Source organism: Rathayibacter sp. AY1A4, assembly GCF_002930955.1.
GTDB lineage: Bacteria > Actinomycetota > Actinomycetes > Actinomycetales > Microbacteriaceae > Rathayibacter.
This window is the reverse complement of the sequence record NZ_PSTN01000008.1, coordinates 1-54831: the sequence shown is the minus strand read 5'-3', so window position 1 is coordinate 54831 and position 54831 is coordinate 1. Positions and strand designations below refer to the sequence as shown.

Genomic DNA, 54831 nt, shown 5'->3' with positions numbered 1-54831 from the left:
GGTTCTGCATCGAGGCGAGCTGCGACAGCGGCGTCGGGGTGCCGTAGTAGCTCACCAGCACCTTCTGGAACATGCCGGGGTTCGCGCGTCCGGTGCGGACCGTGGAGAAGTCCTCCTTGGCGACCTCGACGGCCTTGCCCATCTTGGTCTTCGCGTCGGCCAGTACATCCGAGATCACAGGGAGCTCCTTAAGAGAGGGAAGTGGTCAGTCTAGTTCGAGACGAGCGTGCCGAGCTCGGCGCCGCGGATGGCCTTCGCGACGTTGCCCGAGGGCTCCATGCCGAAGACCTGCATCGGCATGCCGTTGTCCATGCAGAGGCTGAACGCGGTGGAGTCGACCACCTTGAGGCCCCGCTGGAGCGCCTCCTGGTAGGTCAGCGCGTCGAGCTTCTTCGCGTCGGGGTTCGTCCGCGGGTCGGCGTCGTACACGCCGTCCACGCCGTTCTTGGCGACGAGGACCACGTCGGCGTGCGTCTCGAGCGCGCGCTGCGCGGCGACCGTGTCGGTCGAGAAGTACGGGAGTCCGGCGCCGGCGCCGAAGATGACGACGCGGCCCTTCTCCATGTGCCGGATCGCCCGGCGGGGGATGTAGGGCTCCGCGACCTGCGTCATCGCGATCGCGGACTGCACGCGCGTCTCGGCGCCCGCCTGCTCGAGGAAGTCCTGGAGGGCGAGGGCGTTCATCACCGTGCCCAGCATGCCCATGTAGTCGGCCCGGCCGCGGTCCATGCCGCGCTGCGAGAGCTCGGCTCCGCGGAAGAAGTTGCCGCCGCCGACGACCACCGAGATCTCCACCTCGGTCGCGGCATCGGCGATCTCGCGCGCCAGGGCGCTGATCACGTCCGGGTTCACGCCGAGCGTGCCGGCTCCGAACGCCTCCCCCGACAGCTTCAGAAGCACCCTGCGGCGCTTGCCCGTCGTCATCGCATCCGTCTCCGTCATGGACGTTTCCTCCCGTAGACCCGTACAAACCTATCCCGCGCGGAGCGGGCCCCGCGACCACGCCCGGGACCGCCCCGGGCAGAGCGAAGGGAGCCCGGGTCGACTGAACGACCCGGACTCCCTCCTGCAGTGCTGTTAGGCGCCGACCTTGAAACGGGCGAAGCCCGACACGGTCAGGCCCGCGTCGCTCAGGACCTTGCTGACGGACAGCTTGTTGTCCTTCGCGTAGTCCTGGTCGAGCAGGGCGACCTGCTTGAAGTACGCGTTCACGCGTCCCTCGATGATCTTCGGCAGGGCGGCCTCGGGCTTGCCCTCGCCGCGCGAGATCTCCTCGACAATGCGGCGCTCGTTGTCGACCTCGGACTGCGGCACGTCCTCGCGCGAGAGGTAGGACGGGTTCGCGAACGAGATGTGCTGGGCGACGGAGCGCGCGGTCTCGGCGTCCTCACCCGCGTAGCCGACGACCACGCCGACCTGCGGGGGCAGGTCCTTGTTCGTCTTGTGGAGGTAGATCGCGAAGTGCTCGCCCGAGACGGAGGCCACGCGGCGCAGCTCCACCTTCTCGCCGAGGATCGCGGCCTCGTCGTTGATGAGGTCGGCGACGGTCTTGCCGTCGGCGGGGGCCGCGAGGGCCTCCTCGACCGTGGTGGAGCCGGCGGCGACGACCGCGGCGAGCACGGCGTCGGCGAGGGCGATGAACTTCGTGCCCTTGGCGACGAAGTCGGTCTCGCAGGCGAGCTCGATCATCGTGGCGACCCCGTCCTTCTCGGCGGCGGCGACGAGGCCCTCGCTCGTGGAGCGGTCGGCGCGCTTCGCGTTGCCCTTGGCGCCCTTGAGGCGGAGGATCTCGACCGCCTTGTCCAGGTCGCCGTCGGCCTCGACGAGCGCGTTCTTCGTGTCGACCATGCCGGTACCGAGCTGCTCGCGCAGCGTCTTGACGTCAGCGAGGCTGAAATTTGCCATGTTCTCGGAACTCCTCTTGGTTCGGAAACCCTGTGGCGCCGTCACTCGCGGCGGCGGGCTCACGGGAGGAGCCCAGCACGCCGAGGTGACGGCGGTTCTTACTCGTGGTGAACGTGCACCGACCGAGCGGGGGCCGGACGACCGCGGGTGCGGCGTCCGACCCCCGTCACGGAACGGGGTGTCAGGCGGTGGCGGTCTCGTCGGTCGAAGTCGCGGCGGCCTCGGGGGCCTCCTCCGCGGCGGGGGTCTCGGCCTCGACGACGGCCTCGTCGGCGGTCTCGGCCTCGGCGTCGGCGACCTTCTCGGTCTCCGCGCCGGCCTGCTCGTTCGGCTCCTGCACGTCGGCGGCGGGCGCACCGGTGGAGAGCAGCTCCTGCTCCCACTCGGCCAGCGGCTCGACGGCGGAGACGTTGCCCTCGGCCTCGGGCTTCTGGTGGCGCTGGATGAGGCCCTCGGCCGCGGCGTCGGCGACGATGCGGGTGAGCAGGCTCACCGAGCGGATCGCGTCGTCGTTGCCCGGGATCGGGTACTGGACCTCGTCCGGGTCGCAGTTCGTGTCGAGGATGCCGATGACCGGGATGCCCAGCTTCTTGGCCTCGTCGATCGCGAGGTGCTCCTTCTTGGTGTCGACGACCCAGAGGGCCGACGGCGTCTTCGAGAGGTTGCGGATGCCGCCGAGCGACTTGTGCAGCTTGTCGAGCTCGCGCTTCTTGATGAGGAGCTCCTTCTTGGTGAAGCCGCTCTTCGACGTGTCGTCGAAGTCGAGCTCCTCCAGCTCCTTCATGCGGGCGAGGCGCTTCGAGACCGTCTGGAAGTTGGTCAGGAGGCCGCCGAGCCAGCGCTGGTTCACGTAGGGCTGGCCGACGCGGGTCGCCTGCTCCGAGATCGCGTTCTGCGCCTGCTTCTTGGTGCCGACGAAAAGGATGGTGCCGCCGTGGGCGACCGTCTCCTTGACGAAGTCGTAGGTCTTGTCGATGTAGGCCAGCGACTGCTGGAGGTCGATGATGTAGCTGCCCGAGCGCTCGGTCAGGATGAAGCGCTTCATCTTCGGGTTCCAGCGACGGGTCTGGTGCCCGAAGTGGACGCCGCTGTCGAGCAGCTGGCGCATGGTGACGACTGCCATGAGTCGTTCTCCTTGTCTCGGGGCCCGGGCGCACGACGGCGCCGAACTCCCGTTCGGTTGTCTGCGACGGCCGGTCGGCACGTCGCCCTGGCGCCCGGCGCACTCCCGCCCCGGCCGCATGAGCGGAGAGGGACCGTGGGGAGCGGAGGCCGAATGGGCGCGCGTAGTCACCCCGACGAGCGAGGTGCTCCGTGGAGTCTAGCACCAGGACGGCCGCCTCCCCCGCTGCTGCGGGAGGGCGGCCGTCGGGGCGCGGGAGGCCGGTGCTACTTGCGCGCCGACTTCATCACGGTGCGGATGTGCAGGGTGTCCATCTCCTCCAGAGAGCGGCCCTTGGTCTCGGGCACGAACATGAAGACGAAGACGAACGAGATCGCCGCGAAGGCGGCGTAGAGGCCGTAGGCCAGGGTGAGCGACACGTCCTGCGAGAGGATCGGGAAGGTCACCGTGATGGCGAAGTTCGCGATCCACTGGGCCGAGGCCGCCAGGCCGAGCGCGGCCGCCCGGATCCGGTTCGGGAAGATCTCGCCGAGGAGGACCCACACCAGCGGGCCCCAGGTCGCACCGAAGAAGACGACGAACGCGTTCGCCGAGACGAGGGCGATCGGCCCCCACGCGCCGGGCAGCGAGACGTCCTCTCCGCTGATCGTCGACTGGCTGAAGGCGATGGCCATCAGCGCGAGCGAGACGGCCATGCCGGCCGAGCCGACCAGCAGCAGCGGCTTCCGGCCGACCTTGTCGACCAGGAAGATCGCCACGAAGGTGACGACGACGTTCACGACCGAGGTGAAGACCGAGATCGCGAAGGAGTTGGACTCGTCGAATCCGACCGCGCTCCAGAGCGAGGTGGAGTAGTAGAAGATCACGTTGATGCCCACGAACTGCTGGAACACCGACAGCAGGATGCCGACCCAGACCACGGGGAGCAGGCCGAGGGCGGGACCGCGGAGGCTGGAGCGCTTCGCGTTCTCGGAGTCCTCGTCGATCTTCTTCTGGATGTCCGCGAGCGCCTCGTCGACCTCGTCGCGCGGCGTGACCGTCGCGAGCACCGCGCGGGCGTCCTCGGAGCGGCCGCGGGTCGCGAGGTAGCGGGGCGACTCCGGCAGGGTCAGGGCCAGGAGGCCGTAGATGACGGCCGGCACGGCGCAGGCGATGAACATCCAGCGCCAGGCGGCGACGCCGAACCAGAAGGGCTCGGAGGCGCCGTCCGCGCCGTTCGCGATGAGGGTGTCCGAGAGCAGGGCGGCGAAGATGCCGAGCGTGATCGCCAGCTGCTGCAGCGACGCGAGGGCGCCGCGGATGGCCTTGGGCGCGATCTCCGAGATGTAGGTCGGAGCGATCACGGAGGCGATGCCGATGCCGAGGCCTCCGACCACGCGCCAGAGCACGAGGTCCCAGACCGCGAACGCCGCGCCGGCGCCGATGGAGGAGATGAAGAAGAGCCCGGCGCCGAGCAGCATGACCTTGATGCGGCCCCAGCGGTCGGCCAGGCGGCCCGCGAGGTACGCGCCGAGTGCGCAGCCGAGCAGCGCGGAGGCGACGGCGAAGCCGATCAGGGCGGCCGAGAGCTGGAACTCGCCCTGCACCGCCTCCACGGCACCGTTCACCACCGACGAGTCGAAGCCGAAGAGGAAGCCGCCGACCGCCGCCGCGATCGCGAGGCCGATCACCTTCCTCTTCAGCTTCGCCGCCGAGGGGTTCGGGATGTCCGCTCTCCCGCTGGTCGTGTCAGATCGTCCGCTGGTCATGGTCGTCTCCGATTCTCGCCGCCGGTGGGGGCGGGGTGCCGCTCCCGAGCCGGATCACCGGCACGTTACTCCTCGCCGCGGCACCGCCGGGACGGGTTGCGCTCTCCCCCGGCCGATGTCCTCCCTCCACAGCCGGGCCCGTCGCGCTCTCCTCCCCTGATCCGCTCGGCCGACCACCGGTCCCGGACCGGCTCCAGGAGGGTGGCCGCATGCTCCGATCCCGACTCCTGCGCCCGGGCGTGTTCGCCCTCGCCGCTCTGCTCGTCGGGGCGCCTCTCGGCGCCTCGCCCTCCGGCACCTCGTCCCCCGGCCGGTCCGACCCGCGGTGGAATTCACCCGTCCCGGGGTTCTCCGTCGTGGAGCCGTGGGGCGCGCCGGCCCACCGCTACGCCCCCGGGCACCGCGGGATCGACCTCGCGGCAGCGGCCGGGCAGCCCGTGGTCGCCGTCGCGGCGGGCACCGTGTCGTTCTCGGGCAGGGTGGTCGACCGGTCCGTGGTGAGCATCGTGCACGCGGACGGTCTGGTCTCGACGGTCGAGCCGGTCGACGGATCGGTGACGGCGGGGCAGGTCCTCACCGCGGGCCAGCCCGTCGGAGCAGTGGGTGCGGGCGGCCACTGCGACGAGAGGTGCGTGCACCTCGGCGTCCGCGAGGGTGGCGACTACGTCTCGCCGATGCGGTTCTTCGGCGGAATCCCCCGGGCGGTGCTTCTGCCGATGGACGAGGGGGCGCGGGGTGTTGAGCGAGTGGCGCGGAAGGGTGCGTCCAGCGACTCGCGCGTCCGGTCAGGCGCGGGGGTGGGCGAGGCGGTAGGCGTCGCGGATCCGCTCGGTCGAGACGTGGGTGTAGATCTGCGTGGTGCCCAGGCTCGCGTGGCCGAGCAGCTCCTGAACGGCGCGGAGGTCGGCTCCGCCGTCGAGCAGATGGGTCGCCGCGGTGTGGCGGAGCGTGTGCGGACCGGACGGTCCGGAGCCCTGCCCGCCGTCGAGGAGCCTCGCCACGACGCCGTAGACCGTGCGCGGGGTGAGCCTCGCCCCCCGTCGGCCGAGCAGGAGCGCGCGGCCGCCGTCACCGGTGGCGAGAGCGGGACGGGCGCGGTCGAGGTAGGCGACGAGCGCCTCCTTCGCGGGCACGCCGAACGGCACGACCCGCTGCTTCGCGCCCTTGCCGGTGACGAGCACGGTGAGCCTGCCGAGATCGACGTCGCCCAGGTCGACGGCGACCAGCTCGGAGACGCGGATGCCGGAGGCGTAGAGCAGCTCGACGATCGCGAGGTCCCGCAGCGCCACCGGGTCCTCGGTCGCGCCTCGCGCCGCGACCGTGTCGAGCACCTGTTCCGCCTGCGGGAGCGTCAGGACCCGCGGCAGTGTCCGTCCCGACTTGGGCGTCTTGAGGCGCGCGGCGACGTCGAGGGGAAGCCGCTCGGTCCGCTGCGCCCAGGAGGAGAAGGAGCGGACGGCTGCGGTGCGCCGGGCGAGGGTCGCGCGAGCGATGCCCGACTCCGACTCGCGCCAGAGCCAGTCGCGCAGCAGCTCGAGGTCGAGCTCGGCGGTGAGGAGCCGCCCCTTCTCCTCCGTGTGGGCGATCAGGCGCGCGAGGTCGGAGCGGTAGCCCTTCGCGGTGGCGGGCGAGAGGGACCGCTCGTCGAGGACGTAACGGAGGAAGTGCTCGACCGAGTCGGCGAGCGTCTCGCCGGTCATGATCCGTCCGGCATCCGCGACCAGAGGTCGATGCGCCCCTGCTCGTCGAGCCCCTCGAGCCGTTCGATCAGGTCGGTGCCGAACCGCGTCGCGATCGGGGCCGGCGCCGTCGGCACGAACGAGGCGGCCACCGTCTCCGGGTGGACGTGGACGAGCGAGAGGCTCTGCGCTCCGTCGACGCCGGCGAGCTCCCGCTCGGGCGCTCCGAGGTCCATCGTGTAGCTGGTGGCGCCGGCGACGAGCACGGGCACGCCCGCGAAGGTCGCAGCCGTGGGGTAGTGCAAGTGGCCGCCGAGGATCGCGCGGACGTCGGTTCCGCGCACCACCTCCTCGAGGCGGTCGATCCCCCGCAGCTCGAGCACGGTCATCGCGCCGAGCGGCGTGGGCAGCGGAGGGTGGTGCAGGGCGAGGATCGTCCCCAGCGGGGCCGGTGCGGCGAGCTCGTCCTTCAGCCAGGCCAGCTGGGCGTCGGTGAGGTCGCCGTGGTGGAAGCCGGGCACCGCGCTGTCGAGCGCGATGAGCCGGAGCCCGCCGAGGTCGACGACCTGATCCACGGGTCCCGCGCCCGCCGGGTCCTGCTCGAGGAGCACCCGCCGGAAGGCTCCGCGCTCGTCGTGGTTGCCCATCACCCAGACGATCGGGCAGCCGAACCGCTCGCCGACCGGGTCGAGCTGCTCGCGCACGAGCAGGTAGGCGTCCTCCTCGCCACGGTCCGCGACGTCCCCGGTGACGACGATCGCGTCCAGGCGTCCGCCGCGCTCGGCCAGCCGGCCGACCGCCTGCGCGAGGCGGGCGGCCGTGTCGACCTTCCCGTAGAGCGGAGCGCCGTCGGCCAGCAGGTGCGTGTCGCTCAGATGCGCGATGACCCTGTCGGCGGCGCGGAAGTGCCCGAGCCGCGGGCGCTCCCCGCCGTGTCCTGCTGCCGTGGCGTCCATGCCGCTCCCCTCGCCGATGCCCCTTCAGCGTAGGGCGGACCGCCGACAGCGCCGCGGCGGCGGGGCCGCTCACCCGGGTGCACGCTCCCAGTCCCCGTCCTCGGAACGGCGGACGTGTCCGTCGGCGAGGAGCGCACCCAGCGCCGACAGCGCCGAATCGAGCGATTCCCCGGAGAGCCCGGCGACGGTTGCGGCGTCACAGCATCCTTCGGATTCGACGACGGCCAGGACTCGCGCCTCAGTCGCGGTCAGCGCTCGGCACGATCCGTCGGCGTCGCCGACGGCGAGCAGTTCGAGCACGTCCGCCGGCGAGGTGACGCAGGTCGCCGCGTACTCGCGGAGGAGCCGGTGACAGCCGGCGGAGGAGGCACTGGTGACCGGGCCCGGGACCGCACCGAGGGGGCGGCCCAGGGCAGCCGCGTGGCCGGCGGTGTTGAGGGAGCCGGAGCGGGCGCCGGCCTCGACGACGACGGTGCCCGCGGTGGAGGCGGCGATGAGGCGGTTGCGCTGCAGGAATCGCCAGCGAGTGGGCGTGGTGCCCGGCGGGACCTCCGTTGCGACGGCGCAGCCGGGGGTGGCGATGATGCGGTGGAGGAGGTCGGCGTGGGCCGTCGGGTAGAGTCGGTCCGCTCCCCCGGCGAGGAGGGCGACCGTCCGGCCTCCGGAGCCGAGGGCGGCACGGTGGGCGACCGCGTCGATCCCGAAGGCACCGCCCGAGACGACGGAGACGCCTCGCGCCGCGACGCCCGCGGCGAGCTCGGCGGCGACGTGCTCGCCGTAGCCGGTGGCAGCGCGGGCGCCGACGAGGGCGAGGCGGTGCGGCGGATCGAAGGCGGCGGGATCACCGCGCAGCCAGAGCAGGAGTGGCGCGTGCGGCCCGAGGTCGTCGAGCGACTCGGGCCACACGGGAGCCCCGGGCAGGAGCAGCCGGGCGCCGAGTCGCTCGGCGATCTCGAGCCGGCGGAACAGCAGCCTGCGGTCCAGGCGCGGTCGCCAGCGCGCCAGCCCCGACTGCAGGGCGGCGACCTCGGAGTCGAGGGGCGCGAGTGCCGCGCCTCCTTCGTCGGAGGGAGCGCGATGCGGGGGCGCGAGGATCTCCTCCGCGGACGACGAGGACACGACGTGGGCGAAGGCCTCGGCCGCGCCGACCCTCTCGATGAGGAGGGCGGCGACGGAGTCGCCGGGCTCGGTCAGCGAGTTCCAGCCGCATCGGGCTGCAGCGTCGACGAGCGCGCTCCGAGCACAGCCGGACTCGCCCGAAGGCTCGCCGTCGGCAGCCGAGTCCTGATCGGCTGAACCGCTCGGCAGCAGTCGACGAACGGCGTCGAGCTCCGCGGCGTCGAAGAGCGCGTCGGGCCGGATCACGCGGCACCCCCACGGAGGACGAGCGCGCGCGCGAGGTGGGCGGCACTCGGCCGGTCGGCCGCGTCGAGGTCCGCGAGCGTCCAGGCCAGGCGCAGGACCCGGTCGTAGCCGCGCATGGTCACCAGACCTCGCTCCAGAGCCCGGTCGAGCGTGCGGGACTCGGCACTGGTCGGGCGCACCGCGTCCGAGCGCAGCCAGGCGCCGGAGACCTCCGAGTTGAGCGTCCATGGAGTGGAGGCGAGGCGAGCCGCTGCGAGGGACCGCGCCGCGGCGACACGCGCGCGGGCCTGCGCCGTCGACATGCCGGACGTGTCTCGACGTGCGGCCAGCTGAGCCGCGCTGATGCGGCGGACCGTCAGGCGGATGTCGACGCGGTCGAGCAGCGGTCCGCTGAGCCGCGCGAGGTAGCGGCGGCGGACCGAAGGAGCACAGGTGCAGGTCTCTCCGGGGATGCCGAAGCGGCCGCACGGGCACGGGTTCGCCGCGAGGACGAGCTGCACCCGGGCGGGGAACTCGGCGACGGCGTTCGCGCGGTGGATGCGGATCACGCCGGATTCGAGCGGCTGGCGCAGCGCATCGAGGGCGACGGACGAGAACTCGGGGGCCTCGTCGAGGAACAGCACGCCCCTGGTGGCGCGGGCCACCGCGCCGGGACGGATGCGGCCGCTGCCCCCGCCGACGATCGCTGCCGACGAGGCCGAGTGGTGCGGACTCTCGAACGGCGGCCTGCGCACCAGCGCGCCACCGGTCGGCGCTCCGACGAGCGAGCGCATGCAGGTGGCCTCGAGCGCTGCATCGTCGTCGAGGTCGGGGAGGATGCCCGGCAAGCGCGAGGCGAGCATCGTCTTCCCGGCGCCGGGAGGCCCGAGCAGGAACACGTGGTGCCCGCCCGCCGCCGCGACGACCATCGCCTCGGCCGCCTCCTCGTTCCCCACCATGTCGGAGAGGTCGAGGCGGGCCTCCGGCTCGGACACCGTCTCAGACGGCGGCGCGGCCTCGGGGAGCACCGGCACTTCCCACTCGGCTCCGTGCCAGACGGCGGCCGCCGCCAGCGAGGAGACCGCGATCACCTCGACGCCGTCGACCAGCTCCGCCTCGAGCCGGTCCTCGACGGGGACCATCACGCGGCGCCTGCCCTCGCGGGCGGCCGCGAGCACCGCGGGCAGCACGCCCGGGACGGAGCGCAGCCGGCCGTCCAGGCCGAGCTCCCCGATATGGACGACCGCGGCGACCGACTCCGCATCGACCTCACGGAGCGACGCGAGCGCGGCCAGCCCGATGGCGAGATCGAAGGCGGAGCCGTGCTTGGGCATCGCGGCCGGCGAGAGGTTCACGGTGATCTTGTACTCGGCGATGGTGCTCCCGGAGTTGATCGCCGCCGAGCGCACCCGCTCCTTCGCCTGCGCGAGCGCGGCGTCGGGCAGGCCGATGATCACCATGCCCGGGGTGCCGTCGGCCGAGTGCGCCTCCACCCCGACCACGGCTCCCGCGAAGCCGACGAGACCGACCGCCGAGGTCCTTCCCAGGCCCATCAGGCCACCGCCCGCAGGTGCCGGATCTGCGACGGGACTCCCCCGGGCGCGACGATGCCGACCGCGTCGATCCGCAGGTGGCGGGAGCGCTCGTGGTGCTCGTCGGCCCAGGCGTAGGCGAGTCGCCGCAGGCGCTGCGCCTTGGCCCGCGTGATGGCCTCGACCGGAAGCCCGAAGCGCGTCGACGAGCGCGTCTTCACCTCCACCACGACCAGTGCCGACCCGTCGCGGGCGACGATGTCGAGCTCGCCCTCGCGGACCCGCCAGTTGCGGTCGAGGATCTCGAATCCGTTGTCTCTCAGGTGCGCCGCCGCGATCTCCTCGCCGCGCCGCCCCAGTTCGTCCTTGTCCATGCGTCCTCCTGCCGGAAGCGTGCCGGAGCAGGGAGGAACGTCGGACGGCCGGGAGGGGATCCGGGGAGAAGAGGGCCGAGGAGGCGGGTGGGGAGGGACGTCGGGCCGGGGTCTTCGGACGCCGCCGGGGGCGGCTATGCGACCAGCAGGAGGAACCCGCGTTGCCTGACGACGAGACCCGCGGAGCCGCGGATCCGAGAGAGCTCCGGAGCGGGGTGGGGCTCCGGGCACCGGGTCTCGATGGGTCGTCGGAGGCGGCTACGCGACCAGCAAGGGGTCCGGAGCCTGCCGCGACAGCGCCCTACTCGTCGAGCGCGAGCTCCTTGGGGAGCTCGAACTCCTTGCGGGAGAGCTCCTCGACGTTGACGTCCTTGAAGGTCAGCACGCGCACCGACTTCACGAAGCGGTCGGAGCGGTAGACGTCCCAGACCCACACGTCGCGCATGGTCAGCTCGAAGTAGAAGTCGTGCTCGGTGTCGCGGCGGACCAGGTCGACCTCGTTCGCCAGGTAGAACCGGCGCTCGGTCTCGACGACGTACGAGAACTGCGAGACGACGTCGCGGTACTCCCGGTACAGTGCCAGCTCGACCTCGCGGTCGTAGTCCTCGAATTCGTCCTCATCCATCGTTGGACAATCCTACGCCGAGCCGACGGGCCCGAGCGCCGGGAGCGGCTCCTCGACGCTCTCCCGCGACTTCGACAGCCAGGTCACCCGGTGGAGCGGGGACGGGCCGACCCGCTCGATCCCCGCCCAGTGCGCGGCGCTGCCGTAGCCCTTGTTGCTGTCCCAGGCGTAGTCGGCGAAGTCGTCGTGGTGGCGCACCATCTGACCGTCCCGCCCCACCTTCGCGAGCACGGAGGCGGCGGAGACGGCGGCGCAGTCGCGGTCGGCCTTCACGCGGGTGACGATCGTCAGCTCGGCCGCCCACTCGCCCAGCGCGGGCGTCAGCCAGTCGTGGGCGCCGTCGAGGAGGACGACGGCGGTGGCGAGGTCGACGCCCTGGTCGGCGAGGCGCTCGATGCCCCTCGACGCGGCGCGGCCGAGTCCGGCGATGATCCCGGTCTCGTCGATCTCGTCCGCCGAGGACTCGCCGATCGCCCAGGCCGAGACCCACTTCGCGACTCCCGGCAGGAGCGCCTCGCGGCGGGCGGGAGCGAGCATCTTGGAGTCGCGGAGCCCCTCGGGGAAGCGCCCGCAACGGCTGCCGATCGACACGACGCCGACCGACACCGGGCCGGCGATCGCGCCGCGGCCGACCTCGTCGCAGCCGATGACCGTCTCGTAGCCCTGCCGGAAGAGGCGCCGCTCCTGCGTCAGCGTCGGCTCGGCGACGACCACCTAGCCCTGCCCGCTCTGCGCGTCGTCCGAGCCCTCCTCGGAGGCCTCGGTGTCGACTCCGCGGAACACCGACGGGTAGTCGTCGAGCCACGCCCACTGCTGCACGGGCCAGGTGACGAGGATCGCGCGCCCCACGACGTTGTCGATCGGCACGAAGCCGCCGCCCGGCTTGTCGGTGTTGTAGCGGGAGTCGGCGGAGTTGTAGCGGTTGTCGCCCATCACCCAGAGCGAGCCCTCGGGCACGACGACGTCGAAGGGGGTGGCCGAGACCGCCTGCACCCCGTCCGGCAGCTTCACGTAGGGCTCGTCGATCGGGTTGCCGTTGATCTCGACCTGGCCGAGCGGTGTGCAGCAGGTCACGTGGTCGCCCGGCAGGCCGATGACGCGCTTGATGAGGTGGTCGTTGCTGTCGGGAGCGGTGAGGCCGACGAGCGCGAGGGCGGAGTCGACCGCGGCCTGGAACGGCGGCACGGAGGGCTCGGAGCTCGGCGAGAGCCATCCGCCGGGATCGCGGAAGACGACGACGTCGCCCCGCGAGATCGGCACGACTCCGGGCACGAGCTCGTTCACGAGGATGCGATCGTTCTCCACGAGCGTCTGCTCCATGGAGGAGGAGGGGATGTAGAACGAGCGGATCAGGAAGGTCTTCACGAGGAAGGAGACGAGCACCGCGACCACGAAGATGATCAGCACGTCGCGGAGGAAGAGCAGGACACCCCGGCGCTTGCGCGGGCGCTTCTCGGACGGATCCGCCGAGTGGCGGGCGTGGTCCTCGCCTCCGGGGAGGCGGACCGGGGCCGTGCTGTCTGTCATCGCTCGCCGTCGCCCCTACTGTGCATCACCGGGTGGACTCCCCGGACGGATCGCCCCCGAGAAAGGGAGGAACCCCGGTCCATCATAGGTGGACCGGGGTTCCCGAGAAGTCGTGCGGAAGCCGCTCAGGCGTCGCGCTTCTCCTTGATCTTGGCCTTCTTGCCGCGCAGGTTGCGCAGGTAGTAGAGCTTCGCGCGACGGACGTCACCGCGGGTGACGACCTCGATGTGGTCGATGACCGGCGAGTGCACGGGGAACGTGCGCTCGACGCCGACCTGGAAGCTCACCTTGCGGACGGTGAAGGTCTCGCGGACGCCCTCGTTGGAGCGGCCGATGACGACGCCCTGGAAGACCTGGATGCGCGAGCGGGAGCCCTCGACGATGTTGACGTGGACCTTGACGGTGTCGCCGGCGCGGAAGTCCGGGACATCGCTGCGGAGGGACGCCGCATCGACGGAATCGAGGATGTGCATGCTGTATCGCTCTCCGTGCCCGCCACAGGTCGAACACCGTTTCGTTGATGGAAGTCGGTCGTGCCCACGTCGTCGCGGCTCCCCTGTGGCAGAGCCTGCGCGAGGCACAAGCGCTCATTCTGCCATGCCGCGTCGATCCGAGTCAAAGCAGGCTCGTCTGGAGGGCAGGGTCACCCGGAGGGCAGAGCCGCGCAGAGGGCGGGTCCGTCGAGAGGGCCGAGCTGTGGAGCAGGGCGAGGCCTCGCAGGAGACAGCGCCTCTCGGGACGCCCGACCCCTCAGAGGACGATGGTCTGCCCGTCCTGCGGGCGCTCCGGGTCGAAGCCCTCGCCGGCGACGGGGCGGTGAGCGCCCTCGGCCTGCACGGACGCCGCCTCCGAGAAGGCGAGGAGAGTGGCCCTCGCGTCGGCGAGGAACCGCCACGCCGAGTGCCAGAAGGCCGCCACTCCGAGGACCACCGAGAGCAGGCCCAGCGCCCAGGCGCCGGGCGGGAAGAAGCCGAAGGCGATCAGGGAGAGGTGCCAGGCGCCGACCACGGCCACGTCGCTCCACGCGGGAGTGCGCGTGGGCCGGACGGTCACCCGGAATGCGACGATCGCGGCCACAGCCGCCAGCGCGACCGCCAGAATGGGGAGGGCGATCACCAGGCCGAGCACGGTCCAGCCGCTCGCTCCTCCGAAGACCCCATAGCCGAGGAGGATCCACAAGGGCAGCACGATCGCCGCCGGGAACTGCCAGGAACCGAATGCCCGTCGCGTGCGCATGCACCGACCGTACCCACCACCGCTGAGCGACGGCTCAGCGGACCCCGAGAGGATCAGGATGATCGAGCTACGCACCCCCGCCGAGATCGAGGAGATGCGTCCCGCCGGCCGCTTCGTCGGCGAAGTACTGAAGGCCACCTCCGCCGCCGCCGCGGTCGGCGTGAACCTGCTGGAGCTCGACCGGCTCGCCCACGACATGATCCGCACGGCCGGCGCCGAGTCCTGCTACATCGACTACCACCCCTCCTTCGGCGCGAGCCCCTTCGGCAAGGTCATCTGCACCTCCGTCAACGACGCGGTGCTGCACGGCCTGCCCTTCGACTACCGGCTGAAGGACGGCGACCTGCTCACCCTCGACTTCGCCGCCTCCGTGAACGGCTGGGTCGCCGACTCGGCCATCAGCGTCGTGGTCGGGACGCCGCGCGAGGAGGACCTCGCCCTCATCGACACCACCACCCGCGCGCTCGAGGCCGGCATCGCCGCCGCCCAGCCCGGGAAGAAGATCGGCGACATCTCCGCGGCCATCGCGGCCGTCGCGCACGCCGAGGGCCTGTCCATCAACACCGACTTCGGCGGCCACGGCGTCGGCCGCACGATGCACGGCGATCCGCACATCCCCAACGACGGACGCGCCGGCCGCGGCTACCCGCTCCGCCCGGGCCTCGTCGTCGCGATCGAGCCGTGGTTCCTGCAGACGACCGACGAGATCTACACGGACAAGGACGGCTGGACCCTCCGCAGCCGTGACGGCTCTCGCGGCGCCCACATGGAGCACACGATCGCCATCACCGAGACGGGGAACATCGTCCTCTCCGCGCGGAACTGATCAAATGGTGGACAGTACCGCTATCCGATAGCGATACTGTCCACGTGAGAATCTCGGAGCTCAGCCGCAGCAGCGGCGTCAGCCTGCCCACGATCAAGTACTACATCCGGGAGGGGCTGCTGCCGCCGGGCGACGCCGCCGGCCCTCAGCGGGCGGAGTACGGGGACGCCCATGTCGCCCGCCTGACGCTGCTCCGGGCGCTCATCGAGAGCGGCGGCGTCGGCATCGCCGGCGCGAAGCGGATCACGGCCGCGCTCGACGCGGGCGTCGGTCCGACAGCAGCGTTCGAGGTGGCGCAGGACGTGGTCTCCGTGAGCGCCGACTCGACCGCGTCCGCCACCGAGGCGTCGACGCGGCGGATCGCCGAGGCCGCGGGCTCCGACCACTGCGGCCACCCTGCCGTCGCGACGGCGGCACGGGCGCTCGACGCGCTCGAGCTCTCCACCGGACCGATGAGCGCCGGCTGGCTCGAGACCTACGCCCGCGCCGCCGCCCTCGTCGCCTCCGCCGACCTCGACGAGCTGCAGGCCCGCGAGAGCGTGAGCGAGCAGGCGGCCGTCGCCGCGGTCGGCACCGCGCTCGGAGACGTGGTGCTGCAGTCGCTCCGGCGCGTCGCCCAGGCGCGCGAGACGCAGAGCCGCTTCGGCGGCGGCGCGGAGGCGATCCGATGAGCACGGCGACCGAGACGCCCGCGAGCACAGCCTCCGCCGCCCCGCACCGGCCCCTCCTGGTGCTCGCTGCCGCGATGGCGGTCGGCGCCCTCCTCTGCGCGATCGCGCTGGTCGTCGATCCCCGCGAGCTCGGCGGGCAGCCGCTCTGGGGCAAGCCGCTGAAGTTCTGCCTCTCGATCGCGCTGTACGCCGTGACGCTCGCCTGGCTGATCGGGCTCGTGCCCCGCCGGCGCCGCCCCGCCCGAGCGCTGGGCACGGTCGCGGCGGTCGGCCTGGCGGTCGAGATGGTCGTGATCGGAGGCGCCGCCCTGGTCGGCGAGCGCAGCCACTTCGACGTCTCCACTCCCCTGCACGCCGCACTCTGGGCCTCGATGGCCGTCTCGATCGTGGTGGTCTGGCTGGCGACGCTGGTCCTCGCCGCCCTCCTGGCGCGGGTGCCGCTCGGCGATCCGGCGCTGACGCTCGCCGTCCGCGCCGGACTCGTGATCGGGCTCGTCGGGATGGCCCTCGCGTTCCTGATGACGGGGCCCTCGCCCGGCCAGATCAGCGACTACCAGGGCGTCGTCGGCGCGCACGCCGTCGGAGTCGCGGACGGCGGACCCGGCCTCCCCCTCCTGGGCTGGAGCACCACGGGGGGCGATCTGCGCATCCCGCACTTCGTCGGGATGCACGCTCTGCAGGGGCTCCCGCTGCTCGCGCTGCTGCTCGGACGGCTGGCACCCCGGATCCCCGTGCTGCGCCCCGCATCCACCCGGCTGCGGCTCGTCGCACTGGCCTCGGCGGCCTGGGCGGCCGCGGTCGCCCTCACCTGCTGGCAGGCGCTGCGCGGACAGGCGCTGACCGCACCGGACGCGCTGACCCTCGCCGTCGCTACTGTGGCCGTGGTCGCCCTCGCCGGAGGGACGATCCTCACCCTCGCACGAACGGAGGCCCGCGCATGAGCCGGCTGCACCGCGGCTGGACGCCGCTCGGGATCGTCTACCTCGCCCTCGCCCTGGCCGGGCTGATCGGGACCTGGACCTGGAACGTGCGGGCGATGCAGGAGGGCGCGGACGTGCTCGCCGGCCTCGCCGCGGGCGGGCCGTGGGTGTCGTCGTTCTCGACCGACCTGCTGGTCGTCGCGATCGCAGCCGTCGCCTTCATGGTGGTGGAGGGCCGCCGGATCGGGATGCGCCGCGTGTGGATCCTGGTGCTGCTCGCGCCGCTGGTCGCCCTCGCGTTCGCGTTCCCCCTCTTCCTCGCCCTCCGCGACCGGCACCTGGCCCTCGCGGCCCGGTGACCGTGCGGCTAGGGGCTAGGGAAGCAGTTCGGGGCGGACGCGGCGCGTGCGCTCGACGCTCTGCTCGTGGCGCCAGGCGGCGATCGCCCCGTGGTTGCCGCTGAGGAGCACCGGAGGGACGTCGAGGCCCCGCCAGGAGGCGGGCTTGGTGTAGCTCGGGTACTCGAGCAGCCCGTCGGAGTGGCTCTCCTCGACCAGGCTCGCCGGGTTGCCGACGACGCCCGGGACCAGGCGTCCGACGGCCTCGATCATCGCCATCACGGCGACCTCTCCTCCGTTGAGGACGTAGTCGCCGAGGCTGATCAGCCGGACCCGCGCGCGCTCGGCGGTGTGGTCCACGACGCGCTGGTCGATGCCCTCGTAGCGGCCGCAGCCGAAGACGAGGGAGGACTCCTCCGCGAGCTCGCGGGCGGTCGCCTGGGTGAACAGCTCGCCCGCGGGCGACGGGAAGATCACGACGGGGTCGTCCGCGCCGTCGAGGATCGTGTCGAGCGCCTCGCCCCACGGCTCCGGTCGCATCACCATGCCGGCGCCGCCGCCGTAGGGCGTGTCGTCGACGGTGCGGTGGCGGTCGTGGGTGAAGTCGCGCAGGTCGTGCACGCCGAGCTCGATCAGCCCGCTCTGCCGCGCACGGCCGAGCAGGCTGATGTCGAGCACGCCGAAGAACTCCGGGAAGATCGTGACGATGTCGATCCTCACGACCGGGGCTCCTCCTCGGAGGCGGCGTCGGAGGCGGCCGAGGGCTCGTCGTCGGCGGGCTCCTCGAGAGCGGAGTCCGCGTCATCGGAGGCGTCCGGCGCATCGGCGTCCGCAGGCGCGCTCAGCGCCGGGTCCGCGAGGTCGACACCGCTGAGGTCGACCGCGGCGGGCTCCTCCTCGGGAGCCTCCTCGAACAGGCCGATCGGAGGCGTGACCGTGACGATCCCGGCGGTGGCGTCGACGGAGGGGACGATCGCGTTCACGAACGGCACCATCACCTCGCCGGAGGGGGTACCGACGATGAGCAGGTCCTGCGCGGGGAAGTGGTCGACGCGGCGGACGGTGCCGACCTCGACGCCGTCGCGGACGACCTTCATGCCGACCAGCTGGTAGTCGTACCAGGAGTCGTCCTCGCCCGGCTGGGTCTGCACCTCCTCGTCGATCCAGAGGATCGCCTTCAGGAGGGTCTCAGCGGCGTTGCGGTCGTCGACGCCTCGGAAGAACGCGACGGGGTGGCTGTTGTACCAGCGCAGCTCGACGAGCTCGAGCTTCCTGCCGTGCCACTCGGAGGTGCGCGGGACCTGCAGCGTGAACGTGGATCCGGGGGTGAAGCGCTTGTCGGGCTCGTCCGTGTAGAGCTCGAGCTTGATGGCGCCCTTGAGCCCGTGTGCCTTGGTGAGTCGGGCGACGCGGAGCTGCGTCGTGCCCGGTCCGGTGACCGACACCTCTACTTGTCGGTGTCGACGACGTCGACGCGCACGCGGCGCCCGTCGGCGAGCGCGGCGACGAGAGTGCGGACGGCCTTGGCGGTGCGACCGGAGCGTCCGATCACGCGGCCGAGGTCCTCGGGGTGCACGCGCACCTCGAGGACCTCTCCGCGCGGGGAGCTCGTGGCCACGACACTGACCTCATCGGGGTTCTCGACGATCCCCTTGACGAGGTGTTCGACGGCGGGAGCGAGCACTGACTACGCCTCGGTGGAGGTCTCGTCGGCGGTGTCCTCGACCGGGGCGGCCTTGGCCGGAGCCTCGGACTTCGGCTTGAGGACGGGCTTCTTCTTCGCGTCGACGACGAACGGAGCCTTGGGCTCCTTCACCTGGACGGTGCTGACGGCGTCGGCGTCGCCCTTGAAGCGGCCCCAGTCGCCGGTCAGCTTGAGGATCGCGGCGACCTGCTCGGTCGGCTGCGCGCCGACTCCGAGCCAGTACTGCGCGCGCTCCGAGTCGACCTGGATGAACGAGGGCTGCTCGGTCGGGTGGTACTTGCCGATCTCCTCGATCACGCGGCCGTCGCGCTTGGTGCGCGAGTCGGCGACGACGATGCGGTAGTAGGGCGCCCGGATCTTGCCGAGGCGCTTCAGACGAATCTTGACAGCCACAATTCTCCTGTGTGGTCGTTGACCGGTGTCCGGTCGATGATGGATGAACTGAGCCGTGAGCGTGGGGGCACACCCGGCGGAAGCTCGAGGGGGTTTCGTCGGCGGTGAGTAGAGGGTCGACCGCCTCGGACCCGACGGATCATTCTGCCAGAAAAACCGACCCGGTGCGGGCCCGGCACGCCGCCGCCCAGCGGCACCCTCGCGGGAGCGGGCCTCGCGGGACCCGGAAGGCCTCCGCCGGGACTCGGCGTCCGCCCCGGCCGCAGGTGGCAGGATGGCGAGGCGCGTCCCGATCGGCGGACGCCCGGATCCGATGAGGACCACGCCATGGAGATCAGCTTCGCCGCATCAGACCGCTCCACGCTCGGGATCGAGTGGGAGGTCGCGATCGTCGACCGGCAGACGGGCGATCTCGCCAACGTCGCCGATGTGGTGCTGGAGGCGCTCCGCGGCGACGACGGCGCCCCGCACCCGCACATCACCGGCGAGCTCCTGCGCAACACGGTCGAGCTGGTCTCCGGCGTGCACACCTCCGTCCGCGACGCGGTCGCCGATCTGCAGGACCAGCTGCGGCAGGTGCGCGAGATCACCGACCCCATGGGACTCGACCTCGTGTGCTCGGGCACGCACCCGTTCGCGCAGTGGTTCGACCAGGCCATCACGGACAAGGAGCGGTACCACCGCCTCATCGACCGGACCCAGTGGTGGGGTCGGAACATGATGATCTGGGGCATCCACGTGCACGTCGGCATCGAGCACCGCGACAAGGTGCTGCCGATCCTCAACTCCCTGCTCGACTACTACCCGCACCTGCAGGCGCTCTCGGCGTCGAGCCCGTTCTGGGGCGGGGTCGACACGGGCTACGCCTCGAACCGTGCGCTGATGTTCCAGCAGCTGCCGACGGCGGGCCTGCCTCCGCAGTTCGGTGCCTGGGCGAACTACGAGGAGTACGTCGACGACATGATGCGCACCGGCGTCATCGACGACCACACGGAGGTCCGCTGGGACATCCGCCCCTCGCCGCAGTGGGGCACTCTCGAGATGCGCGCGTGCGACGGCCTCTCCTCCGCGGAGGAGATCGGAGCGGTCGCCGCGCTGATCCAGTGCCTCGTCGAGCACCTCTCGTCGCGGCTGGACGCGGGCGAGGACCTTCCGACGATGCAGCCCTGGTACGTGCGCGAGAACAAGTGGCGCGCGGCCCGCTACGGGCTCGACGCCGAGATCATCCTCGACGCCGCTGGAGCGGAGCGCCTGGTCACCGACGACATCCGCGACCTGCTCGTCACCCTCGCACCGGTCGCCGAGCGTCTCGACTGCGTGAAGGAGCTCGGCGACGTCGAGCTGATCCTGGTCGCGGGAGCGAGCTACCAGCGCCAGCTGCGGACGGCCGCGGCGAACGACGGCGACCTCACGGCGGTGGTCCGGGCGCTCGCGGGCGAGCTGCGCGACGGGCTCCGGGATCCCCGCTCATGACGCGTCCCGTCCTCCTCGCCGCAGCCGCGATCGGCGCCCTGGCCCTCGGCCTCGCCGGCTGCTCGTCCTCGACGACGACCGGCCCGGCGACCGCGTCCCCCACCGGCACCGCCACTCCCCTCCCGACCGTCACCGCCGATCCGCTGCCGCTCTCGATCGGCGGCTCTCTTCCCGCCGGCTCCCGGGTGACGATCGTCGGCGACAGCATCGTGCGCGGTCTGACGGTCGACCCGGAGCAGGCCTGGCCCGCACTCGTCGGCGACGACCTCGGCTGGGAGGTCACGAACCTGGGCTGCGACGGCGGCGGCTTCATCGAGCCGGGCGACTGCGGCGTCGCGATCGGCGACCGCGCGGAGGAGATCGCCGACACCCGGCCCGACGCGATCGTGCTGATCGCCAGCAGCAACGACCTGGGCTGGGATCCGGAGGACGTGGACGCCGCGATCGGGCCGGCGGTGGACGCGATCGTGTCCGCCTCGCCCTCGGCCCGGCTCATCGCGCTCGACTCGGTCTGGGGCCCCGACCCGCGCCCCTCCGATCTCGACGAGTACGACGCGGCGCTGGTCGAGGCCGTGACGGCCGCCGGCGGCGGTGCGCTCGAGTACCCGGACCCCCTCCGCGAGGACGGGCTGCTCGGCGAGGACGGCGTGCATCCCACCGTCGAGGGCCAGCGCGCCCTGGCCGACGCGTTCGAGGTGGCGGCCGAGAAGTCCGGCCTCGCCCGGGCGGTGCCGACGGGACAGAAGGCGACGGACGCGCCGGCGGCCTGACTCCGACGCGGGGCGCCGCCGTGACGGCGCCCCGCCGGGTCAGCGCGCGGTGCTGTTCCGGCCGTCGCGCCAGCCGAGCAGGTCGCGCACGGGCGCGAGGTCGATGTCCGGACCGGTGATGCCGAGCGTGAACAGGCGGGCGCCCAGATCGTACTGCTGGTCGAGCACGTCGAAGGAGGCGTCGCCGACACCGCCGCGCACGCTCGCGCCGGTCGAGATCTCGATCGCCGCCGGGTCGCGGTCGACGCGGCCGCACCACTCCGAGAGCACGCCGAGCTTGCGCTCGAGCGTCGGGACGTCCGAGAAGCTGTGCCAGATGTCGGCGTGCTCGGCGACGATCCGCAGCGTCTTCTTCTCGCCGCCGCCGCCGATCATCACCGGGATGTCGCGGGTGGGCGCCGGGTTGAGCATCGACCACCGGCTGCGGATGCGCGGCATCGCCTCGGAGAGCTCGTCGAGGCGGGAGCCCGGGGTGCCGAACTCGTAGCCGTACTCCTCGTAGTCGCGCTCGAACCAGCCCGAGCCGATGCCGAAGATCAGACGGCCCTCGGCGCCCTTGGCGCTGATGTGGTCGACCGTGCGCGCCATGTCGGCGAGGAGGTCGGGGTTCCGGTAGCTGTTGCAGGTGACCAGCGGGCCGAACTCGATGCGGCTGGTCTGCTCGGCCCAGGCCGCGAGCATGCTCCAGCCCTCGAAGTGCAGGCCGTTCGGCTCTCCCGAGAGCGGGAAGAAGTGGTCCCAGTTGAAGGCGATGTCGACGCCGAGGTCCTCGAGTTCGGCGAGCGTGTCGCGGATGACCTCGTAGGGGACGTGCTGCGGTGCGATCTGGACGCCGATGCGGACGGGGCGCGCGTGTGCGGTTGTCATGCCCTCACGCTAGCGAGCGGTGCGCCTCACGGGGATCCCCGCTGCGGCCCGCGGAGGGACGGCGCGCTACTCCCCCGCCGGGTCCGGCGACGGCGAGGGCGCCTCGTCGCTCGTGGAGCGGGCGAGCTTGACGACGGTGGCCCCCTCGTCGTCGAACAGGCGGAGCCGTCCGCCGTCGATCGAGGCCATCGCCGCCTCCGAGAAGATCGTCGGCAATGCGACGCCGTCGCAGGCGATCAGCGTGCTCGGCCCGGCCGAGACGGTGAGCGCGCCCGCCTGGTCGATCGACCACTCGCCCTGCGCGCCGTTGCAGCCGTCGGAGCCCGTCCAGGTCCCGTCCTCCGCGATCAGGAGGAACGGCACGTCGGGCGCGTCGTAGGAGACGCCCGTCACCCAGCGGCCGACCAGGTCCTCCGGGGAGGGCGCCGTCATCGCGTCGACCCCGGAGCCCTCGGCGCAGCCGGTGAGCCCGAGCACGGCCGCGAGGACGAGGATCCCGCCCGCGCGTCCGGCTGCGACCCGCCTCATCGCCCGAGGAGCTTCTGCAGCTGCTCGAGCTCCTCCGGCGTGGGCTGGGCGCCCTTGCCGGCGCCGCCGCCCAGGCCGAAGCCGGAGCCGCCCGCATCGCCCGGGCGGGGCCCGGAGGTGATCGCCGCGTTCTCGGCCGCGCGCTTCGCGGGGTTGCCGGACTTGCTGCTCTTCTTCTTCTGCGGCTTCGGGCGGCCCTGGTAGCCGGCGCCGGGCACCGGGCCCATCCCGGGGACCGAGGGCATGCCGCCCTTGGCGACCGTCTTCATCATCTTGGCGGCCTGCTCGAAGCGCTGGACGAGCTGGTTGACGTCCGTGACCGTCATGCCGGAGCCGCGGGCGATGCGCAGGCGCCGCGAGCCGTTGAGCAGCTTCGGGTTGACCCGCTCCGCCTTCGTCATCGACTGGATGATCGCCTCGGTGCGCACGATCTCGCGCTCGTCGAACTGGTCGAGCTGCTCTCGCATGCCCTTCGCGCCGGGCAGCATGCCGATCATCTTCTTGATCGAGCCCATGTTGCGCAGCTGCTGCATCTGGCCGAGGAAGTCGTCGAGGGTGAACGTGTCCCCCATGATCTTCTCGGCGATCTTGCGCGCCTCGTCCTCGTCGAACGCGGACTGGGCCTGCTCGATGAGCGTCAGCACGTCGCCGAGGTCGAGGATGCGGCTCGCCATGCGGTCGGGGTGGAACTGCTCGAAGTCGTCGAGCGACTCGCCCGTGGAGGCGAAGAGGATCGGGCGGCCGGTGAGCGAGGCGACCGAGAGCGCCGCGCCTCCGCGGGCGTCGCCGTCGAGCTTGGAGAGGACGACGCCGGTGAAGTCGACGCCCTCCTGGAAGGCCTTGGCGGTCGCGACCGCGTCCTGGCCGATCATCGCGTCGATGACGAACAGGACCTCGTCGGGGTTCGTGACGCGGCGGATGTCGGCGGCCTGCTTCATCATGTCGGCGTCGACGCCGAGGCGTCCGGCCGTGTCGATGATGACCGTGTCGTACTGCTTGTCGGTCGCGAAGCGGATCGCGTTCTGGGCGACCTTGACCGGGTTGCCGACGCCGTTGCCCGGCTCGGGCGCGTAGACCGCGACTCCGGCCTGCTCGCCGACGACCTGCAGCTGCTGCACCGCGTTGGGGCGCTGGAGGTCGGCCGCGACGAGCAGCGGGGTGTGGCCGTCCTTGCCGAGGTACTTGCCGAGCTTGCCCGCGAGCGTCGTCTTGCCCGCGCCCTGGAGGCCGGCGAGCATGATGACGGTCGGCGGGCGCTTGGCGAACTCGAGGCGGCGGGACTGCCCGCCGAGGATCGCGACGAGCTCCTCGTTGACGATCTGGACGACCTGCTGGGCCGGGTTGAGCGCCTTGTTGACCTCGTCGCCGAGGGCGCGCTCGCGCACCTTGCCGGTGAACTCCTTCACGACCTCCAGCGCGACGTCGGCGTCGAGGAGGGCCCGCCGGATCTCGCGGACGGTGCCGTCGACGTCCGACGCGGAGAGCTTGCCCTTCGTGCGGAGGTTCTTGAAGGTCTCGACGAGTCGATCGGAGAGGGTGCCGAAAGTAGCCATGATGCCCGGAATTCTACCGGAGGCCGGGAGGGTCGGCGGGCGGGGCCGCCGATCCGGTCGCGATCGGCGCGATCACCGCGAACCGGATTAACCGGTCCGGGTCCAAGAACAGGGTTAGGGTGGCCCGGTGATCGAGACACTGGTGGCGGGCGACTCCGCGGACCCCCTGGACTACGCCGACGGCTGGGAGCTGCAGCGCCGCCTGCACGCCGAGGTGGTGGCGGGCTCGAGGCCGGACACCCTCGTGCTCTGCGAGCACTCCTCCGTCTACACCGCAGGCAAGCGCACCGAGGCGCACGAGCGCCCGGACGACGGCTCGCCCGTGGTCGACGTCGACCGCGGAGGGCGGATCACCTGGCACGGTCCGGGCCAGCTCGTCGGCTACCCGATCGTGCGGCTCGGCGAGCCCGTCGACGTGGTCGCCTACGTCCGCTCGCTGGAGGGCGTGCTGATCGCCGCTCTCGACGACCTGGGGGTGCAGGGGCGGCGCGTCGACGGGCGCTCGGGAGTGTGGATCCCGAGAGACGGCGGCGCCGACAAGATCGCCGCGATCGGCATCCGCGTCGCCTCGGGCGTGACGATGCACGGATTCGCCCTCAACGTCTCGAACAGCCTCGAGCCCTACGCCCGCATCGTCGCCTGCGGCATCGCCGACGCCGGAGTGACCACGCTCGAGCGCGAGCGCGGCGAGGCTCCGCTGATGGAGGCGGTGCGAGCGCGGGTGGCGGCGCGCTTCTCGGAGGCGGCCCCCGCCTTCTCCGCCCGCATCGAGGAGGTCGCCGCGTGAGCGCCGAGGCCGGCGGCCGCAAGCTCCTGCGGCTGGAGATCCGCAACGCCGAGACGCCGATCGAGCGCAAGCCCGAGTGGATCCGCACGAAGGCCTCGATGGGCCCGGAGTACCGGCAGCTGCAGTCGCTGGTGAAGAGCGAGGAGCTGCACACCGTCTGCCAGGAGGCGGGCTGCCCCAACATCTTCGAGTGCTGGGAGGACCGCGAGGCGACCTTCCTCATCGGGGGCGCCCAGTGCACCCGCCGCTGCGACTTCTGCCAGATCGACACCGGGAAGCCCGCGGACTACGACGCGGACGAGCCCCGGCGCGTCGGCGAGTCCGTGGCGCGGATGAAGCTCCGCTACGCGACCGTCACCGGAGTCGCCCGCGACGACCTGCCGGACGAGGGCTCCTGGCTCTACGCCGAGACCATCCGCCAGATCCACGCCCAGGCTCCGGGCACGGGGGTCGAGATCCTGGTCCCGGACTTCACGGGCCGCGCCGAGCACCTGCAGCGGGTGTTCGACGCGGAGCCGGAGGTGTTCGCCCACAACGTCGAGACGGTGCCGCGGATCTTCAAGCGCATCCGGCCGGCCTTCCGCTACGAGCGCTCGCTCGACGTGCTCACCCAGGGCCGGGAGGCGGGGCTGATCACGAAGTCGAACCTCATCCTCGGCATGGGCGAGGAGCGGGAGGAGATCTCGCAGGCGCTGCAGGACCTCTACGACGCCGGCACCGACATCGTGACCATCACGCAGTACCTCCGCCCGACGCCGCGGCATCTGCCGGTGGACCGCTGGGTGCACCCGGAGGAGTTCGTGGCGATCAAGGAAGAGGCCGAGGACATCGGCTTCCTCGGCGTCCTCGCCGGGCCCCTGGTCCGCTCCTCCTACCGGGCCGGCCGGCTCTGGGCGCGCTCGATGGAGTCGAAGGGGCTGCCGGTCCCGGAGCACCTGCGCCACCTCGCCGACGCGGCACTGGGCTTCTCGCAGGCCGTGTAGCCCGCCACCGGGACGGCGCCGGCGCGTCGTCCCGGGCGGGGCCGCTCAGCTGACGAGCTGCTGGGCGAAGACGTGGGGGGTGAAGCCGGTGAGGTCGCCGATGCCCTCGCCCTGGCCGACGAGCTTGATCGGGATGCCGGTGCGCTCCTGGACCGCGAGGACGAAGCCGCCCTTCGCGGAGCCGTCGAGCTTGGTGATGACAAGGCCGGTGACGCCCGCGTGCTCGATGAACGCCTCGGCCTGGCTCAGCCCGTTCTGACCGGTCGTCGCGTCGAGCACGAGCAGGATCTCGGAGATCGGGGCCTGCTTCTCGATGACGCGCTTGATCTTCGTGAGCTCGTCCATCAGCCCGCCCTTGGTGTGCAGGCGGCCGGCCGTGTCGATGATGACCATCTCGACGCCGGTGTCCTTCGCGAACTGCACGGTCTGGAAGGCGACGGACGCCGGATCCTGGCGCTCCTGCTGAGGGCGGACGATCTGGGCGTCGGCGCGCTGCGCCCAGGTGGCGAGCTGGTCGACCGCCGCCGCGCGGAAGGTGTCGGCCGCGCCGACCACGACGCTCCGGCCATAGTTGCGGAGGAACTTGGCGAACTTGCCGATGGTCGTGGTCTTGCCGACGCCGTTCACGCCGACCACGAGGATCACGGCGGGGCGCTCGCTGAGCTTGAGGGTCGTGTCGTACTTCGACAGGCGCTCCTCGAGGGACTCGCGGAGCATCCGCTGCAGGTCGCGCGGGTCGGTGGTGGAGTAGCGGGCGACCTTGGCGCGGAGGTCGTCGACGATCTCCTCGGTGATGTCGGGGCCGAAGTCGGCGGTGATCAGCGCCGTCTCGAGGTCGTCCCAGGTCTGGTCGTCGATCGTGCGCTTCTCGAACAGGCCGCGCAGTGCGCGGCCGAGCGACCAGGAGGTGCGTTCTGCCATGGGTCCAGGCTACCGGCGGGCGCGCCTCCGAGCGGTCGGGGAGGCGGGTTCAGGCCGGGGGCGCGGCGACGCGCTGGCCGACGACGGCCGAGACGCCGTCCTGCCGCATCGAGACGCCGTAGAGGGCGTCCGCGATCTCCATGGTCCGCTTCTGGTGGGTGATGACGATCAGCTGGCTCGAGGTGCGCAGGTCCTCGAAGATGCTGAGCAGTCGGCCGAGATTCGCGTCGTCGAGGGCGGCCTCCACCTCGTCCATGATGTAGAAGGGGCTCGGCCGCGACTTGAAGATGGCGACCATGAACGCCACGGCCGCGAGCGAGCGCTCCCCTCCGGAGAGGAGCGACAGCCGCTCGATCTTCTTGCCGGCCGGCCGCACCGCGACCTCGATGCCAGTGGTGAGCAGGTTCTCCGGGTCGGTCAGGCGGATGCTGCCGGTGCCGCCGGGGAAGAGGACGGGGAACACGTCCGCGAACGCCGCCTGCGTGTCGTCGAATGCGGAGGCGAACACGGTCTGCATCGTCTCGTCGAGCTCCTCGATGATGGTGAGCAGGTCCCGCCGGGTCCCGGTGAGGTCGGCCAGCTGCTCGGTCAGGAACGCGTGCCGCTGCTCCAGCGCGGCGAACTCCTCCAGCGCGAGCGGATTGACGCGGCCCAGCTGCCCCAGCTGCTTCTCGGCCTTCTCGAGGCGGCGGCGCTGCTCCTCGCGGACGTAGGGCCGCGGCTCCTGCTCCTCGTCCGTCTCGTCGGGGACGCCGACTCCGGGACCGTACTCCTCCACCAGCACGTCCTCGGCGAGCCCGAGCTCGGACGCGGCGCGCTCGAGCAGACCGGTGAGCTGCAGCCTCTTCTCGTAGATCTGCAGCTCGAGGCCGTGGACGCTCTCGGTGACGGACTGGAGCCGGTCGCGCACGCTCGCCTCCTCGCGGCGGAGCCCCTGCAGCTCGGCGTTCTGCTGCGAGCGCGCCGCCTCGGCCGCGACGAGCTCGGCCCGGGCCTGCTGGACGGAGCGGTCGACGGAGGCGAGGACGGCGGGGAGCGCGGCGGTCACCTCGGCCGCGGCGTCGCGCTGGCGACGGCGGATCACGGCGCGGCGCGCGGCCTCGTCGGCCGCGGCGCGGTCGGCGGCCAGCTGGCGGGCAAGCGCCTCCCCGCGGGACTGCTCCGCCCGCACCCGCTCCTTGGCGGTCTCGACGCCGAGTCGCGCCTCGATCTCGCGCTCGCGTGCGGTGTCGACGTCGCTCTGCAGACCGTCGCGCGCGCTCGCGTCGAGCACCGGCCGGGGCCTGGCGCGCGCGGCGTCGAGCGCCGACCTCGCCTCCTGGGCCGCGCGCTCGGCGTCGCCGACCCGATCCGAGGCGACGGCCAGCGCCCTCGAGCCCCGGCCGTGCTCGGCGGTGGCCGCCTCGAGCTGGGCGCGCACGCCGCCGAGCCGCTCGGTGTGGGCGGCACGGGCGGCGTCGTGCTCGCGGAGGGCCGAGAGCGCGCTCGCGGCCTGCTCCTTCGCGCCGCGGAGCGCACCGGTCTGCTCGGCGAGCTCGAAGCGGAGCCGGTCGATCCCGCCCTCGACCTCCTCCAGCCGGGCGGCGGCCGAGTCGCGCTCGGAGACGAGCTCGATCCGGCTGCGCTGCCCGCCGGAGCCGGCGCTCTGCACGGCGTCGGAGACGGTCGCGCCGTCGCGGGTGACCAGGACGGTGCCCGGATCGATGCGCTCCCTCAGGCGCCGCGCCGCGGCGAGGTCCTCGACCACGAGGAAACGCTCGAGGAGCGAGAGGACCCCGGCCGGCGCCGTGACGAGGTCACCCGCGCGTTCCGCCCCCTCGGGAACGGTGAGAGCGACGTGCGGCCGGGCGGCGTCGGCGACCAGCAGCTCGACGCGTCCGAGATCGCGCTCCAGCGCGGCGTCCAGAGCCGCGTCGGCTCGGGCTGTCGACTCGACCAGCACGGCGTCGGCGACCGCGCCGAGGGCGGCGGCGATCGCGGCCTCGGAGCCCGGCCGCACCTGGATCCGCTCGGCGACCCGGCCGAGCACCCCCTCGATCCGGGCGGCGATCAGCTCGGCCGAGCCGTCCGAGACGTCGAGGGCCAGCGACAGGGCACCCGTGCGGGCGGCCAGCGCCTCACGCTCGCGCTCCAGGGCGTGCAGCTCCTCGCGCAGCCGCTCGATCCCGGCCTCGGCGGCCGAGACCGCGGACTGGGCGAGCTCGTAGCCCTCGTCGAGGCCGCCGTCGGGGCCGCGGCCCGCGTCGTCCAGCTCGGCCTCCAGAGCGTCGAGCGCCCGCCGCGCCGCCTCCTTCCGCCGGTCGGCCGCGTCGAGGGTGTTCTGCGCGCGCAGGACCTCGCCCCGGACGGACGCGAGACGGGAGGCGGCGGTGTCGGCCTGCCCCGAGAGGGTGGAGAGCTCGAGGTCGTAGCGCGAGACGAGGGCCGCCTGCGCGGCGATCTCCTCGTCGACCGCGTCGAGGGCGGAGCGGGCGGCGACGGTCGTGCGCTGCGCCTGGACCCACGCCGTCTCCGCGTCGAGGACGGCCTGCCGCAGGCGTTCCAGCTCGACCCGCGCCTCCTCCACCTGCGCCGGCGTCACGCGCGGTTGGATCTGCGGCTGCTCGGACTCGAGCTCGAGCATCGCGAGCCGCTGCCCGGCGAGGGCCGAGAGGTTGCGCAGCCGCTCCTGCACCGACTCCAGCTCGAACGAGGTGCGCCGGGCGTCGTCGACCGCGTCGCCGACCGCCTCCGCCTCGATCCGCGCTCGCCGGAGCGTCGCCTGCTCGAGCCGCTGCTGCAGGACCACCCGCTCGCTGTGCCGCTCGCTCTCGGTGCGGGCGAAGCCGTCCAGGGCGGTCCGGAGCGCGACCACGTCGTCCGCGAGCAGGCGCGCCCGGGCGTCGCGCACCACGGCGGCGATCGTCTGCGCCTGCCGTGCGACCTCGGCCTGGCGCCCGAGGGGCTTGAGCTGGCGCCGGATCTCGCCCGCGAGGTCGGAGAGGCGGGTCAGGTTCGCCTGCATCGCCTCGAGCTTGCGGAGCGTCTTCTCCTTGCGGCGGCGGTGCTTGAGGATCCCGGCGGCCTCCTCGATGAACCCGCGCCGCTCCTCGGGGGTCGCGTGCAGCACGGCGTCGAGCTGTCCCTGCCCCACGATGACGTGCATCTCGCGCCCGAGACCGGAGTCGCTCAGAAGCTCCTGCACGTCGAGCAGCCGGCAGCCGCGTCCGTTGATCGCGTACTCGCTGCCGCCGTTGCGGAAGAGGGTCCGGGTGATCGTCACCTCGGTGTACTCGATCGGCAGGGCGCCGTCCGAGTTGTCGATGGTGAGCGCGACCTCGGCGCGGCCGAGGGGTCCGCGGGTGGAGGTGCCCGCGAAGATGACGTCCTCCATCTTGCCGCCGCGGAGCGTCTTCGCCCCCTGCTCCCCCATCACCCAGGCGAGCGCGTCGACGACGTTGCTCTTGCCCGAGCCGTTGGGGCCGACGACGCAGGTGACCCCCGGCTCGAAGGCGAACGTGGTCGGCTGAGCGAAGGACTTGAACCCCTTGAGGGTCAGGCTCTTCAGGTACACCCGGCCGCCTCGCTCCCGTCCACAACGCCTCCACGGTAGCCGACGGCCGCGGCCGGGCCGGGAGGCGGAGCCCCGACCGGCCGACGGACCGCCGCGATCCCGCACCGGAACAGGCGCAGGAGGCCGCCGCGGGCGCCGGGACGTGCACACTGGGGTGGTGAACCGCACCTCCGACCCGGCGCTCCGGATCCGCGAGCTCGCGATCCCCGAGGCCGTGGGCGCCGACGGCTGGAGCGACTTCCTCGCCCTGACCGCGATCGGCGATGCGGTGGGGACCGCCCCGGACTGCCGGGCCGTCTACACCTGGAACGCCGAGGAGAACCGACCGATGCTCGCTGTGAACGAGGCCGTCGGCTTCACCCCCGTCGCCCACGAGGGCCAGTGGAGGAAGGAGCTCTCATGACCCCGCTCGTCGAGCCCGGACCGCCGCTGACCGCCGCCGAGCGCGAGCGGTTCGCCCGGCAGATCCGCCTGGCGCCCCTCGGGGAGCTCGGACAGCGGCGCCTCCGGAACGCGCGCGTGCTGATCCTCGGCGCGGGCGGCATCGGCTCGCCGGTGATCACGGCGCTCGCCGCGGCCGGGATCGGGCGGCTCGGCATCGTGGACGGCGACGTCGTCGAGCTCTCGAACCTGGCGCGGCAGACGGCGCACGACGACTCCTCGGTGGGCCGGTCGAAGGCGGAGTCGGCGGCGGCGACCGCGCGGCGGCTCTCCCCCGGCATCGACGCCCGGGCCTTCCCGGTGTCGCTGACCTCGGCCAACGTCGACGCCCTGGTGGCGGGCTGGGACGTCGTGGTCGACGGCTTCGACACCTTCGGCGCGCGCTACCTCGCCTCGGACGCGACGACGCGCGCCGGGATCCCGCACGTGTGGGGGTCGGCGCTCGGCTTCGACGGGCAGCTCTCGACCTTCTGGGCCGGCGCTCCGGGCGGAGGGGTGACCCTGCGCGCGCTGCACCCCGAGGCCGAGGACGCGGGCGACAGCTGCTCGACGGTGGGCGTGCTGGGCGCGCTCTGCGCGCTGATCGGCTCGGCCATGGCGGCCGAGGTCGTGAAGCTCGTGACCGGGGCGGGCGAGCCGCTGTTCGGTCGCGTCCTCGTGCACGACGCCCTCGACTCCTCCTGGGCCGAGCTCCCTCTCGAGCGGCGGGTGCCGCCGGTCCCGGAGCGGCGGGCCGCGGCGGGCTCGATCACGGCGGCCGAGCTGCGGGAGCGGCTGGCCGGGCCGACGCCCCCGACCGTCGTCGACCTCCGCGAGGACGACGAGGACCGGTCCGTCGCGGTGCCCGGTGCCGTGCGGATGCCGATGTCGCGCTTCGACCCCGCCGCTCTGCCGGCCGGTCCGCTCGTGCTGCACTGCGCCTCCGGGGTCCGGTCGCGTCTCGCGGCGGAGCGCGCGGCGGCGGCGGGCGTGGCGTCCGACTCGCTCGACGGCGGGATGGCGTCGTGGCGGGAGCGGTGACCCGCGCCGCGGCCTCGTGCGCCGCGGAACGGGAGGGGTGAGGCGCACCCAGCGCCCTGCCGATCGGCGACCCGGGATGTTCGGTGCTCGCAGCGGAGAGGATCCGTCCTTCTCCGCGGATCAGGGCGGAGCAGTGTCCGAAGCTGATCGGCGGTGGCGTGCTCGCGGCCACCGTTCCGAGGAGAGCACCCATGCCGACGCCTTCACCGCACTCCGCGCGGCAGGCGGCGCTGCTCGATCCTCCCGACCCGCTCGACCCCGGCGCGGAGGCGTGATGCCCGAGGTCTGGAGTCCCGCCGAGAGGCGGCTGCGTCGGCTCGGCTGGATTCCGCGGCGCCCCCTGCCGCGAGGTGCCGTCTGCGACGCGATCGTCTCGCCGCGCCTCAGCCTCAGCCGCGCCTGGCTGCAGACCGGGGAGTTCGAGGTCCTCCCCCATCCCGGAAGGCTCCGCGTGCTCTTCAGCCTCGACGGGACCGGCCGCCTCTCCGCCCGGGGCCGCGACCACCGGCTCCCGGCCGGCAGCGCTCTCGTGACCCGCGCCTCGACGGTGCAGTACGCGGCGGCGCTCAGTCCGTGGGCGCGCTTCGAGTGGCAGCTGCGCCCCTCGGTGCTCCGCGCGAGCGAGTTCGCCTCGCTCACGGACCGGGTCCTCGCCCTCCCCGAGGCCTACTGGCGCGCACTCACCGGTGCGGCGAACACCGTCCTCACTTTCGGCGTCGAGCCCTCGGACGCGGCCTTCGAGCACTTCGAGATCGCGAGCGAGCACCTCCTGGCCTCGGCCTTCTCGGCGCTGCTGCCCTCCTCCGACCGGGAGGACCGGTCCCCCGCCGCCGTGTATGCGAACGGCACGCGCCTGATCGAGCGGCACTACCGCGACCGCTCCTTCACGGTGGAGACGCTCGCGGAGAGTCTCGGCGTGTCGGTCAGCCACCTGCACCGGGCGTTCTCGGCCGCCGGCACCACCCCTCGTCAGCGGATCGAGCGCGCGCGGGCCTTCGAGGCGCAGCGCCTCCTCGACGAGCTCGGCCCGCGGGCGGCGACGGACCTGGACCGCGTGGCGCGGTCGGCCGGCTTCAGCTCGCGGATCCACATGCAGCGGACCCTCCGCCGGATCGACGACGCGGGCTGACGTGCGCCGCCGCGTCCCCCGCGCCGGACGGGCTCCCGGCGAGGAGGCGCCCTGAGCGGCTCCCCCGGCCCGGCGGCGCGACGGAACGTCCACGGTCGGGCATGGAATCTCGTCGCGGCCCGTTCCGCGTCGACCGGAGGCCGGACGTTCGGCAGGATCGGCGCGTCCACCACCCCTCGCAGGAAAGAAAGAAAAGGAACACCATGACGGACACCAACTCCCTGGACCCGACGGCAGCGCACTCGCGCTCCCTCCCCCCGCGGATCGACTCGACCCGCGGGGGGCCCGCCCGGCGGACGATCATGTCGGGTGCGGCCTGGTCCGTCCCCGTCGTCGCCGCGGCGGTCGCGACCCCCGCGGCCGCCGCGTCCACCGGCCTCACCCTCGCCTTCGACGCCCCGGCGTACTCCTTCCCCGCCTGCACCACGAGAACGGTCTCCGTCCTCGCCACGACCAACGGTGCTCCCGCTGCCGGCGACACGGTCACCGTCACTCTCCCCGCCGGCCTGACCAGCGGCGGCGCGCAGACCGTCAGGGCGACGACCGGCGCGGACGGACGCGTGAGCATCCCGGTCACGGCCGGGAACGTGGCGCAGAACGGCATCACCCTCTCCGCCGTCTCCGGCGCCGCGGGCGCGACGGCGACCGCGAGCACCACCGCGACCACGGGGACCGCCGTCCGGTACGTCACCGACGGCGGAGGGACGACGCCGGAGTCGAACGGCAACGTGCCCTCGGGAGCCAAGACCGTCGGACCCCGGTACTACCTGACGGAGTCGGGCGAGCTCTACCACGGCGGGGGGCGGATCGCGCGCGGCGTCACCAGCGTCCAGGGCTTCCGCGACGAGCAGAACCGCGACGTCGCCGACTTCGTGGTCGACGGCGTCTTCTACCGCTTCGTCACCGGAGACGCCGCGCCGAAGGCCATCGGGAGCGGCGTGCCGGCCGGATCGACGGTCCATGCGCCCGCCTTCTACGTCACACCGAACGGCGAGCTGCGGCGCGCCGGCGGAGCCCTCGTGACCACCGGAGTGACGAGCGCGGACTCCTTCCGCGACCAGAGCAACAACGACGTCATCGACGTGATCGTCGGCTCGGAGCTCGTCCGCTACATCAACTCCACGAAGAACCAGGTCTACGCCAGGAACGTTCCGGCAGGATCGACGGCCTTGGCGCCCTCGTACCACCTGACGCCGGACGGGCGCCTCTTCAACAGCAGCATCCTGGTCGCCACCGGGGTGACCAGTGCCGACGCCTACCGCGATCGACAGAACCGTGACGTCGTGGACGTGATCCAGAACGGCGCTCTCGTCCGGTACGGGGCGTTCGCGGACAGGACGCAGCCGCAGATCCGCGTCGCCTCCGGTGTGCCCTCCGACGCCACCATCTACGCGCCGGACGCCTACGTGACCCGGGACGGCCGGGCCTTCGTCAGCGGCGTGCTGGTCGCCACCGGAGTCTCCTCGGCGTTCGGATTCCGCGACGTGCAGAATCGCAACGTGCTCGACACGATGACCAACGTCCTGTGCCCGTGACGCACGGGATCGGCCACTGATCCGGTCCTGCCCCGCCGCACGCGGGTCCGAGGGAGGCGTCCCGCGGGTCCCTGTGCGGCGGGACAGGACCAGTGCGTCCTCGGGATGCTTCGTCCTCCAGAAGCGCGGACGCACCTGCTGCGGACCGCGCGGAGCGGACGCACCGGTCCGGTCGAGGACGGCTCGTCACGGAGGGCTCTTCGGGGTCAGCCGCCGGCGAACGGCGGCAGGACGTCGACCGCGGCATCGGGACGCAGCGGCGTGGCCCTGTCCGCGGTCGACACGCCGTCGACCAGGTAGGTGCACCGTGCGAGCACGTCGGCGGCCGAGGGCGCGGAGGCGACGAGTCTCTCCTCGAGAGCGCCCAGGTCGGGCACCTCGTCGAGCTCGTCGGAACCACGGCCGAGGGCGGCCTTGGCCGCCGCGAAGTAGCGGACCCGCATGCTCATCCGCCGATCGCGCTCATCGTGCGCTCGGGCTGCACGAAGCCCGCCCGGTTCATCTCGTGTCCCGCGGGCTTGGCCCACATCGCCCCGCGCCAGAGCTGGGCGACCTCGTGGTCGTCCGCGCCCGCGCGCATCGGGCCGAGCAGGTCCGTCTCCTCGTTCGAGAAGAGGCAGCTGCGGACACCGCCCTCGGCGGTGAGCCGGGTGCGGCGGCAGTCGTCGCAGAAGTTCTCGGTGACGGACGCGATGATCCCCACCTGGCCGAGCACCTCGGACCCCCCGGCCTCGCGGACGTCGAAGAGCTCGGCGGGGGCGCCGTCACGGGGGGCCGCGTGCGGGCTGAGCGAGAAGCGCTCCGAGAGCAGCGCCCGGATGTCCGCGGCGGTGATCATGGTCGCGCGGTCCCAGCCGTGGTCGGCGTCGAGCGCCATCTGCTCGATGAAGCGGAGCTGGTGGCCCCCCGCGAGGGCCCAGGCGAGCAGCTCCGGGGCCTCGTGGTCGTTGATCCCGGGCAGGAGCACCGCGTTGATCTTGGTCTGGTCCAGGCCGGCGGGACCGAGCGCGTCGATGCCCGCGAGCACGCGGTCGAGGAACGGGCGACGGGTGACCTTCGCGAAGGTCTCGGCGCAGATCGAGTCGAGCGAGACGTTGACGCGGTTCAGACCCGCGTCGGCGAGCGCCGCCGCCCGACCCGACAGGCCGATCGCGTTCGTGGTGAGCGAGATCTCGGGGCGCGGGTCGAGGGAGGCGACGTCGCGGATGATGTCGACGAGGTCCTTGCGCAGGAGCGGCTCGCCGCCGGTGAAGCGGATCTGGCGGACGCCGAACTGCTCCACGGCGATGCGCGCGAGGCGGAGGATCTCCTCACGGCTGAGGAGGGACGCGGGCGGCTGGAACGGCAGGCCCTCCGCCGGCATGCAGTAGGTGCAGCGCAGATTGCACTTGTCCGTCAGCGAGATCCGCAGATCGTCTGCGACGCGCCCGTAGGTGTCCAGGAGGAGCGGGGTGGCGGGGCGGTCGGCCGGGAGGACCGCGCTGCGCTGTCGGGGCCGGAAGCCCGGGATCCCCAGTGCTGTGCTCATCCGCTCACACTACGCCGCGGAACCGGGCGCGACCCGGCAAGATGGACTCGGTCCCGCCGCCGGTCGGGCTCCGCCGCTCGCGAGAGGACACGATGACCTCGATCGACCTGCACGCCGCCCGGGTGCGGGCGCTGCTCGCGCCGCTGGCCACGCGGGGTGCCCGCGAGACGCTGAGCCTGGAGCCGGCCGCCGTCGCCGCCGATCCGGGCGCGTACGACCGGCGGGTCCTCGCCCGCTCCGTCGACTCCCCGCTCGACCTGCCGCGCTTCGACAACTCGCAGATGGACGGCTTCGCGGTGCGGGCGGCCGACCTCGACGCGGCGGCGCCGGAGCATCCCGTCGCCCTGCCCGTCTCGGCGCCGATCCCCGCGGGCGACCGGGCGCCGCGGCACGAGCCCGGCACGGCGACACCGATCATGACCGGCTCGCCGCTGCCTGAGGGGGCCGACGCCGTCGTCCCGGTCGAGCGCGTCGATCCTCCGCGCTTCCCCGCGGCGGGCAGCGTCGCCTTCGCGCACCCGGTGGTGCCGGCGACCTTCGTCCGAGCCCGGGGCAGCGACGCCCGCCGCGGCGAGCTCGCCCTCCCGGCCGGCACGGTCCTCCGCGCGGCCCACTACGGACTCCTCGCCTCCCTCGGGCTGACCGAGGCGGAGGTGCTGCCGCGACTCCGGGTGCTCGTCGTCCCCACCGGCAACGAGATCCGTCCCGCAGGCGCCGTCCTCGAGGAGGCGCAGATCCACGACGCGAACGGCGCCCTGCTGGCCGAGGCCGTCCGCGAGGCGGGCGCGCTGCCCGTCGTCGCCGCCTGCACGAGCGATCGGGCCGAGGACCTCCTGTCGCTGCTCGAAGAGCACGCGGGCGCGGCCGACCTGGTGATCACGGTCGGCGGTGTCAGCGCGGGCGCCTACGAGGTCGTCCGCGACGCGCTCGGCCCGGCGGGCTCGGAGTTCGGCCACGTCGAGATGCAGCCGGGCGGCCCACAGGGCCTCGGTCTCGTGCGCGTGGCCGAGGGGCTGCACCTGCCGGTGGTCTCGCTTCCCGGGAACCCGGTGAGCGCCCTGGTCTCGTTCGAGGTGTTCCTCCGGCCCGTGCTGCGCTCGCTCGCGGGACGGACGCCCGCCGAGCGGCCGCGGCGCCGTGCGCGCCTCGGCACGGCGCTCGACTCGCCCGCGCACCTGCACCAGATCCGCCGCGGAGTCCTCGACGACGAGGGCCTCGTGCACCCGGTGGGCGGGCCCGGCTCGCACCTGCTGGCGTCCTACGCCCGCTCCACCGTGCTCATCCACGTCCCCGTCGGGACGGACCACGCAGCGACCGGCGACACGGTCGAGATCTGGAGGATCGATGACTGAGAGCGATCGGCTCACCCATGTGCGCGGCGACGGAGCCGTGCACATGGTCGATGTGAGCGCGAAGGAGGTCACGGCGCGCACCGCCGTCGCCGAGGGCTACGTCGAGACCTCGCCCTACGTGGTGCGGCTCCTCAAGCAGGGCGAGCTGCCCAAGGGCGAAGCGCTCGGCGTGGCGCGGATCGCCGGGATCCTCGGCGCGAAGGCGACCTCGACCCTCATCCCGCTCTGCCACCCGCTGGCGCTGGACGGCGTCGACGTGGACCTCGAGCCGCAGGACAGCCGCGTCCGGATCGAGGCGCGCGTGCGCACGACCGGGCGCACCGGCGTCGAGATGGAGGCGCTGACCGCGGTCAGCGTGGCAGCCCTCACGGTCTACGACATGATCAAGGCGGTCGATCGCGGTGCCGCGATCACCGGTATCCGTGTGCTCGCGAAGGCGGGCGGGAGGAGCGGCTCGTGGACGAGCGGAGGAACCCCGTGACGCGGCGGGCGGTGGCGGTCGTCGCCTCCACCCGTGCCGCCTCCGGCGTGTACGAGGACCGGACGGGACCGGCGCTGGAGGCCTGGTTCACCACCCGCGGCTGGGAGTCCCGGGTGGTCGTCGTGGCCGACGGCGACGCGGTGGGCGAGGCGATCGCCGACGCGATCGGCAGCGGAGTCGACGTGGTCGTGACCACCGGCGGGACGGGCGTCGCCCCGAGCGACGTCACCCCGGAGCAGACCGCCCCCCTCCTGGAGAGGCCCCTGCCCGGCCTCGCCGAGGCGGTGCGCGCCAAGGGCGCCGCCCACGTCCCGACCGCCGTGCTCAGCCGCGGGCTCGCCGGCGTCAGCGGCCGCACCGTCGTGGTGAACCTCCCCGGCTCCCCCGGCGGCGTCCGCGACGGGATCGACGTGCTCGACCCGGTGATCGGGCACCTCCTCGATCAGCTCGGAGGCGGCGACCATGCCCGCTGAGCCGGTCGCCCTCGCCCGGCTCGCGGCCGAGGCCATCACCGTCGACGAGTGCGAGCAGGCGGTCGACTCCCCGACGCACGGCGCCGTCGTGACCTTCGCGGGCGTCGTCCGCGACCACGACGAGGGCCGCGGCGTGCTCCGGCTGTCCTACGAGGCGCACCCGGACGCCCCCGCCGCACTCCTCGCCTCCGCCCGCCGCATCGCCGAGCGCTGGCCCGACGTCCGGATCGCCGCCGTGCACCGGGTCGGCGACCTCGTGGTCGGCGACCTCGCCCTCGCCTGCGCCGTGGCCTCGGCCCACCGCGCAGCGGCCTTCGAAGCCTGCGCGGCACTGGTCGACGACATCAAGGCGTCGGTGCCGATCTGGAAGGAGCAGTCCTTCGTCGACGGCAGCTCGGAGTGGGTCGCGAGCCTCGGCTGATCTTCCTTCGAGCCCGTCCCCGCCGGGCTCGACGCGGTCGGCCGGAGAGGGTGGTCACGTTTCGCAGAGCGGGGAGCGACCGCCTAGACCGATCCGCTGGCACGCGGATCGATCGTTCGGCTCGACCTTCCTGATCTCCGAGCCCGTCCCCGCCGGGCTCGGCGCAGTCGGCTTTCCGGCGTGGATGCGATTCGCAGAGCGGGGAGCGAGCGCCTAGACCGATCCGCTGGCACGCGGATCGATCGTTCGGCTCGGGGGGAGAGCGAGGGGGTGGCGGGTCGACATCGGGAGGTCGCCCACTGATCCGCAAGGTCGGGGCCCGGGGTGCGGCGCAGCGGATGGCGGATCCGCCGGAGGGACGGGGAGCGGAGCCGCCGGAGGACGGGGTGGGGAAACACGGGCGTCACACGGGTGGGGTTCACTGGGGGGAGACGCCCGACGGGCGCGGGACGGAGGCGCGGCATGGACCTGAACACGATCCAGCGCGTCCGGGTGGTGCGCGAGCGCTCCGAGCTGGCGGGCCGCGGGCCGCGCTCAGCGGTCATCGGAGGCGGCTCCTGGGTGTTCTCCCTCCCCCACGACCACCTCGACGAGCTCCTCGACCTGCAGGGATTCGCCTGGGAGCCGATCGTGCGCACGGACGCCGGGCTCTCGATCGCGGCGACCTGCACGCTCAGCGAGCTCGCCGCGATGCCCGACGCGGGCGACACCGCCCATCCGCTCTTCTTCCAGTGCTGCACGGCACTGCTGGGCTCCTTCAAGATCTGGAACGTCGCCACTGTCGGCGGCAACATCGCCAACGCCCTGCCCGCAGGACCGATGATCAGCCTCGCCGCCGCGCTCGACGCCACCGCCCTCGTCTGGCGGGCCGACGGCTCGGACGTCGCCGTGCCGGTCGCCGAGCTCGTGACCGGCAACACGACCACTTCCCTGGCCCAGGACGACGTCATCCGCTCGATCGAGATCCCGCTCTCCTCCCTCCGGGCGCGCACCGCGTTCCGCAAGACGGCGCTCTCCCCTCTCGGACGCTCCGGCGCCGTCGTCATCGGCCGCCTCGACACCGACGGCGCGTTCGTGCTCACGATCACCGCGGCGACCGTCCGGCCGGAGCGGCTCCGCTTCGCCGCCGTTCCCTCCTCGGCCGAGCTCGCCGCGGCCGTCGACGGCGTCGCGACCTGGTTCACCGACCCGCACGGAGCCGCCGACTGGCGCCACGCCGTCGTCCGCGTGCTCGCCGAGGAGATCCGCACCGAGCTGACCGGAGGCGCCCGATGAGGTTCACCGTCAACGGGGAGCCGGTCGACGCCTCCCCCCGCCCCGGCCAGGTGCTGCGCACCCTCCTCCGCGACCACGAGCACTTCGAGGTGAAGAAGGGGTGCGACGCCGGCGACTGCGGCGCCTGCTCCGTCCTCGTCGACGGGACGCCGTTCCACTCCTGCCTCTACCCCGCCCACCGCGTCGAGGGGCGGGAGGTGACGACCGCGGCCGGCCTCGGCACGCCCGAGGAGCCGAGCGCGGTGCAGGAGGCGTTCGTCGAGGCCGGCGCGTTCCAGTGCGGCTTCTGCACGGCCGGCATGGTGGTCACGGCCACGGCGCTCGACGGAATCCGCGCCGAGGACGTGCCGCGGCTGATGAAGGGCAACCTCTGCCGGTGCACGGGCTACCGCCCCATCCGCGAGGCCCTGACGGGCGCCTGCGCGTCCGGGCACGGCGCGCACGCGGCCGAGCCGTCCGGCGCGGATCGCACGGAGGCCCCGGCCCGCGGACGGCACGCGACCCCGCCGTCGGGTCTCACCCCCGTCCGCCGCACCGGTCGCCCGTCGGCCGAGGAGTCCCGGGTCGGCCGCTCGCTCGGCGCGCCCGCCGGCCGGCGGATCGTCCAGGGCCGCGAGCCGTTCACCCTCGACGTCGCCGTGCCCGGCCTGCTGCACCTGAAGGTCGTCCAGAGCCCGCACGCCCACGCGCGCATCCGCTCGATCGACACGACCGCCGCCCGCGCGATGCGGGGCGTCGTCGCGGTCCTCACCGCCGAGGACGTCCCCGACGTCCTCTACTCCACCGCCCGCCACGAGTCCCGGCTCGACGACCCGGACGACACTCGCATGCTCGACACCGTCGTCCGGTTCCGCGGGCAGCGCGTGGCCGTGGTGGTCGCGGAGTCGGTGGCCGAGGCGGAGGCGGCCTGCCGCGCCGTCGAGGTCGACTACGAGGTGCTGCCCGCCGTCTTCGACCCGGAGGAGGCGCGCTCGGCCGGCGCGCCGCTCCTGCACGCCGACAAGGATCCGATCGCCTCGCGCATCGCCCGGCCGGAGGCGAACGTCGTCGCGGAGCTCCACGGAGAGTACGGGGACGTGGCCGCCGGACTCGCGGAGGCCGACGTGGTCGTCGAGGGCCGGTACTCGACCTCCCGGGTCGCGCACACGGCGCTCGAGACCCACGGCACCATCGGCTGGCTCGAGGGCGGAGAGCTGGTGCTGCGGACCTCGACGCAGGTGCCCTTCCTCGTGCGCGACGAGATCGCGCGCCTGTTCGACCGCGATCCGTCGACCGTCCGCGTCTTCACGGCACGGGTGGGCGGCGGCTTCGGCGGCAAGCAGGAGATCCTGACGGAGGACGTCGTCGCCCTCGCCGTGCTCGCCACCGGCCGGCCCGTGCAGTTCGAGTTCACCCGGAGCGACGAGTTCACGATGGCCCCATGCCGACACCCGATGCGGGTCGGCGTCACGCTCGGCGCCCGGCGCGACGGACGGCTGACCGCCCTCGCCGTGGACGTGCTCTCGGACACCGGCGCCTACGGCAATCACGGACCCGGCGTGATGTTCCACGGCACCTCGGAGTCGGTCGCCGTCTACAGCGCGCCCAGCAAGCGCGTCGACGCGCAGGCCGTCTACACGAACAACCTCCCCTCGGGAGCGTTCCGCGGCTACGGCCTCGGGCAGGTGATCTTCGGCATCGAGTCGGCGATGGACGATCTCGCCCGCGAGCTCGGGATCGACCCGTTCGAGCTGCGGCGGATCAACGCGGTGCGCCCGGGCGAGCCGCTGGTGGTCACGCACGTCGAGGGCGACGACATCGGCTTCGCCTCCTACGGGCTCGACCAGTGCCTCGACCTCACCGAGGCGGCACTGGCCGGCGGCGGCGGCTCCCCCGCCCCCGACGGACCGGGGTGGCGGACAGGGCAGGGCACGGCACTGGCGATGATCGCCACCATCCCACCGCGGGGCCACTTCTCGGAGGCGACCGTCACCGTCGACGCCGCGGGCGTGCTGACCATCGGCGTCGGCACGGCCGAGTTCGGCAACGGGACCACCACCGTGCACACGCAGCTGGTCGCGAGCGCCTTCCGCGCCTCGGCCGACCGGGTGCGGATCCGCCAGTCCGACACGGACGCGGCCCGCTACGACACCGGAGCGTTCGGCAGCGCCGGCACGGTCGTCGCGGGCAAGGCCGTCCACTCGGCCGCGACGCGCCTCCTCGCCGAGCTGCAGGCGCTCGCCAAGCGGCTGACCGGGCACGACGAGACCTTCGAGCCCGACGACGAGGGCCTGCTCGCTCCGGACGGCACCCGGGTCGCGTTCGCCGATCTGGTCCGCGCGGCCGGCGGACCGGTCACCGCGACCGGGAGCGAGGACGGCGCTCAGCGCTCGCTCGCGTTCAACGTCCAGGGGTTCCGCGTCGCGGTGCACGAGCCGACGGGCGAGGTGCGGATCCTGCAGTCGGTCCAGGCGGCCGACGCCGGCTTCGTGATCAACCCGGCGCAGTGCCGCGGGCAGGTCGAGGGCGGAGTGGCGCAGGCGATCGGCTCGGCGCTGTACGAGGAGGTGATCCTCGACGGCGAGGGCACCGTGACCACGGCGATCCTCCGGAACTACCACATCCCGCAGATGGCGGACGTGCCCGAGACCGAGGTGCTCTTCGCGGACACCGCCGACGAGCTCGGGCCGTTCGGCGCGAAGTCGATGAGCGAGGCGCCCTACAACCCGGTCGCCCCCGCACTCGCCAACGCCGTCCGCGACGCGATCGGCGTGCGGCCGACCGAGCTGCCGCTCTCCCGCGACCGGATCTGGCGGCTCCTGCACCCGGACGCCGCCCCGGTCGCGACCGTCGCGGCGGAGGCGCCGCCCGGCTGAACGACGACGGGCTGAGCGCCGATCGGCCGCCGCAGCTCAGACGCGCGACGCGAGCTCCGTGCTCGCCCGGGCGACCTCGCGGGCGATCGCGTCCTCGTCCGCGTTCACCAGCCGTCCCTCCCGCACCGTCGGGCGACCCTGCACCAGGAGCAGGCTCAGCGGGGGCTGCGCTCCGAGTGCGAGGGCCGCGACCGGGTCGGCGATGCCCGCGTGCTCGATCCCGTCGATCCGCCAGAGCGCGAGGTCGGCGAGCTTGCCGACCTCGATCGAGCCGATCTCGTCCTGCCGGCCGAGCACCCGGGCCCCGCCGATGGTGGCGACCGAGAGCGCCTGCCGGGCGCTCATCCGGTCGGCGCCGGCGCGCAGGCGGTTCATCAGGACCGCGGCGCGGATCTCGGAGCCGAGCTGCCCGGACTCGTTCGACGCCGCGCCGTCCACCCCGAGGCCGACCGGTGCTCCTGCCGCCAGCAGCTGCGGGATCGGCGCGATGCCCGCGGCGAGCCGGCCGTTCGAGGACGGGCAGTGCGCGACTCCGGTGCCCGTGGCCGCGAACTTCGCGATCGCGTCGGCGTCGAGGTGGACGCAGTGCGCCATCCAGACGTCGTCGCCGAGCCAGCCGAGCGACTCCAGGTGGTCGGTGGGCGAGAGGCCGAACGCCTCCCGCGTGTAGGCGTCCTCCTCCACGGTCTCGGAGCCGTGGGTGTGCAGCCGGACCCCGAGCTGACGGGCGAGGACGGCCGACTCGCGCAGCAGGTCGGTGGTCACCGAGAAGGGCGAGCACGGGGCGATCGCGACCCGCACCATCGCGTCGGCGGAGGCGTCGTGGTACCGCTGGACCGCCTCTCCACTGGCCTGGAGCGCGGCCGCCGTGGTCTCGACGGCGAAGTCCGGCGGGAGGCCGCCCCGGGACTCGCCGAGGTCCATCGACCCGCGGGTCGCGTGCAGCCGGAGGCCGAGGGTGCCGGCCGCGTCGACGATGCCGCCGACGATGTCGCCGGAGCCCCGCGGGAAGACGTAGTGGTGGTCGGCGACGGTGCTGCAGCCGGACCGGGCGAGGACGCCCATCGCGCCGAGGGCGGCGGAGCGGGTCAGGTCGGCGTCGATGCGGGACCAGGCGGGGTAGAGCGCGACCAGCCAGTCGAAGAGGATCGAGTCCTGCGCCCAGCCGCGGGTGAGCCACTGGTAGAGGTGGTGGTGCGTGTTGACGAGCCCGGGTGTGAGCAGGTGGCCTCGGCCGTCGACCCGCGTGAGCGTGATCGCCTCCTGCGCCGGCAGACCCGTCGGCGACCGTCCGTCGAGGGCCCATGCCGGAGGGTCGCCGGCCCCGACGGCGACGATGCGGGAGTCGTCGACGACGACGTGGCCGACGGGGTGCTCGGTCCCGTGCGCGTCGACGGTGGCGACGTGGGCTCCGGTGAGGACGTGGCGCTGCATGCCCCGAGCATGGCAGCGCGGTGTTTCGCGGCCGTTTCCCGCCGGAGTGCGATCAGGCCGGCGCGATCACGACGGCGCGTGGTCAGGGAAGGACGTGCGGCTCAGCGCGCCGCGTGGATCGGGCCCGAGCGCCCCGCGAGCGGCTCCCCGGACGTCCCCGTGCGCGCGGCGAGGACCTCCGCGAGGATCGACACGGCCGTCTCCTCCGGCGTCGACGCGCCGATATCCAGGCCGATCGGCGAGTGCAGCCGGGCGAGCGCCTCCTCCGTCACTCCCGCCTCGCGCAGCAGCCGCAGCCGCCGCTCGTGGGTGCGCCGCGATCCCATCGCGCCGACGTAGGCGACCGGGAGCGCGAGCGCGGTCTCGAGCAGCGGGATGTCGAACTTCTCGTCGTGCGTGAGCACCGCGATCACGGTGCGCGAGTCGACCTCGGCGCGGGCGAGGTGGTCGGACGGCCACTCGACGAGGACCTCGTCCGCGCCCGGGAAGCGCTCGGCGGTCGCGAACACCGGACGCGCGTCGCAGACGGTCACGCGGTAGCCGAGCAGGGAGCCTGCGGAGCAGAGCGCGGCGGAGAAGTCGACGGCGCCGTAGATCAGCAGGCGCGGCCGCTCCGCGTGCACGACGTAGGCGACCTCGAGCTCGGCGCCCCGGCAGGCGGTCTCGACCGTGGCCGAGCGGCCGGAGGCCAGGCGCGCCTCGCGCTCGGCGAGGATGCGGCGGGCGGTGTCCTCGTCCAGGTGCGGGCCGACGACGTCCTGAAGGCGCGTCGCTCCGGTGAGGACGAGGCCGACCAGCTCCTCCGGGCCGCCGACGACGATCGCCAGCGCGGCCGAGCGGCCGGCGCGGGCGGCGCGCAGCTCGGCGAGGACCGCGGTGCAGCCGGAGTCGACGACCTGGCCGAACACGCGCAGCTGCCCCCCGCAGGACAGGCCCGCGGCGAAGGCCGCCTCGTCGTCGAAGCCGAAGTGCTCGGACGCGCTGCCCGAGGTGCCGAGCACCTCCTGGGCCAGCGCGTACGCCTGCGCCTCGACGCAGCCGCCGGAGATCGAGCCGATCGCGCGTCCCTCCGCGTCCACCGCCATCGAGGAGCCGAGAGCGCGGGGAGCCGAGCCGAAGACATGCGTGACCGTGACGACGGCGACGCTCCCGCCCGTCTCGACGCGCTCGAGTAGGGCGGCGGCGATGTCGAGCACGACGGCCTCCTCTTCTCGGACGGGAGGCGACGGCGCCGGGGCTGCGGGGAGGCCGGGCGGAGCCGCCGACGGGCGCTCACACGCAGGAAACATGCCGAGTATAGGGTCGATCCATGCCTGACGACGCTCCCTTCCTCGACCTCGTGATCCGCGCCTCGGACGTGCTGACCGAGAACGGCCGGCGTCCGGCCAGCATCGCGATCGCCGAGGGCCTGATCGTCGCGGTCGGCGAGCGGGACGCCCCCTGGCGGACCACGGAGGAGATCGTCCTCCCCGAGGGCCAGGTCCTGATCCCGGGGATCGTCGACACCCACGTGCACGTCAACGAGCCGGGCCGCACGGAGTGGGAGGGCTTCGCCTCCGCCACCCGTGCGGCCGCCGCCGGGGGCGTCACCACGATCATCGACATGCCGCTGAACTCGATCCCGCCGACCACCACGGTGGCGGGGCTCGAGGCCAAGCGCGCGGCCGCCGGGCCGCAGGCGCAGGTGGACGTCGGATTCTGGGGCGGGGCGATCCCCTCGAACCTCGGCACGCTGCGTGAGCTCCACGACGCGGGCGTCTTCGGCTTCAAGTGCTTCCTCTCGCCGAGCGGCGTGGACGAGTTCCCGCACCTGAGCCGGGAGCAGCTCGTCGAGGCGATGCGCGAGATCGCCGCCTTCGACGGACTGCTGATCGTGCACGCCGAGGACCCGGCCGAGCTGGAGGCGAGCGCGCTGGAGCCCGGCGCCTCCTACGGCGCGTTCGTCGACTCCCGCCCGCCCGCTTCCGAGCGCAGCGCGATCCTGCACGTGATCGAGGCCGTCCGCGAGACCGGCTGCCGCGCGCACATCCTGCACCTCTCCTCCGCCGACGCGCTGCCGCTCCTGCGCGAGGCCAAGGCCGAGGGGCTGCCGATCACCGCCGAGACCTGCCCGCACTACCTCACCTTCGACGCCGGCTCGATCCCCGACGGCGGCACGCAGTTCAAGTGCTGCCCGCCGATCCGCGACGAGCGCAACCGCGAGCTGCTCTGGAAGGGGCTGCTCGACGGGACGATCGACATCATCGCCTCGGACCACTCCCCCGCCACCGCCGAGCTGAAGCTCCCCGCCGGCGGCGACTTCGGCGTCGCCTGGGGCGGGATCTCGGGACTCGAGCTGAGCTTCCGCGCGGTCTGGACCGGGGCCCGCGAGCGGGGCATCCCGCTCGAGCAGGTCGTCGCCTGGATGTCCACGGCGACCGCCGCGTTCGCCGGGCTCGGCCAGAAGGGCCTGCTGCACGCGGGGTCCGACGCCGACCTGGTCGCGTTCGACCCGGAGGCGCAGTGGCGCGTGGACGTCGATGCCCTCTCGCACCGGAACCCCGTCTCGGCCTACGAGGGCCGCGTCCTCCGCGGCGCCGTCGCCGCCACCTGGGTGGGCGGCCGCCGCGTCACCGCCGCGACGGTCCCGCCCGCCGGGCGCCTCCTCACCCGCCCCTGACCTCGACCCGCCGATCCCCCGCCTCCCTGACGACACCTCGGGGAGCTCGACCGCTCACGCCGAGCGCCGCCGTGTCATCGGCAGGTTTCGAGCGTGTGAACGGAGGCGGGTCGGAGCCGCGGAGCGGGCGGATCGCACAAGACTCGGAGTCCCGGCGGCGGCTCCTCGGGATGCTCCGCCGGTGCGCGGAGCCCCCGGCAGGCGCGAGGCTGGCAGACGGGCTCGCAGGAGCCGCGAGCAGGACGGTCACCACCGCGTGACCGGGCCCGGCCGCACGGAACGGACAGGAGCGGACATGTCGATCATCCTCGGGGACCACCAGTACGGGAAGGCCGAGAACCGCGTCGTGCGGATCTACCGCGAGACCCCGCGGCACGAGATCCACGACGTCAACGTCTCCACGGCCCTCCGCGGCGACTTCGAGGCCGCGCACCGAGAGGGCGACCAGTCGGCCGTCCTGCCCACGGACACGCAGAAGCAGACGGCGTACGCCTTCGCCAAGGAGAAGGGCCTGCGCTCGATCGAGCCCTACGGCCTCGAGCTGGCCCGCCACTTCGTCGACGGCTACGAGCCCGTCCACGGCGCCCGCATCGAGATCGAGGAGTTCGCCTGGGAGCGCGTGCTGGTGGACGGGCGCGAGCACGACCACACCTGGGTCCGGAAGGGCCAGGAGACGCGGATCGCGTCGGTCACGGTCGAGGGCTCGGGCGACGAGCGGCGGATCTGGATCACCGGCGGCTTCAAGGACCTCACGATCCTGAAGTCCACGGGGAGCGAGTTCCACGGCTTCCTCACCGACCCGTACACGGTCCTGCAGCCGACGAACGACCGGGTGATGGCGACCTCGCTGGTCGCGAGGTGGCGCTTCGCCCTGAGCGAGGACGAGATCGCGGCGATGGACTGGGAGGCGGTCTACACGGGCGTCAAGGCGCTCATGACGAGCCGCTTCGCGACCGTGCACTCCCTCGCCCTCCAGCAGACGCTCTTCGAGATGGGGAAGGCGGTCCTGGAGGAGTACCCGCAGATCGTCGAGATCCGTCTCTCCGCGCCGAACAAGCACCACTTCGTCTACGACCTCTCGCCCTTCGGCGTCGAGAACGACAACGAGGTCTTCCACGCCGCCGACCGCCCCTACGGGCTGATCCAGGCGAGCGTCACCCGCGACGACGCGCCGCCCGCAGGATCCGCCTGGACCGCCTACACGAGCCTGGTGTGACCGGCGCCGGGGGCGTCCACCGGGGGCACGTGCTGCACGTCGCCGGGGGTGCGACGCTCGCGACCGCGCAGGAGTCGCTGGTGTCGATCCCGGACGGCGCTCTCGCTGTGGACGACGACGGCACGATCGCCTGGGTCGGTCCGTACCGCGAGCTGCCGGACCGCTTCGCGCTCCTGCCGGTCTCCGGCGACGCCGCGTCGATCCTGCTGCCCGGCTTCGTCGACGCGCACGTGCACTTCCCCCAGACGTTCTCGACCGACGGCTTCGGCGGCGGCCAGCTGCTCGAGTGGCTCGACCGGACGGTGTTCCCCGCGGAGGCGCGGCTCGCCGACCCGGAGTTCGCCGACGTCGTCGCGCGCGCCTTCACCCGGCGGCGGGTGGCCGCGGGCACGACCGCCGCGATGGTCTTCGGCTCCGCGTTCCCGGCCGCGCAGGACGCCCTCTTCGAGCGCACCCGCGAGGCGGGGCTGCGGATCGTGTCGGGGCGAGGGATCCAGACCACGGGCCCGGCCTCGGCGGCGCCCCTGATCACCTCCGAGGAGGAGGCGCTGACGCTCGCGTCGGAGGAGATCGACCGCTGGCACGGGAGGGACCCGCTCCTGCAGGTCGCGATCGTCCCGCGGTTCTCGCTGTCCGTCACTCCCCGGACCCTCGGAGCGCTCGGCGACCTCTACGACGACGTCCGCGGACGCGGCGTCTACGTGCACAGCCACCTCAACGAGAACGACCGGCCCGGCGACGGCGAGATCGCCGCCGTGCTCGGCTCGTACGGCACCCGCAGCTACCTCGACACCTACGACGGGCTCTTCCTGCCCGGCTCCGCGCGCGGCGGCTCCTCCCTCCTCGGGCCGCGCACGATCCTCGCCCACGCCGTGCACTGCCAGGACGCGGAGCTGCACCGGATGGAGGAGACCGGCACCTCGATCGCCCACTGCCCGACCTCGCAGCAGTTCCTCGGCTCCGGCACCATGCCCTGGCGCCGGACCGCCGCCTCGGGGGTCACCGTCGCCCTCGGCACGGACGTGGGCGCGGGCGACGAGTGGCTGCTGGCGCGAGTGGCGAACGACGCCTTCAAGGTGCACCTCTCGGAGCCCGGCGACGCGGCCGTCGCCCTGCATCCGGCCGAGCTCCTGTTCACGGCGACGCTCGCCGGCGCGCGGGCGCTCGACCAGGAGGAGCGGTTCGGCAGCCTCGACCCCGGGAAGGACGCGGACTTCCTCCGCATCGAGCCCGACCGGTGGGAGCCGCTCGCCGACGTCCTCGCCCACGGGATCCGCGCGGACGACGAGGAGGAGGCGACGGCCCAGCTGCTCTTCGCCCTGCTGATGACCCTGCGCGAGCCGGCGATCGCCGCGGTGCACGTCCGGGGCAGGCGGATCGCGCCTCCGGAGTGACGGGGCCGGCCCGGGCGGCGCGGTGCGGACCGCGCGCACCCGGCCGTCAGCGCAGGCGCAGCGCCAGGAACAGGTCGGCGCGGTCCGCGGTGTCCGACAGGTCGCGCTGCGTCAGCTCCTCCACCCGCGCGATGCGGTACCGCACCGTGTTCAGGTGCAGGTGCGTCTGCTCCGCCGTGCGCACCCACGAGCCGCCGCAGTCGAGGAACGCCGCGAGCGTGGCGACCAGCTGCGAGCCGTAGCGCGCGTCGTGCTCGACGAGCCGCCCGAGCACCAGCTCGACGAACACCGAGCGCAGGTGGTCGGGGACCGCGCTCAGCAGCTGCACGGCGGAGGTGACCTCCCCGGAGTCGCTGACCCGCACCGGAGCGTCGTCGCCCGGAGAGCCCGGCAGCAGCATCCCGTAGCGTGCCGAGCGGACGGCGCCGCCGAGCGCGGGCAGCGGAGTCGCGGCGCTCGTCCCGACGCGCAGCACGGCGCCCGGCCACGCGGCTCCCGCTCGTCGCAGCGCCGAGGTGACGACGGCGAGCGGATCCGCGCCGGTGGGGATCGCATCGGTCGCCTCGGTGGGCAGCACCGCCACCGCGCAGCCCTGGGCGTCGCGTCCGACCACGGCGCGGCCCAGGTGCGCGGCGGCGTCGACCAGGACACGGCGCGCCAGGTCCGGGGGCGCGTCGCCCTCGAACTCGGCGGCGACCACGGCGCACCGCCCGGCGCCGCCGAGTCCGAGCTGCCGCAGGTACACCGCGGCCTCGGGCTGCTCGCTGTCCTCCTCCACGAGCTCGAGCAGGCGGTCGGCGAGAGCGGAGTCGGCCGAGAGCGCCGCCTCCCGCTGCAGCCGGTAGACCCCCACGACTCCGGCGAGCTCCGTCACGGCGTCGAGTACTGCGGCGGGCCAGTCATTCCAGTCGCCCCCGACGACGACCAGCCAGGAGGTGGCGCGGTGCTCGCCCGCTCCGGCGACGGTGAGGACCGACAGGGCGCCGCCGCGGGCGTCCGCGACCACGACCGGGCTGCGCCGGGCCGTGAGCGCCGCGTGCACGACCCGCTCGATCTCCCCCAGGCCCAGGGGCGAGGCGGAGGCCGCGGTCCGGCCGGTGGCGGTCAGCACCGACACGGGGAGTCCGAGCTCGCGCGAGGTGCGCGTGACGAGCTCGTCGAGCTGCTGCCCCCGGTAGACCTCGGTCAGCAGCTCCCGCTGGCGGGCGAGGGCGGCCGTCAGCCGGGCCACGCGGTCGCCTGCGAGGGCGTTCGACAGGTGCGCCGTGATCGCGCCGAACGACACATCGGCCGGCACGGCGATCAGCGGGACGTCGTGCTCGCGGCAGGCGACGACGAGGTCGTCCGGCACGAAGCCCAGCAGCCCCTCGCCGGCGAGCAGAGCGCTGGCACCCGAGTCCGCGACCGCGGCGACGAAGGCCGCGCTGTCCTGGGCGTCCCGACGCCAGACCAGACCGGTCAGCACCAGCTGATCGCGTGAGATGTAGCGGCGCGGATCGAGGAGATCGGTCGTGAAGATGCCGTCGACCGGCCGCGCGAGCGCTCCGTCGCCGGCGACCAGCACGCGCAGCCGCAGCTGCGGCGCGTCGAGGACGTCCTGCAGCTGCATCAGCTGCCCCGGTAGGTCGAGTAGGCGAAGGGGCTGAGCAGCAGCGGGATGTGGAAGTGCGCCTCCTCGTCGTCGAGGCGGAAGGCGACGACGACCTCGGGGTAGAACGACTCGGTGCCCGAGGCGGCGAACCAGGCGCCGGTGTCGAAGACGACCCGGTGCACCCCGGCGGCCAGGCGCTCCGGCCCGAAGGCCGCCACGCGGCCGTCGTCGTCGGTGCGGGCCTCGGCGAGGCGCTCCCAGCCGGAGCCGACACGGGCGTCGAGAGCCACCGGGACCCCGCGCGCGGGGCGGCCGCGGACGGCGTCGAGCACGTGGGTGGTGACGCGGCTGGCGTGCCCGCTCATCGTGCGGTCTCCGCCCGGACGAGGCGCCCGTCGTCGAGGCCGCGGACGCGCAGCACCGTGATCTCCCGCAGCTGCTCCGCGACGATGCGGGCCTCCGTCTCGTCGTCGAGCCCGAGCCTCCGCTCCAGCTCCGCGACGACCTCGGCCCGGTCGCGGCCGGCCGCGCGGAGGAGGAACACGCGCCCGAACCGCTCCTCGTAGGCGCGGTTGCCGGCCAGCAGCCGCCGGGTCAGCTCCTCGTCGCCCGTGCGGCTCGCAGCCTGCTCCGCGGCCGAGAACGCGGAGGAGCGCCCCGCGCCCGCGTGCCGCTCGCCGATCCGGGGGTGGTCGGCCAGCGCCGCCTCCACCTCCTCCTCGGTGAGCGTGCGCGCGGCCCGCTCGGCCGCGTCGGCCAGCGCGTCGGCCGACGGGTAGGGCGCGCCGGAGGCGACCTCGTCGGCCCAGCGCGGGACGGCGAGGCACGCGAGCAGCACGTCGCGGGCGGTCTCGGATCGGATGTCTGTCATGCGGTCTCCTTCGTCCGGCGGAGCAGGGGCTCGGCCTGCGGCACGATGGTCGGATGGATCTGGTCGGGAGTCGGGACCTCGTCGGGCTGGTGCTCGCGGCGGGTGCGGGGCGACGGGCGGGCGGCCCGAAGGCGCTGCGGTGCGACGCGGCGGGAGTTCCCTGGGTGGAGCGAGCCGTCGAGAGGCTCCGCGCGGTGGGCTGCGGGCGGGTGCTCGTGGTCCTGGGCGCGGAGGCCGGACGGGCGCGCCTCCTGGTGCCGCCGTCCGCGGACGTGGTCGTCGCGGCGGAGTGGGAGACCGGCCTCTCGGCGTCGCTCCGCGCGGGTCTCGCCGCGGCCGAGGGCGTCGCCGCGCTGGTCGCCCTGGTCGACCTGCCCGAGGAGCCGCCGAGCGTGGGGGCCCGGCTGCTCGCGGAGGCGCCGGTCGCGCCGGACGTGCTCGCCCGCGCGGTCTTCCGCGGTCGGCCCGGTCATCCGGTGCTGCTGGGACGGGACCACTGGCCGGAGCTCCTCGAGGGCGTGCACGGCGATTCCGGCGCGCGCGACCTGCTCCGCGCGAGGGGCGCGCGCGGGGTGGAGTGCGGCGATCTGTGGTCGGGAGCCGACCGCGACGGGCCGGACTGAGCGGTTCACGCCAGGCCTGCGTCGTCGAGGGCGGCGGCCAGCGCCCGCCAGGCCAGCGTCGCGCAGACGGAGCGGACGGGGTTGCCCGCCACCGCGAGCAGCGCCTGCTCCTCGCCGGCGAGTGCACCCTCCCGGTGCGCCATCGCCGCGAGGAACGCGTCGATCCGCTCCCGCACGTCCGACGCCGGCAGCCCGTCGAGACCGTCCACGAGCAGCGACGCGGATCCCCGCGAGACCTCGCACCCCCGCCCGCTCCAGGCGAGGCGCACCTGCTCCGCACCGCCGTCGACGCGCAGCTCGATCCGGTCGCCGCAGGTGGGGGTGATCAGCTCGGCACGGCCGAGGGCCGGAGTCGGATCGGCCTGGCCGACGGGGTCCTTGGCGTGCGCGCGGATCAGCTCCGCCGCCTCGCTCACGGCCGGTCCTCCAGCTCGGCGAGCTCCGCGTAGGCCGTGCTGATCCCGGCGATCCGCTCGCGCGACTCCCTCGGGGACGCGCCGAGCACTCCGGACGCCACGAGCGCGACCGCGCTCATCGCCGCCGCGTAGCTGTCCAGCGCCGTGCCGCTGTCGACCGGGCACTCCAGCCAGACCGCCGCGTGCTCCGCGTAGCGCCGGGCGGGCGGATCCGCGAGGAGCACCACGGGCACCTCGCGCGCGGCGAGCGTCCCGATCAGGGCGGCGAAGGAGGCGGGGCGGCGGCGGAAGCCGACCAGCACCACGACGTCCTCGGCCCCGAGCCCCTCGAGCTCCTCACTGAGCGACTGGCCGGGCTGCGGGGCGATCCGGACGCGTCCGCGCGCCTGCGCGAGCTGCTGGCGCAGGTGCAGCGCCACCGGGTAGCTGTTGCGCAGTCCGATCACGACGACCTCGCGCGCTCCCGCGATCAGCCGCACCGCCTCCTCCAGCCGCCCGTCGCCGAACGCGGCGGCCAGCCGGGCCAGGTTCGCCCGCTCGCTCTCGAGGTGCGCGGCGAGCGGATCCCCCTGTCCCTGCGCGGGACCGACCGGCACACCGGAGGACCGCAGCGCCCGGGCGTGCTCGCGCACCTCCTGCGAGTTCGAGAACCCCAGGCGGCGGAACAGCCGCGAGACCGTGGCCTTGGACACTCCGCTGTGCTGGGCGAGCTCGGTCGCCGTGTAGACGGCCAGGTCGCCGAGGTGGTCGAGGATGAAGTCGGCCGCCCGCTGCTCCTGCCGCGACAGCGCGGCGTAGCCGGCATCGATGCGGTGGCCGATGCTCGGCGAGGGGGCCGGGGCGGGAGTCACGCGGTCGGCGTCCCGTCGGCGAGCGCCAGCACGGCCGCTTCGAACGCGTCGAGCGCGGTCGCGACGTCGGCCTCGGTCACGTTCTCGTCCGGGTGGTGGCTGACGCCGCCCTCGCAGCGGAGGAAGAGCATCGCGTACTCGGCGAGGTCGGCGACCGCCATCGCGTCGTGGCCGGCCTTGGAGAACAGCACCATCGGCTCCGCGTCCCCGGTCGCGCGGATGCCCGCCCGCACGACGTCCTGCAGCCGAGAGGAGGCGACGACCGCGGGGGCCGAATGGGTCTCCTCCACCGTCAGCGCGAGACGGCGGCGCGACGCCGACTCCGACATCGCGTGCTCGATGGCGTCCCACGCCGCGTCGCGCTGGGCGTCGGTCTCGGCGCGGAGGTCGAGGCTGAACTCGACCCGGCCGGGGATGACGTTGACCGCGCCCGGGAAGGTCTCGAGCCGGCCGACCGTGGCGATCACGCCCTGCTCCCGCGCGATGCGCTCCACCGCGAGCACGGCCTCGGCCGCCCCGGTGAGCGCGTCGCGGCGGCGGTCGAGCGGGACCCCGCCCGCGTGCCCGGCCTTGCCGGTGAGGGTGAGTGCGAAGCGGCGGGCGCCCGCGATCGAGGAGACCACGGCGAGGGCGCGGTCAGCCTCCTCCAGGTAGGGGCCCTGCTCGATGTGTGCCTCGAGGTAGGCGAGAACGTCCTGCGCGTCGCGCGCGGCGGTGCGGATGCGCGAGGGGTCCAGCCCGAACTCGTGGAACGCCTCGACGAGCGTCGTCCCGTCGGCGTCCTCGAGCTCCCACCAGTGCTCGTCCCAGGTGCCGGCGAGGGCGCGGGAGCCGAGGAGCGCCGTGCCGAAGCGGGTGCCCTCCTCGTCGCCGAACGCGACGACCTCGACGGCGAACGGCAGGCGCCGGCCCGCCCCGTGCAGGCGCGA

General features: G+C 73.5%; 56 protein-coding genes and 1 pseudogene (1 of these 57 only partly in view). 23 read left to right on the top strand and 34 right to left on the bottom strand.

The genetic code is table 11. The annotated features are described in order from the left end of the window. From frr to C5B92_RS06730, 5 genes are all read right to left on the bottom strand, one after another. Positions 1–178: the 5' end (the start) of a ribosome recycling factor gene (frr, locus tag C5B92_RS06750; protein ID WP_104232499.1), read on the bottom strand. The gene continues 377 nt to the left of window position 1, outside the view; 178 of the gene's 555 nt are visible here — the first part of the coding sequence; it begins with the start codon at positions 176–178; its stop codon lies off the left edge, out of view. A 32-nt stretch (positions 179–210) separates the two neighbouring features. Beyond that, positions 211–924, bottom strand: coding sequence for a UMP kinase (gene pyrH, locus C5B92_RS06745; protein ID WP_374952923.1), 714 nt, complete (start codon positions 922–924; stop codon positions 211–213). Positions 925–1077: 153 nt separating this feature from the next. Then, entirely contained in the window at positions 1078–1905 is an 828-nt protein-coding gene (tsf, locus tag C5B92_RS06740; RefSeq protein ID WP_104223895.1) for a translation elongation factor Ts, read from the bottom strand. 181 nt (positions 1906–2086) lie between these two features. After that, complete coding sequence (gene rpsB, locus C5B92_RS06735) at positions 2087–3028, bottom strand: 30S ribosomal protein S2 (protein ID WP_104254953.1); 942 nt, start codon at positions 3026–3028, stop codon at positions 2087–2089. Between the two features lie 266 nt (positions 3029–3294). Beyond that, on the bottom strand, positions 3295–4776 hold the full coding sequence (locus C5B92_RS06730; protein WP_104223897.1) for a sugar porter family MFS transporter: 1482 nt from the start codon (positions 4774–4776) through the stop codon (positions 3295–3297). A 209-nt stretch (positions 4777–4985) separates the two neighbouring features. Between C5B92_RS06730 and C5B92_RS17810 the strand changes: the two are divergent. Then, positions 4986–5438 (top strand): annotated as a pseudogene (locus C5B92_RS17810) (murein hydrolase activator EnvC family protein); the annotation flags it as partial. Positions 5439–5561: 123 nt separating this feature from the next. Here C5B92_RS17810 and C5B92_RS06720 read toward each other — a convergent pair. From C5B92_RS06720 to C5B92_RS06675, 10 genes are all read right to left on the bottom strand, one after another. After that, on the bottom strand, positions 5562–6476 hold the full coding sequence (locus C5B92_RS06720; protein WP_104254954.1) for a tyrosine recombinase XerC: 915 nt from the start codon (positions 6474–6476) through the stop codon (positions 5562–5564). Continuing rightward, a complete protein-coding gene (locus C5B92_RS06715) occupies positions 6473–7411 on the bottom strand; it encodes a phosphodiesterase (protein ID WP_104254955.1) in 939 nt (312 codons plus the stop codon). The genes C5B92_RS06720 and C5B92_RS06715 overlap by 4 nt, the downstream gene beginning before the upstream one ends. Positions 7412–7480: 69 nt before the next feature. Beyond that, positions 7481–8776 (bottom strand): DNA-processing protein DprA, encoded by a 1296-nt coding sequence (gene dprA / locus C5B92_RS06710; RefSeq protein ID WP_258061289.1) that lies wholly within the window; start codon positions 8774–8776, stop codon positions 7481–7483. Continuing rightward, positions 8773–10308, bottom strand: a complete 1536-nt coding sequence (locus C5B92_RS06705; RefSeq protein WP_104254974.1) for a YifB family Mg chelatase-like AAA ATPase — start codon at positions 10306–10308, stop codon at positions 8773–8775. The genes dprA and C5B92_RS06705 overlap by 4 nt, the downstream gene beginning before the upstream one ends. Next, positions 10308–10661 (bottom strand): YraN family protein, encoded by a 354-nt coding sequence (locus C5B92_RS06700; RefSeq protein ID WP_104223901.1) that lies wholly within the window; start codon positions 10659–10661, stop codon positions 10308–10310. Before C5B92_RS06700 ends, C5B92_RS06705 begins: the two co-directional genes overlap by 1 nt. Positions 10662–10962: 301 nt before the next feature. Continuing rightward, positions 10963–11286: a DUF2469 domain-containing protein gene (locus C5B92_RS06695; protein ID WP_055792576.1), complete on the bottom strand. Its 324-nt coding sequence runs from the start codon at positions 11284–11286 to the stop codon at positions 10963–10965. A 12-nt stretch (positions 11287–11298) separates the two neighbouring features. Further along, positions 11299–12000, bottom strand: coding sequence for a ribonuclease HII (locus C5B92_RS06690; RefSeq protein ID WP_104226870.1), 702 nt, complete (start codon positions 11998–12000; stop codon positions 11299–11301). Then, the gene (gene lepB, locus C5B92_RS06685; RefSeq protein ID WP_104250528.1) at positions 12001–12813 is read right to left on the bottom strand and encodes a signal peptidase I; all 813 of its coding nucleotides are present in this window, start codon (positions 12811–12813) and stop codon (positions 12001–12003) included. Between the two features lie 125 nt (positions 12814–12938). Next, complete coding sequence (gene rplS, locus C5B92_RS06680) at positions 12939–13286, bottom strand: 50S ribosomal protein L19 (RefSeq protein WP_104223904.1); 348 nt, start codon at positions 13284–13286, stop codon at positions 12939–12941. Positions 13287–13563: 277 nt separating this feature from the next. Continuing rightward, positions 13564–14049, bottom strand: coding sequence for a hypothetical protein (locus tag C5B92_RS06675; RefSeq protein WP_104274011.1), 486 nt, complete (start codon positions 14047–14049; stop codon positions 13564–13566). 58 nt (positions 14050–14107) lie between these two features. On the opposite strand from C5B92_RS06675, the gene map reads away from it, so the two are divergent. The 4 genes from map to C5B92_RS06655 are packed head-to-tail and all read left to right on the top strand — an operon-like array spanning position 14108 to position 16825. Continuing rightward, a complete protein-coding gene (gene map / locus C5B92_RS06670; RefSeq protein ID WP_104256314.1) occupies positions 14108–14875 on the top strand; it encodes a type I methionyl aminopeptidase in 768 nt (255 codons plus the stop codon). 44 nt (positions 14876–14919) lie between these two features. After that, the gene (locus tag C5B92_RS06665; RefSeq protein WP_181028757.1) at positions 14920–15546 is read left to right on the top strand and encodes a MerR family transcriptional regulator; all 627 of its coding nucleotides are present in this window, start codon (positions 14920–14922) and stop codon (positions 15544–15546) included. After that, positions 15543–16487, top strand: a complete 945-nt coding sequence (locus C5B92_RS06660) for a hypothetical protein (RefSeq protein WP_104256312.1) — start codon at positions 15543–15545, stop codon at positions 16485–16487. Before C5B92_RS06665 ends, C5B92_RS06660 begins: the two co-directional genes overlap by 4 nt. Next, the gene (locus tag C5B92_RS06655; protein ID WP_104256311.1) at positions 16484–16825 is read left to right on the top strand and encodes a DUF2834 domain-containing protein; all 342 of its coding nucleotides are present in this window, start codon (positions 16484–16486) and stop codon (positions 16823–16825) included. Before C5B92_RS06660 ends, C5B92_RS06655 begins: the two co-directional genes overlap by 4 nt. A gap of 15 nt (positions 16826–16840) precedes the next feature. Here the strand turns inward: C5B92_RS06655 and trmD are convergent, their stop codons facing one another. From trmD to rpsP, 4 genes are read right to left on the bottom strand one after another with little or no spacing between them, the layout of a single operon-like run. Further along, complete coding sequence (gene trmD / locus C5B92_RS06650; protein ID WP_104256310.1) at positions 16841–17524, bottom strand: tRNA (guanosine(37)-N1)-methyltransferase TrmD; 684 nt, start codon at positions 17522–17524, stop codon at positions 16841–16843. Next, a complete protein-coding gene (rimM, locus tag C5B92_RS06645; protein WP_104256309.1) occupies positions 17521–18249 on the bottom strand; it encodes a ribosome maturation factor RimM in 729 nt (242 codons plus the stop codon). The genes trmD and rimM overlap by 4 nt, the downstream gene beginning before the upstream one ends. Positions 18250–18251: 2 nt before the next feature. Continuing rightward, positions 18252–18488 carry an RNA-binding protein gene (locus C5B92_RS06640; protein WP_068210678.1) on the bottom strand — a complete coding sequence of 79 codons (237 nt, stop codon included), beginning with the start codon at positions 18486–18488 and terminating at the stop codon, positions 18252–18254. A gap of 3 nt (positions 18489–18491) precedes the next feature. Beyond that, positions 18492–18902, bottom strand: coding sequence for a 30S ribosomal protein S16 (gene rpsP / locus C5B92_RS06635; protein WP_104223912.1), 411 nt, complete (start codon positions 18900–18902; stop codon positions 18492–18494). A 327-nt stretch (positions 18903–19229) separates the two neighbouring features. Between rpsP and C5B92_RS06630 the strand changes: the two genes are divergently transcribed. Both C5B92_RS06630 and C5B92_RS06625 read left to right on the top strand, forming a co-directional pair. Further along, complete coding sequence (locus C5B92_RS06630; protein WP_104256308.1) at positions 19230–20375, top strand: glutamate--cysteine ligase; 1146 nt, start codon at positions 19230–19232, stop codon at positions 20373–20375. Further along, the gene (locus tag C5B92_RS06625; protein ID WP_104256307.1) at positions 20372–21145 is read left to right on the top strand and encodes an SGNH/GDSL hydrolase family protein; all 774 of its coding nucleotides are present in this window, start codon (positions 20372–20374) and stop codon (positions 21143–21145) included. Before C5B92_RS06630 ends, C5B92_RS06625 begins: the two co-directional genes overlap by 4 nt. 39 nt (positions 21146–21184) lie before the next feature. Here C5B92_RS06625 and C5B92_RS06620 read toward each other — a convergent pair whose 3' ends face one another. The 3 genes from C5B92_RS06620 to ffh form a co-directional block, all read right to left on the bottom strand. After that, the gene (locus C5B92_RS06620) at positions 21185–22012 is read right to left on the bottom strand and encodes an LLM class F420-dependent oxidoreductase (protein WP_104223915.1); all 828 of its coding nucleotides are present in this window, start codon (positions 22010–22012) and stop codon (positions 21185–21187) included. Between the two features lie 66 nt (positions 22013–22078). After that, entirely contained in the window at positions 22079–22540 is a 462-nt protein-coding gene (locus C5B92_RS06615; protein ID WP_104256306.1) for an META domain-containing protein, read from the bottom strand. After that, the gene (gene ffh, locus C5B92_RS06610) at positions 22537–24093 is read right to left on the bottom strand and encodes a signal recognition particle protein (RefSeq protein ID WP_104226882.1); all 1557 of its coding nucleotides are present in this window, start codon (positions 24091–24093) and stop codon (positions 22537–22539) included. Before ffh ends, C5B92_RS06615 begins: the two co-directional genes overlap by 4 nt. 127 nt (positions 24094–24220) lie before the next feature. Between ffh and lipB the strand changes: the two genes are divergently transcribed. Then, entirely contained in the window at positions 24221–24880 is a 660-nt protein-coding gene (lipB, locus tag C5B92_RS06605; RefSeq protein ID WP_104256305.1) for a lipoyl(octanoyl) transferase LipB, read from the top strand. Then, positions 24877–25863: a lipoyl synthase gene (gene lipA, locus C5B92_RS06600; RefSeq protein ID WP_104256304.1), complete on the top strand. Its 987-nt coding sequence runs from the start codon at positions 24877–24879 to the stop codon at positions 25861–25863. Before lipB ends, lipA begins: the two co-directional genes overlap by 4 nt. A gap of 45 nt (positions 25864–25908) precedes the next feature. Here lipA and ftsY read toward each other — a convergent pair whose 3' ends face one another. Both ftsY and smc read right to left on the bottom strand, forming a co-directional pair. After that, the gene (gene ftsY / locus C5B92_RS06595; RefSeq protein ID WP_104223920.1) at positions 25909–26784 is read right to left on the bottom strand and encodes a signal recognition particle-docking protein FtsY; all 876 of its coding nucleotides are present in this window, start codon (positions 26782–26784) and stop codon (positions 25909–25911) included. 49 nt (positions 26785–26833) lie between these two features. Beyond that, complete coding sequence (smc, locus tag C5B92_RS06590) at positions 26834–30337, bottom strand: chromosome segregation protein SMC (RefSeq protein ID WP_104256303.1); 3504 nt, start codon at positions 30335–30337, stop codon at positions 26834–26836. 157 nt (positions 30338–30494) lie between these two features. Between smc and C5B92_RS17785 the strand changes: the two genes are divergently transcribed. The 4 genes from C5B92_RS17785 (at position 30495) to C5B92_RS06570 (ending at position 34462) form a co-directional block, all read left to right on the top strand. After that, positions 30495–30740 (top strand): hypothetical protein, encoded by a 246-nt coding sequence (locus tag C5B92_RS17785; protein WP_181028756.1) that lies wholly within the window; start codon positions 30495–30497, stop codon positions 30738–30740. Further along, positions 30737–31798, top strand: coding sequence for a ThiF family adenylyltransferase (locus C5B92_RS06580; RefSeq protein WP_104232484.1), 1062 nt, complete (start codon positions 30737–30739; stop codon positions 31796–31798). The genes C5B92_RS17785 and C5B92_RS06580 overlap by 4 nt, the downstream gene beginning before the upstream one ends. Positions 31799–32072: 274 nt before the next feature. Next, positions 32073–32927, top strand: a complete 855-nt coding sequence (locus C5B92_RS06575; protein WP_104226887.1) for an AraC family transcriptional regulator — start codon at positions 32073–32075, stop codon at positions 32925–32927. Positions 32928–33130: 203 nt separating this feature from the next. After that, complete coding sequence (locus tag C5B92_RS06570) at positions 33131–34462, top strand: hypothetical protein (RefSeq protein ID WP_104256302.1); 1332 nt, start codon at positions 33131–33133, stop codon at positions 34460–34462. Positions 34463–34668: 206 nt separating this feature from the next. Here the strand turns inward: C5B92_RS06570 and C5B92_RS06565 are convergent, their stop codons facing one another. Both C5B92_RS06565 and moaA read right to left on the bottom strand, forming a co-directional pair. Further along, on the bottom strand, positions 34669–34911 hold the full coding sequence (locus tag C5B92_RS06565) for a MoaD/ThiS family protein (RefSeq protein WP_104223924.1): 243 nt from the start codon (positions 34909–34911) through the stop codon (positions 34669–34671). Beyond that, positions 34908–35990 (bottom strand): GTP 3',8-cyclase MoaA, encoded by a 1083-nt coding sequence (gene moaA / locus C5B92_RS06560; protein ID WP_104226889.1) that lies wholly within the window; start codon positions 35988–35990, stop codon positions 34908–34910. Before moaA ends, C5B92_RS06565 begins: the two co-directional genes overlap by 4 nt. Before the next feature lie 92 nt (positions 35991–36082). Between moaA and glp the strand changes: the two genes are divergently transcribed. The 6 genes from glp to C5B92_RS06530 all read left to right on the top strand — a co-directional run bounded on the left by glp (position 36083) and on the right by C5B92_RS06530 (position 42847). After that, entirely contained in the window at positions 36083–37342 is a 1260-nt protein-coding gene (gene glp, locus C5B92_RS06555) for a gephyrin-like molybdotransferase Glp (RefSeq protein WP_104256316.1), read from the top strand. Further along, positions 37335–37823 (top strand): cyclic pyranopterin monophosphate synthase MoaC, encoded by a 489-nt coding sequence (gene moaC / locus C5B92_RS06550; RefSeq protein WP_104256301.1) that lies wholly within the window; start codon positions 37335–37337, stop codon positions 37821–37823. Before glp ends, moaC begins: the two co-directional genes overlap by 8 nt. Then, positions 37799–38296 (top strand): molybdenum cofactor biosynthesis protein B, encoded by a 498-nt coding sequence (locus C5B92_RS06545; protein WP_244229433.1) that lies wholly within the window; start codon positions 37799–37801, stop codon positions 38294–38296. The genes moaC and C5B92_RS06545 overlap by 25 nt, the downstream gene beginning before the upstream one ends. Then, entirely contained in the window at positions 38286–38717 is a 432-nt protein-coding gene (locus C5B92_RS06540) for a molybdenum cofactor biosynthesis protein MoaE (RefSeq protein WP_104226891.1), read from the top strand. Before C5B92_RS06545 ends, C5B92_RS06540 begins: the two co-directional genes overlap by 11 nt. Positions 38718–39179: 462 nt before the next feature. Continuing rightward, entirely contained in the window at positions 39180–39992 is an 813-nt protein-coding gene (locus C5B92_RS06535) for an FAD binding domain-containing protein (protein WP_104256300.1), read from the top strand. Then, positions 39989–42847: a molybdopterin cofactor-binding domain-containing protein gene (locus C5B92_RS06530; RefSeq protein WP_104256299.1), complete on the top strand. Its 2859-nt coding sequence runs from the start codon at positions 39989–39991 to the stop codon at positions 42845–42847. The genes C5B92_RS06535 and C5B92_RS06530 overlap by 4 nt, the downstream gene beginning before the upstream one ends. Before the next feature lie 36 nt (positions 42848–42883). On the opposite strand, the gene C5B92_RS06525 is transcribed toward C5B92_RS06530, so the two are convergent. Together C5B92_RS06525 and C5B92_RS06520 are read right to left on the bottom strand one after the other, a co-directional pair. Beyond that, entirely contained in the window at positions 42884–44281 is a 1398-nt protein-coding gene (locus tag C5B92_RS06525) for an 8-oxoguanine deaminase (RefSeq protein WP_104256298.1), read from the bottom strand. Between the two features lie 101 nt (positions 44282–44382). After that, positions 44383–45477, bottom strand: a complete 1095-nt coding sequence (locus C5B92_RS06520; protein ID WP_258061288.1) for an XdhC family protein — start codon at positions 45475–45477, stop codon at positions 44383–44385. Positions 45478–45590: 113 nt separating this feature from the next. Here C5B92_RS06520 and allB point away from each other — a divergent pair, with 113 nt between their 5' ends. From allB to C5B92_RS06505, 3 genes are all read left to right on the top strand, one after another. Beyond that, positions 45591–46940, top strand: a complete 1350-nt coding sequence (allB, locus tag C5B92_RS06515) for an allantoinase AllB (RefSeq protein WP_104248249.1) — start codon at positions 45591–45593, stop codon at positions 46938–46940. 295 nt (positions 46941–47235) lie between these two features. Beyond that, the gene (pucL, locus tag C5B92_RS06510; protein WP_104256296.1) at positions 47236–48156 is read left to right on the top strand and encodes a factor-independent urate hydroxylase; all 921 of its coding nucleotides are present in this window, start codon (positions 47236–47238) and stop codon (positions 48154–48156) included. Beyond that, positions 48153–49550, top strand: coding sequence for an amidohydrolase family protein (locus C5B92_RS06505; RefSeq protein WP_104256295.1), 1398 nt, complete (start codon positions 48153–48155; stop codon positions 49548–49550). The genes pucL and C5B92_RS06505 overlap by 4 nt, the downstream gene beginning before the upstream one ends. 46 nt (positions 49551–49596) lie before the next feature. On the opposite strand, the gene C5B92_RS06500 is transcribed toward C5B92_RS06505, so the two are convergent. From C5B92_RS06500 to uraD, 3 genes are read right to left on the bottom strand one after another with little or no spacing between them, the layout of a single operon-like run. Beyond that, entirely contained in the window at positions 49597–51159 is a 1563-nt protein-coding gene (locus C5B92_RS06500; RefSeq protein ID WP_104256294.1) for a PucR family transcriptional regulator, read from the bottom strand. Then, positions 51159–51506, bottom strand: a complete 348-nt coding sequence (gene uraH / locus C5B92_RS06495; protein ID WP_104223494.1) for a hydroxyisourate hydrolase — start codon at positions 51504–51506, stop codon at positions 51159–51161. The genes C5B92_RS06500 and uraH overlap by 1 nt, the downstream gene beginning before the upstream one ends. Then, positions 51503–52012 carry a 2-oxo-4-hydroxy-4-carboxy-5-ureidoimidazoline decarboxylase gene (uraD, locus tag C5B92_RS06490; RefSeq protein ID WP_104256293.1) on the bottom strand — a complete coding sequence of 170 codons (510 nt, stop codon included), beginning with the start codon at positions 52010–52012 and terminating at the stop codon, positions 51503–51505. Before uraD ends, uraH begins: the two co-directional genes overlap by 4 nt. A gap of 53 nt (positions 52013–52065) precedes the next feature. On the opposite strand from uraD, the gene C5B92_RS06485 reads away from it, so the two are divergent. Beyond that, positions 52066–52635: an NTP transferase domain-containing protein gene (locus C5B92_RS06485; protein WP_104256292.1), complete on the top strand. Its 570-nt coding sequence runs from the start codon at positions 52066–52068 to the stop codon at positions 52633–52635. A 5-nt stretch (positions 52636–52640) separates the two neighbouring features. On the opposite strand, the gene C5B92_RS06480 is transcribed toward C5B92_RS06485, so the two are convergent. The 3 genes from C5B92_RS06480 to C5B92_RS06470 form a co-directional block, all read right to left on the bottom strand. Continuing rightward, positions 52641–53051: an iron-sulfur cluster assembly scaffold protein gene (locus C5B92_RS06480; RefSeq protein ID WP_104256291.1), complete on the bottom strand. Its 411-nt coding sequence runs from the start codon at positions 53049–53051 to the stop codon at positions 52641–52643. Next, positions 53048–53902, bottom strand: coding sequence for a MurR/RpiR family transcriptional regulator (locus C5B92_RS06475; RefSeq protein WP_104256290.1), 855 nt, complete (start codon positions 53900–53902; stop codon positions 53048–53050). The genes C5B92_RS06480 and C5B92_RS06475 overlap by 4 nt, the downstream gene beginning before the upstream one ends. Continuing rightward, positions 53899–54831 (bottom strand): Zn-dependent hydrolase (locus tag C5B92_RS06470; protein ID WP_104350188.1); only part of this gene is annotated, 933 nt, incomplete at its 5' end. The genes C5B92_RS06470 and C5B92_RS06475, both read right to left, overlap by 4 nt.

What these genes read in the sequence shown, in the direction of transcription:
- pyrH (WP_374952923.1), bottom strand. Translation starts at nt 924, where the DNA reads ATGACGACGGGCAAGCGCCGCAGGGTGCTTCTGAAGCTGTCGGGGGAG.
- tsf (WP_104223895.1), bottom strand. Translation starts at nt 1,905, where the DNA reads ATGGCAAATTTCAGCCTCGCTGACGTCAAGACGCTGCGCGAGCAGCTC.
- rpsB (WP_104254953.1), bottom strand. Translation starts at nt 3,028, where the DNA reads ATGGCAGTCGTCACCATGCGCCAGCTGCTCGACAGCGGCGTCCACTTC.
- C5B92_RS06730 (WP_104223897.1), bottom strand. Translation starts at nt 4,776, where the DNA reads ATGACCAGCGGACGATCTGACACGACCAGCGGGAGAGCGGACATCCCG.
- C5B92_RS06720 (WP_104254954.1), bottom strand. Translation starts at nt 6,476, where the DNA reads ATGACCGGCGAGACGCTCGCCGACTCGGTCGAGCACTTCCTCCGTTAC.
- C5B92_RS06715 (WP_104254955.1), bottom strand. Translation starts at nt 7,411, where the DNA reads ATGGACGCCACGGCAGCAGGACACGGCGGGGAGCGCCCGCGGCTCGGG.
- C5B92_RS06705 (WP_104254974.1), bottom strand. Translation starts at nt 10,308, where the DNA reads ATGGGCCTGGGAAGGACCTCGGCGGTCGGTCTCGTCGGCTTCGCGGGA.
- C5B92_RS06700 (WP_104223901.1), bottom strand. Translation starts at nt 10,661, where the DNA reads ATGGACAAGGACGAACTGGGGCGGCGCGGCGAGGAGATCGCGGCGGCG.
- C5B92_RS06695 (WP_055792576.1), bottom strand. Translation starts at nt 11,286, where the DNA reads ATGGATGAGGACGAATTCGAGGACTACGACCGCGAGGTCGAGCTGGCA.
- lepB (WP_104250528.1), bottom strand. Translation starts at nt 12,813, where the DNA reads ATGACAGACAGCACGGCCCCGGTCCGCCTCCCCGGAGGCGAGGACCAC.
- rplS (WP_104223904.1), bottom strand. Translation starts at nt 13,286, where the DNA reads ATGCACATCCTCGATTCCGTCGATGCGGCGTCCCTCCGCAGCGATGTC.
- C5B92_RS06675 (WP_104274011.1), bottom strand. Translation starts at nt 14,049, where the DNA reads ATGCGCACGCGACGGGCATTCGGTTCCTGGCAGTTCCCGGCGGCGATC.
- map (WP_104256314.1), top strand. Translation starts at nt 14,108, where the DNA reads ATGATCGAGCTACGCACCCCCGCCGAGATCGAGGAGATGCGTCCCGCC.
- C5B92_RS06660 (WP_104256312.1), top strand. Translation starts at nt 15,543, where the DNA reads ATGAGCACGGCGACCGAGACGCCCGCGAGCACAGCCTCCGCCGCCCCG.
- C5B92_RS06655 (WP_104256311.1), top strand. Translation starts at nt 16,484, where the DNA reads ATGAGCCGGCTGCACCGCGGCTGGACGCCGCTCGGGATCGTCTACCTC.
- C5B92_RS06630 (WP_104256308.1), top strand. Translation starts at nt 19,230, where the DNA reads ATGGAGATCAGCTTCGCCGCATCAGACCGCTCCACGCTCGGGATCGAG.
- C5B92_RS06625 (WP_104256307.1), top strand. Translation starts at nt 20,372, where the DNA reads ATGACGCGTCCCGTCCTCCTCGCCGCAGCCGCGATCGGCGCCCTGGCC.
- C5B92_RS06620 (WP_104223915.1), bottom strand. Translation starts at nt 22,012, where the DNA reads ATGACAACCGCACACGCGCGCCCCGTCCGCATCGGCGTCCAGATCGCA.
- C5B92_RS06615 (WP_104256306.1), bottom strand. Translation starts at nt 22,540, where the DNA reads ATGAGGCGGGTCGCAGCCGGACGCGCGGGCGGGATCCTCGTCCTCGCG.
- ffh (WP_104226882.1), bottom strand. Translation starts at nt 24,093, where the DNA reads ATGGCTACTTTCGGCACCCTCTCCGATCGACTCGTCGAGACCTTCAAG.
- ftsY (WP_104223920.1), bottom strand. Translation starts at nt 26,784, where the DNA reads ATGGCAGAACGCACCTCCTGGTCGCTCGGCCGCGCACTGCGCGGCCTG.
- C5B92_RS06580 (WP_104232484.1), top strand. Translation starts at nt 30,737, where the DNA reads ATGACCCCGCTCGTCGAGCCCGGACCGCCGCTGACCGCCGCCGAGCGC.
- C5B92_RS06575 (WP_104226887.1), top strand. Translation starts at nt 32,073, where the DNA reads ATGCCCGAGGTCTGGAGTCCCGCCGAGAGGCGGCTGCGTCGGCTCGGC.
- C5B92_RS06570 (WP_104256302.1), top strand. Translation starts at nt 33,131, where the DNA reads ATGACGGACACCAACTCCCTGGACCCGACGGCAGCGCACTCGCGCTCC.
- C5B92_RS06565 (WP_104223924.1), bottom strand. Translation starts at nt 34,911, where the DNA reads ATGAGCATGCGGGTCCGCTACTTCGCGGCGGCCAAGGCCGCCCTCGGC.
- moaA (WP_104226889.1), bottom strand. Translation starts at nt 35,990, where the DNA reads ATGAGCACAGCACTGGGGATCCCGGGCTTCCGGCCCCGACAGCGCAGC.
- glp (WP_104256316.1), top strand. Translation starts at nt 36,083, where the DNA reads ATGACCTCGATCGACCTGCACGCCGCCCGGGTGCGGGCGCTGCTCGCG.
- moaC (WP_104256301.1), top strand. Translation starts at nt 37,335, where the DNA reads ATGACTGAGAGCGATCGGCTCACCCATGTGCGCGGCGACGGAGCCGTG.
- C5B92_RS06540 (WP_104226891.1), top strand. Translation starts at nt 38,286, where the DNA reads ATGCCCGCTGAGCCGGTCGCCCTCGCCCGGCTCGCGGCCGAGGCCATC.
- C5B92_RS06535 (WP_104256300.1), top strand. Translation starts at nt 39,180, where the DNA reads ATGGACCTGAACACGATCCAGCGCGTCCGGGTGGTGCGCGAGCGCTCC.
- C5B92_RS06530 (WP_104256299.1), top strand. Translation starts at nt 39,989, where the DNA reads ATGAGGTTCACCGTCAACGGGGAGCCGGTCGACGCCTCCCCCCGCCCC.
- C5B92_RS06525 (WP_104256298.1), bottom strand. Translation starts at nt 44,281, where the DNA reads ATGCAGCGCCACGTCCTCACCGGAGCCCACGTCGCCACCGTCGACGCG.
- allB (WP_104248249.1), top strand. Translation starts at nt 45,591, where the DNA reads ATGCCTGACGACGCTCCCTTCCTCGACCTCGTGATCCGCGCCTCGGAC.
- pucL (WP_104256296.1), top strand. Translation starts at nt 47,236, where the DNA reads ATGTCGATCATCCTCGGGGACCACCAGTACGGGAAGGCCGAGAACCGC.
- C5B92_RS06500 (WP_104256294.1), bottom strand. Translation starts at nt 51,159, where the DNA reads ATGCAGCTGCAGGACGTCCTCGACGCGCCGCAGCTGCGGCTGCGCGTG.
- uraH (WP_104223494.1), bottom strand. Translation starts at nt 51,506, where the DNA reads ATGAGCGGGCACGCCAGCCGCGTCACCACCCACGTGCTCGACGCCGTC.
- uraD (WP_104256293.1), bottom strand. Translation starts at nt 52,012, where the DNA reads ATGACAGACATCCGATCCGAGACCGCCCGCGACGTGCTGCTCGCGTGC.
- C5B92_RS06485 (WP_104256292.1), top strand. Translation starts at nt 52,066, where the DNA reads ATGGATCTGGTCGGGAGTCGGGACCTCGTCGGGCTGGTGCTCGCGGCG.